General features: G+C 62.2%; 53 protein-coding genes and 1 tRNA gene (1 of these 54 running past the window's edge). 30 read left to right on the top strand and 24 right to left on the bottom strand.

The window, feature by feature from the left end:
- Window positions 1–294: 294 nt before the first annotated feature.
- Both MIC97_RS16765 and MIC97_RS16760 read left to right on the top strand, forming a co-directional pair.
- A complete protein-coding gene (locus MIC97_RS16765; RefSeq protein WP_239800963.1) occupies window positions 295–621 on the top strand; it encodes a DUF5330 domain-containing protein in 327 nt (108 codons plus the stop codon).
- Between the two features lie 87 nt (window positions 622–708).
- On the top strand, window positions 709–1,134 hold the full coding sequence (locus MIC97_RS16760; protein WP_239800962.1) for a SufE family protein: 426 nt from the start codon (window positions 709–711) through the stop codon (window positions 1,132–1,134).
- Between the two features lie 35 nt (window positions 1,135–1,169).
- Here the strand turns inward: MIC97_RS16760 and MIC97_RS16755 are convergent, their stop codons facing one another.
- The gene (locus MIC97_RS16755; protein WP_239800961.1) at window positions 1,170–1,979 is read right to left on the bottom strand and encodes a DUF6456 domain-containing protein; all 810 of its coding nucleotides are present in this window, start codon (window positions 1,977–1,979) and stop codon (window positions 1,170–1,172) included.
- 2 nt (window positions 1,980–1,981) lie between these two features.
- Entirely contained in the window at window positions 1,982–2,389 is a 408-nt protein-coding gene (locus MIC97_RS16750) for a helix-turn-helix domain-containing protein (protein WP_239800960.1), read from the bottom strand.
- A 218-nt stretch (window positions 2,390–2,607) separates the two neighbouring features.
- Between MIC97_RS16750 and MIC97_RS16745 the strand changes: the two genes are divergently transcribed.
- Window positions 2,608–2,916 (top strand): cytoplasmic protein, encoded by a 309-nt coding sequence (locus MIC97_RS16745; protein WP_239800959.1) that lies wholly within the window; start codon window positions 2,608–2,610, stop codon window positions 2,914–2,916.
- Window positions 2,917–3,013: 97 nt separating this feature from the next.
- Here MIC97_RS16745 and MIC97_RS16740 read toward each other — a convergent pair whose 3' ends face one another.
- Window positions 3,014–3,823: a L,D-transpeptidase gene (locus MIC97_RS16740; protein ID WP_183828460.1), complete on the bottom strand. Its 810-nt coding sequence runs from the start codon at window positions 3,821–3,823 to the stop codon at window positions 3,014–3,016.
- 489 nt (window positions 3,824–4,312) lie between these two features.
- On the opposite strand from MIC97_RS16740, the gene MIC97_RS16735 reads away from it, so the two are divergent.
- The 3 genes from MIC97_RS16735 (at window position 4,313) to MIC97_RS16725 (ending at window position 6,468) form a co-directional block, all read left to right on the top strand.
- On the top strand, window positions 4,313–4,915 hold the full coding sequence (locus MIC97_RS16735) for a superoxide dismutase (RefSeq protein WP_183828458.1): 603 nt from the start codon (window positions 4,313–4,315) through the stop codon (window positions 4,913–4,915).
- A 167-nt stretch (window positions 4,916–5,082) separates the two neighbouring features.
- Entirely contained in the window at window positions 5,083–5,520 is a 438-nt protein-coding gene (locus MIC97_RS16730) for a cytochrome c (protein WP_239800958.1), read from the top strand.
- A gap of 9 nt (window positions 5,521–5,529) precedes the next feature.
- Complete coding sequence (locus tag MIC97_RS16725) at window positions 5,530–6,468, top strand: cytochrome c (protein WP_239800957.1); 939 nt, start codon at window positions 5,530–5,532, stop codon at window positions 6,466–6,468.
- 10 nt (window positions 6,469–6,478) lie between these two features.
- On the opposite strand, the gene MIC97_RS16720 is transcribed toward MIC97_RS16725, so the two are convergent.
- Entirely contained in the window at window positions 6,479–8,596 is a 2,118-nt protein-coding gene (locus MIC97_RS16720) for a S9 family peptidase (RefSeq protein WP_239800956.1), read from the bottom strand.
- Between the two features lie 348 nt (window positions 8,597–8,944).
- Here MIC97_RS16720 and MIC97_RS16715 point away from each other — a divergent pair, with 348 nt between their 5' ends.
- A complete protein-coding gene (locus MIC97_RS16715; RefSeq protein ID WP_183828446.1) occupies window positions 8,945–9,376 on the top strand; it encodes a MucR family transcriptional regulator in 432 nt (143 codons plus the stop codon).
- A 114-nt stretch (window positions 9,377–9,490) separates the two neighbouring features.
- Here the strand turns inward: MIC97_RS16715 and MIC97_RS16710 are convergent, their stop codons facing one another.
- On the bottom strand, window positions 9,491–11,050 hold the full coding sequence (locus tag MIC97_RS16710) for a helicase HerA-like C-terminal domain-containing protein (RefSeq protein WP_239801178.1): 1,560 nt from the start codon (window positions 11,048–11,050) through the stop codon (window positions 9,491–9,493).
- A gap of 197 nt (window positions 11,051–11,247) precedes the next feature.
- Here MIC97_RS16710 and MIC97_RS16705 point away from each other — a divergent pair, with 197 nt between their 5' ends.
- The gene (locus MIC97_RS16705) at window positions 11,248–12,546 is read left to right on the top strand and encodes a methylmalonyl-CoA mutase family protein (RefSeq protein ID WP_239800955.1); all 1,299 of its coding nucleotides are present in this window, start codon (window positions 11,248–11,250) and stop codon (window positions 12,544–12,546) included.
- A 97-nt stretch (window positions 12,547–12,643) separates the two neighbouring features.
- On the opposite strand, the gene MIC97_RS16700 is transcribed toward MIC97_RS16705, so the two are convergent.
- The 3 genes from MIC97_RS16700 to MIC97_RS16690 all read right to left on the bottom strand — a co-directional run bounded on the left by MIC97_RS16700 (window position 12,644) and on the right by MIC97_RS16690 (window position 15,415).
- On the bottom strand, window positions 12,644–13,120 hold the full coding sequence (locus tag MIC97_RS16700; protein ID WP_239800954.1) for a GreA/GreB family elongation factor: 477 nt from the start codon (window positions 13,118–13,120) through the stop codon (window positions 12,644–12,646).
- Window positions 13,121–13,127: 7 nt separating this feature from the next.
- Entirely contained in the window at window positions 13,128–14,132 is a 1,005-nt protein-coding gene (locus MIC97_RS16695) for an asparaginase (RefSeq protein WP_239800953.1), read from the bottom strand.
- 119 nt (window positions 14,133–14,251) lie between these two features.
- Entirely contained in the window at window positions 14,252–15,415 is a 1,164-nt protein-coding gene (locus MIC97_RS16690; protein ID WP_239800952.1) for an acetyl-CoA acetyltransferase, read from the bottom strand.
- A 175-nt stretch (window positions 15,416–15,590) separates the two neighbouring features.
- On the opposite strand from MIC97_RS16690, the gene betI reads away from it, so the two are divergent.
- From betI to betB, 4 genes are read left to right on the top strand one after another with little or no spacing between them, the layout of a single operon-like run.
- Window positions 15,591–16,184: a transcriptional regulator BetI gene (betI, locus tag MIC97_RS16685; protein ID WP_239800951.1), complete on the top strand. Its 594-nt coding sequence runs from the start codon at window positions 15,591–15,593 to the stop codon at window positions 16,182–16,184.
- Complete coding sequence (gene betC / locus MIC97_RS16680) at window positions 16,178–17,707, top strand: choline-sulfatase (RefSeq protein WP_239801177.1); 1,530 nt, start codon at window positions 16,178–16,180, stop codon at window positions 17,705–17,707. Before betI ends, betC begins: the two co-directional genes overlap by 7 nt.
- Before the next feature lie 2 nt (window positions 17,708–17,709).
- Entirely contained in the window at window positions 17,710–19,362 is a 1,653-nt protein-coding gene (betA, locus tag MIC97_RS16675) for a choline dehydrogenase (protein WP_239800950.1), read from the top strand.
- A gap of 45 nt (window positions 19,363–19,407) precedes the next feature.
- Window positions 19,408–20,871: a betaine-aldehyde dehydrogenase gene (gene betB, locus MIC97_RS16670; protein ID WP_239800949.1), complete on the top strand. Its 1,464-nt coding sequence runs from the start codon at window positions 19,408–19,410 to the stop codon at window positions 20,869–20,871.
- On the opposite strand, the gene MIC97_RS16665 is transcribed toward betB, so the two are convergent.
- Both MIC97_RS16665 and MIC97_RS16660 read right to left on the bottom strand, forming a co-directional pair.
- Entirely contained in the window at window positions 20,865–23,102 is a 2,238-nt protein-coding gene (locus MIC97_RS16665; protein WP_239800948.1) for a mannose-1-phosphate guanylyltransferase/mannose-6-phosphate isomerase, read from the bottom strand. The genes betB and MIC97_RS16665 overlap by 7 nt on opposite strands.
- 8 nt (window positions 23,103–23,110) lie before the next feature.
- Window positions 23,111–24,631 carry a phosphomannomutase/phosphoglucomutase gene (locus tag MIC97_RS16660; RefSeq protein WP_239800947.1) on the bottom strand — a complete coding sequence of 507 codons (1,521 nt, stop codon included), beginning with the start codon at window positions 24,629–24,631 and terminating at the stop codon, window positions 23,111–23,113.
- 186 nt (window positions 24,632–24,817) lie between these two features.
- Here MIC97_RS16660 and MIC97_RS16655 point away from each other — a divergent pair.
- A tRNA-Pro gene (locus MIC97_RS16655) sits at window positions 24,818–24,894 on the top strand.
- Between the two features lie 108 nt (window positions 24,895–25,002).
- Here MIC97_RS16655 and MIC97_RS16650 read toward each other — a convergent pair.
- The 6 genes from MIC97_RS16650 to MIC97_RS16625 all read right to left on the bottom strand — a co-directional run bounded on the left by MIC97_RS16650 (window position 25,003) and on the right by MIC97_RS16625 (window position 28,058).
- Window positions 25,003–25,200, bottom strand: a complete 198-nt coding sequence (locus MIC97_RS16650) for a hypothetical protein (protein WP_239800946.1) — start codon at window positions 25,198–25,200, stop codon at window positions 25,003–25,005.
- Between the two features lie 112 nt (window positions 25,201–25,312).
- On the bottom strand, window positions 25,313–25,615 hold the full coding sequence (locus MIC97_RS16645) for a hypothetical protein (protein WP_239800945.1): 303 nt from the start codon (window positions 25,613–25,615) through the stop codon (window positions 25,313–25,315).
- A gap of 30 nt (window positions 25,616–25,645) precedes the next feature.
- Entirely contained in the window at window positions 25,646–27,091 is a 1,446-nt protein-coding gene (locus tag MIC97_RS16640) for a hypothetical protein (protein ID WP_239800944.1), read from the bottom strand.
- A gap of 29 nt (window positions 27,092–27,120) precedes the next feature.
- Window positions 27,121–27,390 carry a hypothetical protein gene (locus tag MIC97_RS16635; RefSeq protein ID WP_239800943.1) on the bottom strand — a complete coding sequence of 90 codons (270 nt, stop codon included), beginning with the start codon at window positions 27,388–27,390 and terminating at the stop codon, window positions 27,121–27,123.
- A 93-nt stretch (window positions 27,391–27,483) separates the two neighbouring features.
- Window positions 27,484–27,687, bottom strand: a complete 204-nt coding sequence (locus tag MIC97_RS16630) for a hypothetical protein (RefSeq protein ID WP_239800942.1) — start codon at window positions 27,685–27,687, stop codon at window positions 27,484–27,486.
- A gap of 221 nt (window positions 27,688–27,908) precedes the next feature.
- On the bottom strand, window positions 27,909–28,058 hold the full coding sequence (locus MIC97_RS16625) for a hypothetical protein (protein WP_239800941.1): 150 nt from the start codon (window positions 28,056–28,058) through the stop codon (window positions 27,909–27,911).
- Between the two features lie 17 nt (window positions 28,059–28,075).
- Here MIC97_RS16625 and MIC97_RS16620 point away from each other — a divergent pair, with 17 nt between their 5' ends.
- From MIC97_RS16620 to MIC97_RS16570, 11 genes are all read left to right on the top strand, one after another.
- Complete coding sequence (locus tag MIC97_RS16620) at window positions 28,076–28,897, top strand: portal protein (RefSeq protein ID WP_239800940.1); 822 nt, start codon at window positions 28,076–28,078, stop codon at window positions 28,895–28,897.
- A complete protein-coding gene (locus tag MIC97_RS16615; protein ID WP_239800939.1) occupies window positions 28,894–29,256 on the top strand; it encodes a hypothetical protein in 363 nt (120 codons plus the stop codon). The genes MIC97_RS16620 and MIC97_RS16615 overlap by 4 nt, the downstream gene beginning before the upstream one ends.
- 24 nt (window positions 29,257–29,280) lie before the next feature.
- Window positions 29,281–30,153 carry a hypothetical protein gene (locus tag MIC97_RS16610; RefSeq protein ID WP_239800938.1) on the top strand — a complete coding sequence of 291 codons (873 nt, stop codon included), beginning with the start codon at window positions 29,281–29,283 and terminating at the stop codon, window positions 30,151–30,153.
- A 148-nt stretch (window positions 30,154–30,301) separates the two neighbouring features.
- Window positions 30,302–31,174 (top strand): phage capsid protein, encoded by an 873-nt coding sequence (locus tag MIC97_RS16605; protein ID WP_239800937.1) that lies wholly within the window; start codon window positions 30,302–30,304, stop codon window positions 31,172–31,174.
- Between the two features lie 64 nt (window positions 31,175–31,238).
- On the top strand, window positions 31,239–31,520 hold the full coding sequence (locus MIC97_RS16600; RefSeq protein ID WP_239800936.1) for a hypothetical protein: 282 nt from the start codon (window positions 31,239–31,241) through the stop codon (window positions 31,518–31,520).
- A 71-nt stretch (window positions 31,521–31,591) separates the two neighbouring features.
- A complete protein-coding gene (locus tag MIC97_RS16595) occupies window positions 31,592–32,209 on the top strand; it encodes a hypothetical protein (protein WP_239800935.1) in 618 nt (205 codons plus the stop codon).
- A gap of 1 nt (window position 32,210) precedes the next feature.
- Complete coding sequence (locus MIC97_RS16590) at window positions 32,211–34,613, top strand: hypothetical protein (RefSeq protein ID WP_239800934.1); 2,403 nt, start codon at window positions 32,211–32,213, stop codon at window positions 34,611–34,613.
- 9 nt (window positions 34,614–34,622) lie between these two features.
- Window positions 34,623–35,204, top strand: coding sequence for a hypothetical protein (locus MIC97_RS16585; RefSeq protein ID WP_239800933.1), 582 nt, complete (start codon window positions 34,623–34,625; stop codon window positions 35,202–35,204).
- The gene (locus tag MIC97_RS16580) at window positions 35,204–37,600 is read left to right on the top strand and encodes a hypothetical protein (RefSeq protein ID WP_239800932.1); all 2,397 of its coding nucleotides are present in this window, start codon (window positions 35,204–35,206) and stop codon (window positions 37,598–37,600) included. Before MIC97_RS16585 ends, MIC97_RS16580 begins: the two co-directional genes overlap by 1 nt.
- A gap of 599 nt (window positions 37,601–38,199) precedes the next feature.
- Window positions 38,200–43,242 (top strand): LPD38 domain-containing protein, encoded by a 5,043-nt coding sequence (locus tag MIC97_RS16575; protein WP_239800931.1) that lies wholly within the window; start codon window positions 38,200–38,202, stop codon window positions 43,240–43,242.
- Between the two features lie 47 nt (window positions 43,243–43,289).
- Window positions 43,290–45,878, top strand: coding sequence for a hypothetical protein (locus MIC97_RS16570; protein WP_239800930.1), 2,589 nt, complete (start codon window positions 43,290–43,292; stop codon window positions 45,876–45,878).
- A gap of 56 nt (window positions 45,879–45,934) precedes the next feature.
- Here MIC97_RS16570 and MIC97_RS16565 read toward each other — a convergent pair whose 3' ends face one another.
- The gene (locus MIC97_RS16565; protein ID WP_239800929.1) at window positions 45,935–46,717 is read right to left on the bottom strand and encodes a hypothetical protein; all 783 of its coding nucleotides are present in this window, start codon (window positions 46,715–46,717) and stop codon (window positions 45,935–45,937) included.
- Between the two features lie 174 nt (window positions 46,718–46,891).
- On the opposite strand from MIC97_RS16565, the gene MIC97_RS16560 reads away from it, so the two are divergent.
- The 3 genes from MIC97_RS16560 to MIC97_RS16550 are packed head-to-tail and all read left to right on the top strand — an operon-like array spanning window position 46,892 to window position 48,575.
- Window positions 46,892–47,767 (top strand): N-acetylmuramidase family protein, encoded by an 876-nt coding sequence (locus MIC97_RS16560; RefSeq protein WP_239800928.1) that lies wholly within the window; start codon window positions 46,892–46,894, stop codon window positions 47,765–47,767.
- Entirely contained in the window at window positions 47,764–48,282 is a 519-nt protein-coding gene (locus tag MIC97_RS16555) for a 3TM-type holin (protein WP_239800927.1), read from the top strand. The genes MIC97_RS16560 and MIC97_RS16555 overlap by 4 nt, the downstream gene beginning before the upstream one ends.
- Window positions 48,279–48,575, top strand: a complete 297-nt coding sequence (locus MIC97_RS16550; RefSeq protein WP_239800926.1) for a hypothetical protein — start codon at window positions 48,279–48,281, stop codon at window positions 48,573–48,575. The genes MIC97_RS16555 and MIC97_RS16550 overlap by 4 nt, the downstream gene beginning before the upstream one ends.
- Before the next feature lie 188 nt (window positions 48,576–48,763).
- Here the strand turns inward: MIC97_RS16550 and MIC97_RS16545 are convergent, their stop codons facing one another.
- Window positions 48,764–49,180 (bottom strand): cytochrome c family protein, encoded by a 417-nt coding sequence (locus MIC97_RS16545; protein WP_239800925.1) that lies wholly within the window; start codon window positions 49,178–49,180, stop codon window positions 48,764–48,766.
- A gap of 176 nt (window positions 49,181–49,356) precedes the next feature.
- Here MIC97_RS16545 and MIC97_RS16540 point away from each other — a divergent pair, with 176 nt between their 5' ends.
- Complete coding sequence (locus tag MIC97_RS16540) at window positions 49,357–49,929, top strand: DoxX family protein (protein ID WP_183828413.1); 573 nt, start codon at window positions 49,357–49,359, stop codon at window positions 49,927–49,929.
- 189 nt (window positions 49,930–50,118) lie between these two features.
- Here the strand turns inward: MIC97_RS16540 and MIC97_RS16535 are convergent, their stop codons facing one another.
- Window positions 50,119–50,364 carry a hypothetical protein gene (locus MIC97_RS16535; RefSeq protein WP_183828410.1) on the bottom strand — a complete coding sequence of 82 codons (246 nt, stop codon included), beginning with the start codon at window positions 50,362–50,364 and terminating at the stop codon, window positions 50,119–50,121.
- A gap of 151 nt (window positions 50,365–50,515) precedes the next feature.
- Here MIC97_RS16535 and MIC97_RS16530 point away from each other — a divergent pair, with 151 nt between their 5' ends.
- Window positions 50,516–51,076: a threonine transporter gene (locus MIC97_RS16530; protein ID WP_239800924.1), complete on the top strand. Its 561-nt coding sequence runs from the start codon at window positions 50,516–50,518 to the stop codon at window positions 51,074–51,076.
- Between the two features lie 43 nt (window positions 51,077–51,119).
- Here the strand turns inward: MIC97_RS16530 and MIC97_RS16525 are convergent, their stop codons facing one another.
- The 5 genes from MIC97_RS16525 to MIC97_RS16505 form a co-directional block, all read right to left on the bottom strand.
- A complete protein-coding gene (locus tag MIC97_RS16525; RefSeq protein ID WP_239800923.1) occupies window positions 51,120–51,440 on the bottom strand; it encodes a c-type cytochrome in 321 nt (106 codons plus the stop codon).
- Between the two features lie 77 nt (window positions 51,441–51,517).
- The gene (locus MIC97_RS16520; RefSeq protein WP_239800922.1) at window positions 51,518–52,123 is read right to left on the bottom strand and encodes a L,D-transpeptidase; all 606 of its coding nucleotides are present in this window, start codon (window positions 52,121–52,123) and stop codon (window positions 51,518–51,520) included.
- A gap of 303 nt (window positions 52,124–52,426) precedes the next feature.
- Window positions 52,427–53,983, bottom strand: a complete 1,557-nt coding sequence (locus MIC97_RS16515) for a DHA2 family efflux MFS transporter permease subunit (protein ID WP_239800921.1) — start codon at window positions 53,981–53,983, stop codon at window positions 52,427–52,429.
- A complete protein-coding gene (locus tag MIC97_RS16510) occupies window positions 53,970–55,163 on the bottom strand; it encodes an HlyD family secretion protein (protein WP_239800920.1) in 1,194 nt (397 codons plus the stop codon). Before MIC97_RS16510 ends, MIC97_RS16515 begins: the two co-directional genes overlap by 14 nt.
- The gene (locus MIC97_RS16505) at window positions 55,156–55,590 is read right to left on the bottom strand and encodes a MarR family transcriptional regulator (RefSeq protein WP_239800919.1); all 435 of its coding nucleotides are present in this window, start codon (window positions 55,588–55,590) and stop codon (window positions 55,156–55,158) included. Before MIC97_RS16505 ends, MIC97_RS16510 begins: the two co-directional genes overlap by 8 nt.
- Window positions 55,591–55,868: 278 nt before the next feature.
- Here MIC97_RS16505 and MIC97_RS16500 point away from each other — a divergent pair, with 278 nt between their 5' ends.
- Window positions 55,869–56,812: the 5' portion of a TonB-dependent receptor gene (locus MIC97_RS16500; RefSeq protein WP_239800918.1), read on the top strand. The gene runs 1,135 nt beyond the window's last position; only the first 944 of its 2,079 coding nucleotides appear in the window; the start codon lies at window positions 55,869–55,871; its stop codon lies beyond the right edge, outside the window.

Genomic DNA, 56,812 nt, shown 5'->3' with positions numbered 1-56,812 from the left:
CGGGAATGCAATTCAGCCCATGGTAAACACAGGGTTAGCTGTCACGGACAGCAACACGCCCCTCACGACCACCACACAGAACGCAGCTTTCCACAGCGAATCAAACGGATAGGGCACGACCTGCAGCGAAAGGCGTAGGCTTCATGCCCCGTTCAGGTCGGCGGGTGTGAATGAAAGCGGGAAGTCGATTGCTTCAAATTTTAATAAAGTTGTCCTCTTGCTTGCAATCGCTCATTTGGCCGGCCCGGCTAAACTGGTTTTGTTGAAGACAGGTGCTCTGGAAAGAAGACGGATATGGGTTTCCTGATCAGGTTTGCGTTCTGGTTTTCGCTCGTTCTGCTGGCTCTTCCCTTTGATGTCGGGCCAGACGGGGAGGGTCGCGAAAACGTCAATCCCATCCAGGCGCTTCTGGCGGCAAAGGATGCTGTCGGCGACATCGCCGGCATGTGCGAACGCCAGCCGGACGTGTGCGAGACCGGCGCTTCTGCGCTCCACACGGTGACGGAGCGTGCCAAACTGGCAGCACGCATGGCGGTGAGCATAATCGAGGATGCGCCTTCGCAACCGGCTACCGCGCCAAAAGAGCCTGTCACGACCGGCTCCATCAGGCCCGCCAACTGATCTGCTTCGGACGCTCCTGAAGAGCGTCTTCCGCGTTCTCGCCTTTTTTCCGTGACGCCCGGCTGCCACCGAACTATATCGTTCGGCATGAGTACGACGATCCAGAGCATCACCGAAGACTTCGCCCTCCTCGACGACTGGGAGGAGCGCTACCGTTATGTCATCGAACTCGGCGAAGCCCTGCCCGAGTTCCCCGACAGCGAGCGCACATCTTCCAACAAGGTTCCCGGCTGTGTCAGTCAGGTGTGGCTGACCACACGCTATGGAACGGGGCCTGATCCGGTCGTCACTTTTGCGGGTGATTCTGACGCCCATATCGTACGGGGTCTGGTGGCGATCCTTCTCGCCCTTTACTCCGGCCGCAAGGCCAGCGAAATTCTGACAACCGATGCCGAAGGCACATTGCGCACGCTGGGTCTTGACGAGCATCTGACCCCACAGCGTTCGAACGGACTGCGCTCCATGGTCAACCGCATCCGAACCGATGCGCAAAAGGCAGGTGAGAACGCCTGAGCCGAGCCTCAGACGCTCCGATTCCAGTCTTTTTTCTAGCGCGCGTGCAGGTTCGGCCTGTAATCCTGTGCGCCCCAATGCAGCATCTGGGCTGGTTTACCGTCTTGCTGAGCCGCACCCGGCCAATAGTGGCGGGCCAGTGCCGCCAGAGCCGTCTTGAGCACTACCTTTCCCGAGCGCACCGGCCATGCGCGTTCAGCCTCGACGGTTTCCATGCCCTTGAGAAAACAGCACACATCGATCAGCACGCCTGACAATTCGGGTCCAACTGCCGCAATGGCTTTCTCTACCCGCATCCGCGCGCCAAGGGCGACATCTGTAAGTTCCGCAGCACCACCTCCGCTCGAGCGCTTGCCGGAAGCGACACTTGCAATCCAGTTGGCACCCAGCCGGGGCATGAGCTGGCCCCGGGTGTAATCGGCCCGCAGCCGCTCGCCCGCCTCGAACTCTCGCGCTGTCAGAAAGGTAGCGCCGGCCTTGGTTCGCAAGCGCGCCAGTTGTGCAAGAGGCGATTCCGCGAGATTTATCTGCGCCAGCCGCGGGCCCTCGCCCGCATCGACGCAGATGGTTTCGATATCTCTCGGAGAAGTATCGGAAGCACGTGCTGCATCCATTTCACGCATCATCCGCTCTCCCTTAGGCGTCACGGAAACACAATTGCCATTCAGCATCAGCATCTGCTCCGCGACCAGGCAATCGAAAGGCACACGCCCCACACTGACGGTACCGCGCTCACCGGCTTCAATCAGGACCTTGTTTGTCTGCGCCGCCGGGCTGACCTGACCCGGCCCCTTCTGCAGGAATTTCAGGACGCGCAATGGCACCTCGCGGGAAGAAGCCTGCATGCTCATATCCCCAGCCGGTTGCGGAAAGCTGCCGACGCAATCTGCTCGAACATATGCACCACCCGGTCGAACTCGGGATCGTCACGAAGATCTTCAATGGTCTGGCATGCGTGCACCACCGTCGTGCGGTCGCGCCCGAAACCACGTCCCACATCGCCCATCGACAACCGCAGAACGACATGCGCCACATACATGGCGATCTGCCTCACCCGTGCCACCGGCTGCGACGTGCGTCCGGGTTTGCGCAGCTCCTTCGATGAAAGCGAAAACAGCGCCGAAGCTATGTCGATCAGGCATTCGCAGACGTCCAGCGTGATCTCGTCACGCCGTTTGGGAAAGGCATGTTCATGCTCCCCATCCGGAGCAGGTTTGACTATCGGATGAATGGGATCATCTGGAATAGCAGTCATGTTGGCGTGCACGAAATTTCCTCCACCATAGGAATAGATTCCTTATAGAGGGTGTTCGCCGACATGTGAACAAACAAAGAACTACGTACAGCTTTGCATGGGGATAACATATTGATTTCATTTGAAGTTGGGGAATGACCGCGTCCAGACGCAATGCATTTACTCCCCACCGCGGTTCCCAGGCCGATAGTAAGCCCCGATTTCACAGGAGGTGGCACATGCGATCGCTGAACGAGCAGGCGCAAGCTTTCGGCCAACAGAAACGGCAGCATGCCAGGCACGCCGGACAACTGGCAGCATTGCAAATTTTATGCGGGATTGATCTGGGAGAAGCGTCTGTCAGTGAGGGAGCGGCAAGAACGAAGCTGCTTGACCGCATAGAACGCCTTCTGGAGCGCGAACGTCTGCGAGGCTTGCGCCGGCATTGGAACTACGATCTGAACCGTCACATAGCTCTCAAGCAGGCACGCGATCAGCTCAGGAGCAATGGCAAGCCGACTTCTCCGTCGCATGCGCTTACTGTGTGATGACAGTCGAAACTGAAAAGCCCCCTGATATCTGCAGGGGGCTTTTTCGATTGGGTGAGGCCGCAGGAAGGCCACTTCTTCGAAATTTAAGGCTTCCTCAGAACCAGGAGCGGGTGGCGCGTCCAAGCAATGTGGAATCTTCCGGCACCCCCGCATCGACGGGCGTGCCGCTCGGATCGTAGCTGGCGACCCGGGCGCCAAGCCCGTTGGTGACGACGATCGGCGTCTTGCCGGGAACGCGGCTGTGGAGATCGATGATGTCCTGATTCATCAGGCGCACACAGCCCGATGAAATGGACTTGCCGATCGAGTGCCATTCCGGAGAACCATGGATACGATAGAGCGTATCCTCGTTGTTCTGGAAAATGTAGAGCGCGCGCGCGCCGAGCGGATTCATCAGCCCCGGAGGCATGCCGCCATTGCGGACGCTGTATTTTTCGAGTTCCGGCTGACGGGCGATCATCTCGTCCGGCGGGGTCCACTTGGGCCATTCGCGCTTGTACTGAACCACTGCACGCCCGGCCCATTCGAAACCGGCACGGCCAAGGCCAACACCATAACGGATGGCCTGTCCGCCCTCGCGCACCAGATAAAGGTAGTGCTGCGACGTATCGACGACAATTGTACCGGGGCGTTCGCCTGTCGGATCGGGAACGATCTGGCGCAGGAATTTTGAATCGATCTTGCGGTAGGGAACGGCCGGAATTTCATAGCCGCCATCGAAAACCGGCCCGTACATGATGTCGTAGCTGCCGAGTTCGGGATGGGCTTGCGGTTCCGCAGGTTTCAGGGGCACTGGTGGAGCCGTTGTGGTGCAGGCCGAAACGGTGGCTGCGGCGGCTCCCATTGCCGTCAGGTTGAGAAAACGGCGTCTGGTCAGCAGGACGGGAGGTGAATCTGTTGCCATGAATTGTGGTCTCGATCTTTCTCTACTGTTCACATGGGCAAAGCCGTTGCCGGCATCGCCGCTCCCGACAGGGGCGATAGGTAGCGCCAAATCTGGCCGCACGTAGGACAAATAAAGGCGAACATGTGACTAAGGTTCCACTGTTGCCGATCGGCAACGGGTTGTGTGAACCCTATATGGGGCGGCTGAAAGGAAGGTAAACAGATTATCCCTCCGCTCCCCGGCCAACCGATATGACGTCTTTGTGATCGCCATCCCGGCAATGCAGCTCTCCAGATCAGGAGCAGTTTGTTCGCCTCAGAAGCGGGCATTTAGCATCTGGACCAATGGTCAAGATGCCGCGAGCCCTCTATTGAGAGAAGCGCATTCGACTCCCCCTCAGCGAATGGCTGAAAGGGGAGTGATGCCTGCCCGCGGGGTGTTGTTCCCGGGGCTTACAGACCTATGTTAGTCCGGTAACCCCCCGGATTTATTTGAGGAGTAAGACGAATGGCTTTCGAACTTCCCGAACTTCCCTATGACTATGAGGCGCTTCAGCCCTTCATGTCGAAGGAAACGCTCGAATATCACCATGACAAGCACCACAAAGCCTATGTCGACAACGGCAACAAGCTGGCGGCCGAAGCCGGGCTGGGCGACCTGAGCGTCGAAGAAGTGGTGAAGCAGTCCTTCGGCAAGAATCAGGGCCTCTTCAACAACGCGGCCCAGCACTACAACCACATCCATTTCTGGAAGTGGATGAAGAAGGACGGCGGTGGCAACAAGCTGCCGGGCGCCCTGCAGAAGGCCGTCGACAGCGATCTGGGCGGCTATGACAAGTTCAAGGCCGATTTCATCAACGCCGGCACCACGCAGTTCGGCTCCGGCTGGGCATGGCTTTCGGTCAAGGATGGAAAGCTGGAGATCTCCAAGACCCCCAATGGCGAGAACCCGCTGGTTCACGGCGCTTCGCCGATCCTCGGCGTCGACGTCTGGGAGCACTCCTACTACATCGACTACCGCAATGCGCGTCCGAAGTATCTGGAGGCTTTCGTCGACAGCCTGATCAACTGGGATTATGTCCTTGAGCTGTACGAAAAGGCGAACGCCTGATCGTTTCAGCGTGAAACCCCGGGGAAAACCCCGGGGTTTCGTTCTTCAAGTCTTCACCAAAGCTTCACGCAAGCGTGAAGCGAAATCATCCAGATTTTGAGACAGTTTAGCACCATCTCCGATTCTGTCGGAGCAGCCACGTTTCTTCATCAGATTCGGAGCCAGACATGAAAAAGCTTCTACTCGCCATTTCCATCTTCGCCATTGCCGGCTCTGCCGCATTTGCCGACACTCTGGCCGACCGCAAGGTCCTGATGAAAGAGCGGGGAAAGCTGACTGGCGAGCTCTCCAAAGTGGTGAAGGGCGAGACCCCCTTTGACGCGGCTGCCGTTCTCAAGACCCTGCAGGACATGCAGGCTAACGCCGAAAAGTTCGATGTCGAGGCGCTTTATCCGGCCGGTTCGGATACGGGCGATACGACCGCCGCGCCGAAAATCTGGGAAGACCCGGATGGCTTCAAGGCTGCTGAAGGCAAGTTCGAGGCCGCCGTCAACGCGGCCGTGACCGATGCGCCGGCCGACGTCGATGCACTCAAGGCGAAGTTCAGCGCCATCGGCGCAAGCTGCGGCGCCTGCCACGAGACGTTCCGCGTCCGCAAGGGCTGACTGGCCCCGATGTCCAGACGCGGAAAAATCGCCGCCACTCTTGGCGTTGTGGTTGGGCTGGGCGCGGTAGCCGGATGGGTCGCCTCCGCCCCCCAGCGCCCGGATTCCCAAATCATGGCCTCTGCCGCGCCGGGAGACGCTGAACGCGGAGCGCGTATCTTTCATGCAGGCGGCTGTGCTTCCTGCCATGCCGCCAAAGGCGCAGAGGGTGATGCGCGCTTCACGCTTTCCGGCGGTGTGGAGCTTGCCACACCGTTCGGCACCTTCGTCGCGCCGAATATCTCGCAAGACAAAAATGACGGCATAGGGAACTGGACGCTCGACGATTTTGCTGCCGCCATGCTGAAAGGCGTTTCCCCGGACGGGCGCCATTACTACCCTGCGTTTCCGTATGCTTCCTATGCCCGTATGAAACCCCAGGACATAGCCGATCTGTTCGCCTTCATGCAGACGATTCCGGCAGCGGCCGGGCATACAGCTGCACATGATCTGACATTTCCCTACAACCTCCGCCGCGGGATCGGGCTGTGGAAGCTCCTCTATCTCGACGATCGGCCGGTGGTGGAATTCGCCGAAGGCACGCCGGACAAGGTTCTGGCCGGGCGCTATCTGGTCGAGGGCCCCGGCCATTGCGGCGAATGCCATACACCGCGCGATTTCGCCGGTGGAAGCGACAGGAACCAGTGGCTCGCCGGCGCGGTTGCGGCGGAAGGCGAAGGTGTTGTGCCCAACATCACCTCCGGTGAGGGTGGCATCGGCGACTGGTCGGAATCCGACATTGCCGGCTATCTCGAAACGGGCTTTACGCCAGACTTCGATTCCGTCGGCGGATCGATGGTGGAAGTGCAGAAGAACATGGCGGAACTCACCAGCGAAGACCGCGAAGCGATCGCGGCCTATCTGAAAGCCATACCGGCACGCCAGAACGGTTATCTGGCGCGCCAGTAGCGACCCGCTGTCAGGTGGCGGGCTTCACGTCCGCCTTGCCGGTAGCCTTCAGGGCAAAGGAATAGGTGTAAGCTATCTCCTCCAGCCGGGAGAAGCGGCCTGATGCGCCTGCATGGCCCGAATCCATGTTGATCTTGAACAGGACGGGATTGTCGCCGCTTTTGGTGTCGCGCAGGCGTGCCACCCATTTCGCCGGTTCCCAGTAGGTTACGCGCGGATCGGTGAGCCCGGCCAGCGCCAGGATCGGCGGGTAGTCGAAAGCGCCGACATTGTCGTATGGGGAGTAGGCGGCAATCGTCCTGTAATCCTCTTCCGAGGCGATCGGATTCCCCCACTCCGGCCATTCCGGCGGCGTGAGCGGCAGCGACGCGTCGAGCATGGTGTTGAGCACATCCACGAAGGGCACTTCCGCTATGATGGCGCCGAAGGCTTCAGGCGCCATGTTGGCGATTGCGCCCATCAGCATGCCGCCCGCCGAGCCGCCCTGGGCCACGATGCGGTCATGCGACGTGTAGCCTTCATCGACGAGATGTCTTGCGACGGCGATGAAGTCGCGGAAGGTGTTTTGCTTGTGCGCCCTTTTTCCGTCGTCGTACCAGGAATAGCCCTTATCCTTGCCGCCGCGCACATGGGCGATCGCATAGACGAAGCCGCGATCCACCAGCGACAGGCAGTTGGTGTTGAAGGATGCGGGAATGGTGATGCCGTAGGACCCGTACCCATAGAGCAGACACGGAGCTGTACCGTCCAGCGGCGTATCACGCCGGTAAAGCAGGGAGACCGGCACGGCCTCGCCATCCGGTGCAGTGGCCATCAGGCGGCGGGTAACATAGGCGTCGGCGTCGTGGCCGGAGGGAACCTCCTGCGTCTTGAGCAGGGTGCGCTGGCGCGTGCGCATATCGTAGTCGAAGACCTGTGCCGGTGTGGTCATCGACGAATAGGAGAAGCGCAGAACGTCCGTGTCATATTCATATGATCCTGCCATGCCGAGGGCATAGGCTTCCTCGTCGAAGGCAATGGCATGTTCCTCGCCGGTGGCGCGTTCGTGAACCACGATGCGCGGCAGGCCATCGAGCCGTTCGAGCCGGACGAGGTAATCGCGAAACCCCGTGATGGACAGGATCAGGCGACCCGGCTGATGCGGAACCAGCTCGGTCCAGTTGGCACGAACCGGGTCTGAAACCGGAGCGGTCATGATCTTGAAGTCTCTGGCTCCGCCTTCGTTGGTAAGCACGAAGAATATGTCGCCACCTTCCTCCAGATCATACTGAATGCCCGCCTCGCGCGCGGCGACGAGCAGCGGCGTGCCAAGAGGGTCGGCTGCGTTGAGGATGCGATACTCCGAAGTCTCATGATCGCTGATGCTGATCATGATCCAGTCGTTGCGGCGTGTGCCGCCAACGCTCATGAAGAAACCGGGATCCGTCTCCTCGTAGATCAGACGGTCATTGGCAGTATCATCGCCGAGCTGGTGGAAGAGTACTTTCGACGGCCTGTGGTTATCGTCCAGCAGCGTGTAGAAAAAGCCGTTGTTATCGGCTGCCCATGTGCCGCCACCGCCCGTGCTTTCGATACTGTCTGCAAGCTCGGCGCCCGTGGCAAGATCACGTACGCGCAGAGTGTAGAATTCGGAACCTTTGTCGTCATAGGCCCACAACAGGCGCTTGTGGTCGGACGAATGGTCGATGCCCCCAAGCTGGAAATAGGGCTTTCCCTCAGCTTCATGGTCGCCATCCAGCAATATCACCTCATCTCCGCCCTGGGCCGGCTTGCGGAAATAACGCGGCTGCTGGCCACCCATGCGGTAAGACGAACCGTAAGCAAAGGGTCCATCTTTCATAGGCACCGACGAATCGTCTTCCTTGATGCGTCCTTTCATCTCGGAAAAAAGCGTCTCGCGCAGCCCGGCCGTGTCAGACATCAACTGCGCCTGATATGCATTCTCTTCTTCAAGATGAGCGCGGATATCGGCGGCGAGCCGTGCAGGATCGCGGAAGACTTCCTGCCAGTTGTCGGCCCGCATCCAGGCATATTCATCCGTGCGGGTTATACCGTGCCGCGTGTCCTCGACGGGGACTTTCACAGGGCGGGGAGCCTGCGCGGAACCGAAGGGTGCCTTTGTCGTCATCTTAAGCTTTCCATTTATTTCACAGTTCAAAGAACATGCTGCTCACCAGCGTTCAAGTCCCGTCTGCCATGGGAGATACATATTGTAATACTCTTTGCTTTGTCAGGCAGATGAACGACAGCTCGTATTGAGGCAGTATGTAGTTGTGTATTGATAATTGAACTAGGCGGTCAAAAAAAATCATTGAGCATTATGCCACCAAAGAACATATGCGATTGACTTGACAGTCATCTGGGATCATGAAGTTGACGCTGAGCGAATCGCTGACGCTCCCGCCATTAAATTCCGCAGATGCCATGCACTGATCATCGGCATCGTTATCATGTCTCTCGTTGGGATTTCACGAACATGGACACTGCCGACACGTTCCCGAAAAATATCGATACGCTTATCGAACTTACTGCTGATGTCGTCGCAGCCTATGTGAGCAACAACCCCGTTCCGGCATCCGAACTCTCCAATCTGATCGCCGATGTCCATGCTGCTCTTGGCCGCGTCGCCGGCAGCGCGTCGCCCGAGCCCCTGCCCGTCGACAAGCAGAAGCCGGCAGTCAATCCCAAGAGATCGGTCCATGACGACTACATCATCTGCCTTGAAGACGGCAAGAAGTTCAAATCGCTCAAGCGCCATCTCATGACACACTACAATCTGACGCCTGAGCAGTACCGCGAGAAGTGGGGCCTGGACGCCAATTATCCGATGGTTGCTCCCAGCTATGCAGCCGCTCGTTCGGAACTTGCCAAGCAGATGGGCCTCGGCCGCAAGCGCAAGGCGCGCTGATACAGATTACTTTACGAATGAAGAAACGGCGCCTTGTGGCGCCGTTTTCTTTTTGGACGTTCAATGTTCGGGGCTGTTCTGAGCAGAGTTCCGTTTAAGCGCCGCTGGCGCAAATCAGCGCTTGCGGGTCAGGCTACCCAGAATGCCGCGCACCAGCGCGCGCCCGATCGAAGACCCCACTGAACGCACAACCGACTTAACAGCCGCTTCCGTAACGGTCTGCCGGTTCGATGTGCGCGGCGCCGGCGCTCTGCGCGTGCGGCTGGTCGGTGCGGGTGTGTTGCCAAAATCCGGCAAGGTCCACCCGCCCCCTCCTCCGCCACCCGTCTGGCTCCGGGTCTGCTGCTGCGGCTGCTGCGCTGTCTGAGCCTCGGCGGCGCGCTTCTGCAGCATTTCAAAAGCGGATTCGCGATCGATCGGCTGGTCATACTGGCCGGCGACAGGGCTGACGCTGAGAATATTCCGCCGTTCCTGCGGTGTGATTGGCCCAAGCCTTGAGGAGGGCGGACGGATCAATGTGCGTTGCACCATCGAAGGCACGCCCTTGTCCTCCAGCGTGGAAACCAGCGCCTCGCCGGTGCCAAGCTGGGTGATTGCCGTGGCACAATTGAAATCCGGATTGGGGCGAAACGTGTCGGCTGCGGTTTTCACCGCCTTCTGCTCACGCGGCGTATAGGCGCGCAGGGCATGCTGTACACGATTACCCAGTTGCGCGAGCACGGTTTCCGGCACGTCGAGCGGATTCTGGGTCACGAAATAAACGCCAACCCCCTTCGAGCGGATAAGCCGCACCACCTGCTCCACCCGGTCGACCAGCGCCTTGGGCGCATCGTCGAACAGCAGATGTGCCTCATCGAAGAAGAAGACCAGCTTCGGCTTGTCGGGATCGCCGACTTCGGGCAGCACCTCGAACAGTTCCGACATCAGCCACAGCAGGAAAGTCGCATAAAGGCGTGGGCTCATCATCAGCTTGTCGGCGGCAAGCACGTTGATGGCGCCGCGTCCGTCGCGCGTGGTACGCATCAGATCGTCAATGCGCAGCGCAGGCTCGCCGAAAAAATGGTTGCCGCCCTGCTGTTCAAGAATCAGCAACGAGCGCTGAATGGCACCGACCGACTGCTTTGTAACGTTGCCGTAGCGCGCTCCGATTTCCGGGGCCCGCTCGGCCAGATTTGCCAGAAGCGCCTGCAGATCCTTCATGTCGAGGAGCAGAAGGCCCTCCTCGTCGGCGATACGGAAGGCGATGTTCATCACCCCTTCCTGCGCGTCGGTCAGGTTCATCAGCCGCGACAGCAGCAATGGCCCCATTTCGGAAATGGTGGCGCGAACGGGGTGTCCCTGCTCGCCGAACAGATCCCAGAAGATGACCGGAAATTCCTGAAACTCATAAGGATCGAGGCGGACTTCTGCGGCCCGCTTCTGCAAAAAATCTTTCGCCTCGCCCATCATGGCGATACCTGAAAGGTCACCCTTTATGTCGGCGCAGAACACCGGCACGCCAGCATTGGAAAAGCCCTCCGCCAGAACCTGCAAGGTCACGGTTTTACCCGTACCCGTTGCGCCGGTAACCAGGCCGTGGCGATTGCCATAACGCAGCAGCAATTCTTCCGGCCGCTGATAGCTGTCATCAGGTTTCCGGCTGGCACCCAGGATAATGCTGTCTTCAGCCGCCATCATGAATTCTCCGCGATCGAGTGGCCGGCAGGAAACCGGCCAGTTTCGCAGGTATAGTAAGGCGAAAGCTAAATTCAAAGGCGCAAGTTCCGTCCTGCCTCATCTGCTGCATTGCCGTACGTGAACAGGGACCTTACAGTGCACCACATCCGGGCCGGCGCGGCGCTCTCCCCGGGTAGCAGTAAAGGACCAGATTCTTGACCGACACAGCAGCAGATCGCCACGGCCAGGACACCCGTTGGAAAGCTATTGCCGAACAGGCGCTTGGCGACGGCGCTATCACAGCCGCCTCCGGCAAACCGCGCTGGGCGATCTGTCAGCGCATTGACGACCCCGATGTGGAGCGCGCGCGTGCCCAGATCGCTGACGATCTCGCAAAAGGAGCGACCGGGCTTGCGCTGGTTTTCGACGGCGCTCCCAATGCATTTGGATATGGTTTGCCGGGGACACCCCAGGCGCTCGGACGAATTCTTGAAGATGTGCCGCTCGACAGGATCTACCTGCGCCTTGACGTTCACCCCGCCAGCCGTGCCATGGCCGACTGGCTGGTTGGAAGCCTTGGAAAGGGAAATATCGATCCCTCACGTCTCAACCTGTCTTTCGGCATAGATCCGGCCGCGACCTTTGCCGGTACAGGCCGTCTGCGCATGACCATCGAAGCGTTGCAGGCCTCGATGCCGCAATCTCTGGCCTATTTTTTCGCCATGGATGTGCCCGGCATCCTGCTCGAAGCGGACGGCCGCGTTCTGCACAATGCCGGCGCCACCGAAGCGCAGGAGCTTGGTGCCATGCTGGCTTCCGCTGCAGCGCATCTGCGCCTGTTTCAGGAAGCCAGGCAAGCTCTGGTCTATGCCGCCCCGCATATCGGTTTCGCCGTCGGCGTCGATGACGATTCTCTGGCATCTGCCGCGAAGATCAAGGCGCTACGCCTGCTCTGGGCGCGCCTTCAGGAAAGCTTTTCGATTTCGCCGACGCCCACCGAAGTCCACGCAGAAACGTCCATGCGCATCGTCGGGCGACAGGACCTTTCCGGCAACGTCGCCCGCAATGCCGCTGCCGTTTTCGGGGCTGCCGCAGGAGGCGCTGATTCGATCGCAGTCCTGCCGCACACGATCGCTCACGGCCTTCCGGAAGGAAATGCCCGCCGCATCGCCCGCAATCTGCAGATGCTCGTCGCGCAGGAACAGGCAGACCTTCCCGGCGTCGATGAACTGGTCGAAGATTTTTGCCAGCAGGGCTGGGCGGAATTTCAGCGGATCGAGCAAGAAGGCGGGATTCTGCCGAGCCTGAAAGCCGGTCACATCCAGAACCGGGTAAAGACCGCGGCCAGTCAGCGCCGGACCATACCAGAAACTCAACAGAACGCTGATGCTGCGGCCTCAGTGGCGACCCTCGCCGCAGAGCGCCATCCGGCGCCAACGGATGGCGTGGTCTTCTGCGAGGCTCTGCATCCCCTGTTCTTCGACGGAAGCGTGGAAACGGTCGCACAGGAATAAAGCACCCGCCGTCGCCTGGAGCCTTCGGTTAGTCGCCTTTCCGAACCGGAAAAGTGTTTCCACTTTTCCTGAAAACGCTCTGGGCAGCCAGTCGTCTTCAAGCTTCTGCGATCAGATCGACGATCTCCCATTCGCGACCGTTGACGGTGATCAGCTCGCCAACCTTCTTGCCGAAGAGAGCCTGCGCCATGGGTGAGATATGCGAGATCGAGCCTTTGGCGGGCTCGGCCTCGTCCTCCCCCACGATCTGCCATTTGGCCGTCTTGCCGTCTTCATCTTCCAGCGCCACGGTCATGCCGAAGCGAACGACATCGGAATCGGCATCCGGAACGGACAGCTCGGCATTCTCGCGCCGCGCTCCCCAATACCGCAGATCGCGTGCGGCAAGCTCCAGTCGTTCCCGATCCCCTTCGGCCTCGGCGCGCACGATCTCTTCGCGCAACCGAACGATTTCCGCCTCGATAAGCGCCAGACCGCGTTGCGTGACGAGATTGCGATGCGGGCTCACAGGGCGCTCGCCAAGGGCTGCGATCGCGCTTTCGTTATCGTCCTCCCGGGTAAACGCCCTGCTCATGGCGGGCTCAGTCCGCAAATGCGGCCGGGCGGACCTCGCCGACCTTCGCGCCGTTGCGGCTCATGATAGGCTTGTGCGCCAGCTTCCGCAGTTCATCCGCAAGCGGCTCATCTTTTTCAAGAAGCTTGGCCAGAACGCCTGCAATCATCACTTCAGCCGCGCGGACGGCTCCGTCATCGCATTTCAGCGCGATACCGAAGCCCAGTTCCGGCACCGCGGCGCAATAGACGCCCTCTGCCCCCATCTTGACGAAGATGCGGCCGGGTGCGGCCTTCATCAGAGCTTCGTCGGCACGGCCGGTTCCCGAAACGATGAAAGGCTCCGCCATGCAGGCCGACATCAGCCGCCGTCCGGCCTTTGCCCGCTCCGGCTGCAAGCCGTTTCCGGTCGCTATTCTGGCAAACCCAACCGCGAAATTGCGCAGCGGAACCGCATAAGTCGGGATCGAGCAACCGTCGGTGCCGCAACTGTCCACGTCATGGGCCGCCCCGGTCACTGCCTCCATGGCATCATGTACCCGCCCCTGCAGCCTGTGATCCGCCTTCACGTAGCCCTCATGGGCGATGCCGGAATGGCAGCAGGTGCAGAGAAATCCGGCATGTTTGCCCGAACAGTTGTTGTGCAGTGCATTCGGTTCGCCGCCCGCCCGCGCCATCGCTATGGTGGCGGCATGGTTGTCCGGCCAGTGGCAGCCGCATTCCAGCGCTGTTTCATCCAGCCCTGCGCGCCGCAGCATCGAAAGCGCCGTCTCGGCATGCAGGGGCTCGCCGGAATGCGACGCGCAAGCCAGAGCCAGCTCACGATCTCCAAATCCATAAGCGTCCGCCGCACCGCTTTCGACCAGAGGCAAAGCCTGAATGAGCTTTACCGCAGAGCGGGGAAAGACCGGTCGGTGCGTCTCCCCGATTTCCCAGACGGATTTTCCGTCGCCATCAAAAACCGCCACCGAACCACGATGAACGCTTTCCACCAGAGTTCCGCGAAGAACCTCTGCCAGTACCGGATTTGTCACGTCTGCCGGCTCCTCCCAGGCCAGAGCAATTCCGAAATTGAATCAAGAGGCGATCTAATTTCGGAACTGCGAAAACCGCTCGCAGCGCTCGCGCGCTTCGCTGAAGTTATGAACCCGCTTTAGCGGATACGGTCGAGAATCGACACATAGTTGGCGACAGCAGCACCTCCCATGTTGAAGATGCCACCCAGCTTTGCATTCGGCACCTGAATGCCGCCCGCCTCGCCGGCAAGCTGCATCGAGGTCAGCACATGCATCGAAACCCCCGTTGCGCCGATCGGGTGGCCCTTTGATTTCAGGCCGCCGGAAGGATTGACCGGCAGCTTGCCGTCCTTGGCCGTATAGCCTTCTAGCGCCAGCTTCGCGCCCTCGCCGCGTTTCGCCAGTCCCATCGCCTCATACTCGATCAGTTCGGCAATGGTGAAGCAGTCATGCGTCTCCACGAAAGACAGATCGTCCAGGGTCACGCCGGCCTTCTTCAGCGCCTGCGCCCAGGCCTGCTCGCAGCCCTCGAACAGCAATATGTCGCGCTTCGACATCGGCAGGAAATCCTGCACATGCTCATTGGCGCGGAAGGCGATGGCACGGCGCATGGACAGCGCCGTCGTGACATCGGTCAGCACAATCGCTGCGGCGCCGTCCGAAACGAGCGAGCAATCGGTGCGCTTGAGAGGTCCCGCAACATACGGGTTCTTCTCGCTTTCCTGCCGGCAGAAATCGTAGCCCAGATCCTTGCGCATCTGTGCATAGGGATTTTCAACGCCATTCTTGTGGTTCTTGGCGGCAATGGCCGCAAGCGCGTCCGACTGGTCGCCATGACGCTGGAAATAGGCATGGGCGATCTTGCCGAACACGCCGGCGAAGCCCGCCGGGGTGTCACCGTCTTCCGGCAGATAGGATGCCTTCAGGAGATTGGCGCCTATCTCCGGTCCCGGCGTGGTCGTCATCTGCTCGGCGCCCACCACGAGAACGAAACGCGCGCCCGAGTCGACGGCCCGGATGCCCTGCCGCACGGCAGCCGATCCGGTCGCGCAGGCATTCTCCACCCGCGTCGCCGGCTTGAAACGCAGGCGGTCATCTGTCTGGAGCACGAGGCTCGCCGTGAAATCCTGCGCCGAAAATCCAGCGTTGAAATGACCGAGCACGATCTCGCCGACGTCTTCCGGTCCGATGCCCGCATGTGCCAGCGCTTCAGCGGCTACCTTGGTGATCAGGCTTTCAAGCGTTTCGCCTTCCAGCTTGCCGAAGCGCGAATGCGCCCAGCCGACGATACATGCGGTCATGACAACATCTCCCTGTCCGTTCAGCTGTCCGGCTGATGACGGCGCTTTGATCCGCGCAGGATAACCACCCCGCCGGCCTCGTAAAGCACCTTGTTGTGGGTCAGGTACAAATTGCTCGATTTTTTATTGATTGATCAGTCAATCAAAAATACACTTGCCCTAAGGAGAAGCCAGAATGCCAAAAATCGGAATGGAGCCCTTGCGCCGCCGGGCGCTGATTGACGCCACCATTTCCACCGTGGGCGAACGCGGCACGCTGAACGTGACCGTTTCGGAGATCGCCGGGCGCGCCGGCGTTTCCTCCGCGCTTGCGCATCACTATTTCGGCCCGAAGGAAGTGCTTTTGCAGGCCACGATGCGACAATTGCTGGCCGATCTGGGCCGTGACGCGGTCGTGGCGCTTAAAAACGCCATCACGGCGCGCGAGCGCCTGTCCGCGATCATCGCCGTCAATTTCAATGCCGCACAGTTTCGCGAGGAAACCGTGCATGCGTGGCTGGCCTTCTATGTGGAGGCTCAGAATTCTCCGCCGCTACGCCGCCTGCTGCGCGTTTATGCAAGGCGTCAGCATTCCAACCTGATGAGCGCGCTCGTTCCGCTGGCCGGCCGTACGGAAGCCCGACGCATGGCGGAAGCAATCGCTGCCATGATCGACGGTCTCTACATCCGCCGCGCCTTGCGTGACGGTCTTCCCAATCCCGCAAGTGTGGCCTCGCTGGTCGAGGATTATGTCGATGCGAAACTCAGACAACAGGCGAATTCATCATGAGCAACCGGCCTAACATCCTGATCCTCATGGTCGACCAGCTCGCCGGAACCCTGTTTCCCGATGGCCCGGCCGAATTTCTTCATGCGCCTCATCTTCGCGCGCTTTCGGCCCGCTCGGCCCGTTTCCGCAACAACTACACCGCCTCGCCCCTGTGCTCGCCTGCCCGCGCCTCCTTCATGAGCGGCCAGCTTCCATCGCGCACCGGCGTCTATGACAACGCCGCCGAATTCGCCTCATCGGTTCCCACCTTCGCCCATCATCTGCGCGCCGCCGGCTACCACACCTGCCTGTCGGGCAAGATGCACTTCGTCGGACCGGATCAGTTGCACGGCTTCGAAGAGCGTCTGACCACCGACATCTACCCGGCCGATTTCGGCTGGACGCCGGACTACCGCAAGCCCGGCGAACGCATCGACTGGTGGTATCACAATCTGGGTTCCGTCACTGGGGCGGGCGTCGCGGAGATCACCAACCAGATGGAATATGACGACGAGGTCGCCTTCCTCGCCGGCCAGAAGCTCTACGACCTGTCGCGCCAGTCCGGCGATGAAAACCGCCGTCCATGGTGCCTGACCGTCTCCTTCACCCACCCGCACGACCCCTATGTGGCGCGCCGCAAATACTGGGATCTCTACGAGGACTGCCCGCAACTGGAACCGGAGGTGGGCTTCATTGCCCATGACCAGCAGGACCCGCATTCGCAGCGCCTCTATCTCGCCAGCGACTATGCCAGTTTCGACATCAAGCCCGAGCAGGTGCGCCGCGCGCGGCAAGGCTATTTCGCCAACATCTCCTATATCGACGACAAGGTTGGCGAGTTGCTGGACGTGCTCGACCGCACGCGCATGGCCGATGACACGATCATCCTGTTCTGCTCCGACCATGGCGACATGCTGGGCGAGCGCGGCCTGTGGTTCAAGATGAGCTTCTTCGAAGGCTCCGCGCGCGTTCCGCTGATGATCGCGAGCAAAGCCATCGCGCCTTCCCCTATCGACGCGCCTGTCTCCAACCTCGACATCTGCCCCACCCTCTGCGACCTCGCCGGCATCGACATTTCCGCCATCATGCCATGGACGGACGGGCAGTCGCTGAAGCCCCTCATGCAGGGCAAAGAGCGCAGCGAGCCGGTACTGATGGAATATGCGGCGGAAGGCTCCTATGCTCCGTTGGTCGCCATCCGCGACGGCAAGCACAAGTTCGTGCATTGCGAGATCGACCCGCCGCAACTGTTTGATCTGGAATCGGATCCTCTCGAACGGGAAAACCTTGCGGCCGCTCCCGAAAATGCCGGTCTGGTCGCTGCCTTCATGGAAAAAGTCCGGGCGCGCTGGGACATGGCCGCCTTCGACGCTGCCGTGCGCCAGAGCCAGGCACAGCGCTGGGTCGTCTATCCCGCGCTGCGCAACGGCGCTTACTTCCCGTGGGATTTCCAGCCTCTGCAAAAAGCGTCCGAACGCTACATGCGCAACCACATGGATCTCAACACCCTCGAAGAACAGAAGCGCTTTCCGCGAGGTGAATAGCCATGCATGAGGCAGACTTCGTCATCATCGGCTCCGGTTCCGCCGGCTCGGCCATGGCCTACCGGCTCTCCGAGGATGGCAGGCATTCGGTCATCGTCATCGAATATGGCGGTACCGATTACGGCCCACTGATCCAGATGCCGTCCGCCCTGTCGATCCCGCTCAACATGCCGCTCTACGACTGGGGTTTTTCCAGCGAGCCCGAACCGCATCTGGGCGGAAGGGTTCTCGCCACGCCGCGCGGCAAGGTTCTGGGTGGCTCTTCTTCCATCAACGGCATGGTCTATGTGCGCGGCCACGCCCGCGATTTCGACCACTGGGCGGAGGAAGGCGCTGCCGGCTGGAGCTATGCCGACGTGCTTCCCTACTTCAAGCGTATGGAGCACTCCCACGGCGGCGAGCAAGGCTGGCGCGGAACCAGCGGCCCGCTGCACGTCCAGCGCGGCAAGCGCGCAAACCCCCTCTACGCCGCCTTTATCGAGGCCGGCCAGCAGGCCGGTTTCGAGCTGACCGCTGACTACAACGGCTCGAAGCAGGAAGGTTTCGGGCCGATGGAACAGACCATCCATCGCGGCCGGCGCTGGTCTACCGCCAATGCCTATCTGCGCCCTGCCCTCAAACGCAGAAATGTGAGTCTGGTCAGCGGCTTCGCGCGAAAAGTCATCATCGAGAATCAACGCGCCACCGGCGTCGAGATCGAAGTTCGCGGACAGATTCAGGTCGTTAAAGCGCGACGGGAGGTGATCGTCGCTGCCTCCTCGATCAACTCGCCGAAAATCCTGATGCTTTCCGGCATCGGCCCCGCACGACATCTGCAGGACAACGGCATCGCAGTGGTTGCCGACAGGCCGGGTGTCGGGGCCAATCTCCAGGATCATCTGGAACTCTATATCCAGCAGGAATCCACCCAGCCGATCACGCTGAACTCGGTCCTTAATCCGATCTCAAAGGCGCTGATCGGCGCACAGTGGCTGCTGTTCAAGAGCGGTCTCGGCGCCACCAATCATTTCGAGGCCGCCGCCTTTCTGCGCTCGGCAGCCGGCATCGATTACCCGGATATCCAGTATCACTTCATCCCCGCCGCCGTGCGTTACGATGGCAAAGCGGTCGCCGACACGCACGGTTTTCAGGCGCATGTCGGGCCGATGCGCTCCAGATCGCGCGGCAGCGTTACGCTGCGTTCTCCCGATGCGCGGGAAAAACCCGTCATCTGCTTCAACTACATGTCGCATCCTGACGACTGGACGGAATTCCGCCACTGCATCCGCCTCACCCGCGAAATCTTTTCACAAGCCGCCTTCGATCCCTATCGTGGCAGGGAGATCTCTCCCGGCAGTGATGTGCAAACCGACGAAGAACTCGATGCCTTCATTCGCGATCATGCCGAGAGTGCGCTGCACCCTTGTGGCACCTGCCGCATGGGCCGGGCCGGTGATCCGATGAGCGTTGTGGACCCTGAATGCCGGGTCATCGGCGTTGAAGGTCTGAGGGTCGCGGATTCGTCCATCTTCCCGCGCATCACCAACGGCAACCTCAACGCACCGTCGATCATGACCGGCGAAAAGGCCGCTGATCATATTCTCGGCCGCACCCCGCTGCCGCCGTCCAATCTGGAACCCTGGATCAATCCGCGCTGGCAACAGTCGGACAGATAAGCCAAAGTCCTTTCAACCGATCCGATGGAACTACCGGAGCCTGCCATGCGCGCCCAGCCGACCGCCTCGCATTACGTCAACGGACGTTACATCGACGACGACCGTGGCGCCGAGATCGCCGTCATCTATCCGGCCACCGGCGAACGCATCGCCACGCTGCATGCGGCGACGCCCAACATCATCGAGCTGGCCATCGAATCGGCGCGCGCCGCGCAGGCCGAATGGGCGCGCCTCAAGCCCGTCGAGCGCGGCCGCATCCTGCGCCGCGCCGCCGATATTCTGCGCGAGCGCAATGAGGCTCTGGCGCGGCTCGAAACGCTCGATACCGGCAAGGCCATTCAGGAGACGCTGGTGGCCGACGCCCCTTCCGCCGCCGACTGCCTCGAATATTTCGCTGGTGCCATTGCCAGCTTCAACGGCGAGTTCATCGACCTCGGCGGCCCCTTCGCCTACACGCGGCGCGAACCGCTCGGTGTCTGTGTCGGCATCGGCGCGTGGAACTATCCGATCCAGATCGCCGGCTGGAAATCCGCACCCGCGCTCGCCATGGGCAACGCCATGGTGTTCAAGCCGTCCGAGAACACGCCATTGTCGGCGCTGGCGCTGGCCGAAATCTATTCCGAGGCCGGCCTGCCGGACGGCCTGTTCAACGTGGTGCAGGGCTATGGCGATGTCGGCGCTTCGCTTGTCGGCCATCCGTCCGTCGCCAAGGTGTCGGTCACCGGTTCGGTCGCTACCGGCAAGCGCGTTCTGGCGCAGGCCGGAGCCGACATGAAGCACGCCACCATGGAACTTGGCGGCAAGTCGCCGCTCATCGTCTTCGATGATGCCGACCTGGAAAACGCTGTCGGCGGGGCCATGCTCGGCAATTTCTATTCGACCGGTCAGGTCTGCTCCAACGGAACCCGCGTCTTCGTCCAGAAAGGTCTCCACGGCCGTTTCGTCGAACGCCTTGTCGAGCGCACCAAGAAAATCCGCATCGGCGATCCGCTCGACCCCGAAACCCAGATGGGGCCGCTGGTCAGCAAGGCCCAGCATCAGCGTGTGCTGTCCTATATCGAAGCCGGCAAGCAGGAAGGTGCTGTCCTCGCCTGCGGCGGCAATGCCCCTGCCCTGCAAGGCTTCGACGGCGGCTTCTTTGTCGAACCCACCGTCTTCACCGGCGTTACCGACACGATGCGCATCGCGCGCGAGGAGATTTTCGGCCCCGTGATGAGCGTCTTGTCCTTCGATGATGAAGACGAAGTGATCGGCCGCGCCAACGGCACCGAGTTCGGTCTTGCCGCCGGCGTCTTCACCCGCGACATGACCCGCGCGCACCGCGTCATCGGTGAGCTGCAGGCCGGCACCTGCTGGATCAACGCCTACAATCTCACCCCGGTCGAGATGCCGTTCGGCGGCTACAAGCAGTCCGGCATCGGGCGCGAGAATTCGTTGGCCGCCCTCCAGCACTATTCGCAGATCAAGTCGGTCTATGTGGAGACCGGCGACGTCGACAGCCCCTACTGACCTGTCTCCGTCGTCGCGTCCAGATACTGCATTAGCGCGTAGACGAGGTGATAGAAAATCGAGGCCGGCACCTCGGTCGCCACCGACCGGCCGCGCTCGTCGATGCGATCGACCCACAGCCCCACCGGTGCGGGATCGATATGCCAGCGGAACAGGCGGCCCACGCGCGCCTCGATCTCAGGCTTGAGGTCCGGCCCGTCGGCCCGATCCAGCGCGATCGATGCCTTGATCGCCTCCGTCTGCGGCCAGCTTCGCGACACCAGATCGAGCGGCATGCCCTGCTTCGACACCGCGCCATAAGCAAGGCCCGTGGCGCGGTTCAGGCCATTGGCGACAGCCGAGGCATAGAGCTTGCGGGCATAGGTGGTCAGGCTCTTCTGGCCACTACGATTGGCGAAGTCGATCAGCAGCGAGGCCCATTCGAAATGATGGCCGGGCTCCGTCCAGTCGCCTTTGCCATCCGGGGCCGGCGCCCAGCCATCCTCGAAGAATTCGCCTACGGTCCATGAATCGGCGTCGAAGAAATAGCTGCGGAACAGATCGACGATACGGGCGGCACGGCGCAGATAGGTCCTGTCGCCGGTCGCCTCATGCCAGGCCAGAAACGCTTCCAGCAGATGCATATGCGGGTTGGAGCGGCGCAGGCTGCCGCCCTCCGGCGCTTCAAGAAAGCCGGCAAGGCTGCTGTCCTCCAGATGCTCGTCAAGGAAAGCGAATGTTTCCCGTCCGAGCCTCAGCGCATCCGGATTGCCGCACATATGAGCGTGGGCGAGTGCCAGAAGCACGCAGGAATGGTCGTAGGCGTCTTCCGTCGCATCGTTTATCGAACCGTCGACATTGAGGGTACGCACCCAGCCGCCCCGGTCGGTGCGGCCGCGCGACATGAACTCCAGCCCGTGCGCGATCAGCCGGTCGGCAGGCCCATCCCAGCCGCGCGACCGCGCGACCGCAAAGCCGTAGACCTGCCGCGCCATGGTGCGCATGCGCTTCGGCCTGGCCAGCGGCACGGCATCCAGCCCCAGCGCCTCATGAAACCCACCATGGCGCTCGTCCACGCCAACGGTCGACCACAAGGGCAGCGCCTCATCGAACAGCCAGTGCCGCACGCGGCTGCGCCACGCGCCGCTTTCCACCACCCGGTCGTGCGACGGCGTGAAGCGTGTTTCCAGCCTTCCGCTCTTTTCGAGCTGCTGCACCACCTTGCGCACATTCTGGCTGTGCGAGACAGGCGCCACGAAGGTCGCGTCGGCGGTGGCGACCACGGCCGTATCCTTCAGTCCGACCGCCGACAGAAGCCGGCCATGGCTGCGGATATAGGAGTTCTCGCAATCGATGGCGACGACATCGCCAATGATGACATTGCCGTTTTCATCGGAAGGCCCGACATCGAGCAGGGACTGCCACGAACCGAGATCGTTCCAGCGAAAGCCCGCTGGCACCATGGCGATGCCTTCGGCACGTTCCATCACCGCATAGTCGATGGAATCGGACGGGATCGCCGCATAGAGATCCTCCGGCATATAGAGGCCGGAAAGATCGGTTCTGGCGGCTGCGAAAGCTTTCTCCGTCGCGGCCCATATATCCGGCTGGAAGCGCAGGAAAGCATCGCGCATCACGCTCGCCCGGAACAGGAAGATGCCCGCATTCCAGTAGTAATTTCCTGCCGCAACGTATTTCTGCGCCGTCCCGGTGTCGGGCTTTTCCACGAAGCGCGAGACATCGAACACGCCGCCATGCTCCACGCCGACTTCGATATAGCCATAGCCGGTTTCGGGCTGATCGGGGCGAATGCCGAACACCACCAGCCTGCCCGCACCAGCTGCCGGCACGCCCTGCTCCACCGTCTGCCAGAATTGCGCGGTGGTGGAAATTTCGTGGTCGGAAGGAACCACCAGCACGAGGCTGTCGCCGAAATCGGCCAGCGTGCGCAGCGTAGCCAGCGCCACCGCGGCGGCCGTATTGCGCCCCACCGGCTCGAACAGCACGCCGCCGCCAGCGAGTTCGATGCCATTGATGTCGCCATGCACGCGCCCGGCATGGCGTTCGGATGCGATCAGGAACACAGGTGCGACACCCGCCGTCCGGCCTGTCATGCGCCGCAGCGTCTTGGCCAGCATCGACCCATCGCCTGACAGATCGTGAAACTGCTTGGGATTGTCCTCGCGCGACAGCGGCCACAGCCGCGATCCCACGCCGCCGCTCATCACGAAACAGGCGATAAGGTCACTCATGGTCACGCTCAAAATGTCTGGTTGTAGGGACCGACTTCCGGGCTGCGCCGCAGCACGGCGTCCAGCGCCTCGAACATCTCGCGCCGCCGTTCCGCAGAAACCGGGCTTTCCACCACCACGACCAGCTCGGGCTTGTTGGACGACGCCCGGATCAGCCCCCAGGTGCCATCCTCGGCCACGACGCGAACGCCGTTTACCGTCACCAGTTCGGCGATCGCCTGTCCGGCAAAGCGTTCTCCGGCGGCCTTCATCGCCTCGAAATCGGCCAGCACGCGCTCGACCACACCATATTTGATCTCATCGTCGCAATGCGGCGACATGGTCGGCGTGCCGTATGTGACCGGCAGTTCCCGATATAGATCGGCCATCGACTTTGACGGATTGCGGTCGAGCATGCCGCACACGGCAATCGCCGTCACCAGCCCATCATCATAGCCGCGCCCGATCGGCGGGTTGAAGAAGAAGTGGCCGGATTTCTCGAAACCGGCGATGGCGCCAAGCTCGGCCACCCGGCGCTTGATGTAGGAATGACCGGTCTTCCAGTAATCGGTCACAGCGCCATTGGCCTGCAATTGCGGATCGGTCTTGAACAGGCCCGTCGACTTGACGTCCACGACGAAGGACGAGCCGGGATATTGTTGCGAAATGTCACGCGCCAGCATGACGCCGACCTTGTCGGCGAAGATCTCGTTGCCTTCATTGTCGACCACGCCGCAGCGGTCGCCGTCGCCATCGAAGCCGAGGCCCACATCAGCGCCAGTCTCCAGCACCTTGTCGCGGATGGCATGCAGCATCTGCATGTCTTCCGGGTTCGGATTGTAGCGCGGGAAGCTGTGGTCCAATTCGACGTCGAGCGGGATCACCTCGCAGCCGATTCGTTCCAGCGCCTGTGGCGCGAAAGCGCCCGCCGTGCCGTTACCGCAGGCGGCGACCACCCTGAGCTTGCGCGATATCCGTTTTCCCGCGACCAGATCGTCGAGATAAGTGTCGCGAAAATCGGGGACGAATTCGTAGGAACCACCACCTACGAGATCGAAGTCGCCGTCCAGAACGATTTTCTTCAATGCCGACATTTCGTCCGGCCCAAAGGTCAGCGGCCGCTGCGCGCCCATCTTCACGCCGGTCCAGCCGTTTTCGTTGTGCGAAGCGGTGACCATGGCGACCGAAGGCGTGTCGAGCGCGAACTGCGCGAAATAGGCCATGGGCGAAAGGGCCAGGCCAATGTCCTTCACCTTCGCGCCGGCGGCCATCAGGCCCGACGCCAGGGTTAGCTTGATCGCAAGCGAATACTCGCGGAAGTCATGGCCCGTCACGATCTCGGGGCCGATGCCCATGCGGCGGATCAGCGTCGCCAGTCCCATGCCCAGCGCCTGCACGCCGATCAGATTGAGTTCCGGCTCCTTTTCCGCACCCGGACGGCCGAACCACCAGCGCGCGTCATATTCGCGAAAGCCGGTCGGTTTAATCAGCGCCGAAGTCTCGAACCCGAACGTATTCGGCCTCGCCTGTTCCACGATCCTGAGCTTCAATTGAGCAGGCCCCCGCACCTTTTTAACACGCAACTCTGCTGCATTGCCTATCAGCAAAGCCTTTAAAGGGGGTTATTCTCGCACCATCCCGCCGTGTTCACAAACAATCGTGACAAACAGGCAAATTGTCGTGTCATTGCCGCTTGCAGGAACAGATTCGCGGCGTTATAAGCCCGCCACTGGTCACGGAGTGTAGCGCAGCCTGGTAGCGCACGTCGTTCGGGACGACGGGGTCGCAGGTTCAAATCCTGCCACTCCGACCAGTCGAAAAATCCCGAAGCATCTCATTTTTACATGCAAATTCAATGCGGCGTGAACAATTCCGCCTTAGAACATGTGACGAACATGTGATCCAGATAGCAGGTCACACGTCACACATGTGACTTGGTCTGTTTCGACGCCTCCAGAACGGCTGCCAACTTCTCCCTCACGCACCAGGACAGGCTGATCGTCGAATGGCGCAGCAGTTCCGTCTGGTAATCGTCCACGTGCTCGATGATGAAGATGATCGCCGCGACGATCTGATCCGCCTCGACGACGTTCATTTCGATCTGATGCTGCGCCGACATTCTGCCCCCCGATGATCCCCGCTCTGATAATCGCGTAAGATCCGGCCAAGCCGGAACTCAACTAAGGTTGCACTGTGAATTTTGCGCGAAACCCCGCCCCGTGAACGTTATTTCAACGGGTATCTGCTATAGGAACATCAATGACGCCGGCCGGCAGCGTGGGAGCCTTCCGGATCGACCTTCCGTAAATCACAAACTGGTTTGCCGTGCCGTTTCCACATCTCCGGCAGCGCAGCTTCTTGTCGACATGGCGCAGCATCGTGTACGGACCATGCCTCTCCTCGATCAGATGCCGATCGACCGGCCCCATGCGTGAACACATGATGCAGCGGCCGCCGAGGATGTAGCCCGGGGGAATGTCGTTACAACGGATTTCGAAATACATCTTGCCGGGAACGGCAGAAAATAGGACCATGTTCCTATAATGTTCTGCCCTACGTTCGGGTCAAGGTTTGGAGGAAAATTTTCCTTCTTCGGCTCGGGCAGCCCTCCGTTGCTCAAGCCCCGCCACTTCCTGCGCATACCATGCCTCGAGCTTGCGCATGCCTTCGCGGGCGAAGGCGGGGTCGATATCGACGTAGTGGCCGAGCACCTTGTCGTCACCGCCGAACGCATGCCCGCTGAAACCGGCCAGCTCCCACTTGTTGACCCCTGCCCTCGACAGCCAGGACAGGCAGGTGTCGCGCATGTCCTGGTCGCGCAGATCCGCAAGCGATGGCAGCAGATCGACGCCGGCGGCTGCCAGCTCCGCGGCGATGTCGCGGCCGCCGAACAGCGCCTTCCATTCCTTGTCCGCCTTGCCGGTCTTCTCATCGATCGCCGGCGAGCCGAAGGCCACGGCGTGGCGCAGCATGCGGTAGATCTTGCCGTACCGCCCTTCCGTCCAGGCGCGTGCGCCCGCTTCCCACATGAAGACGTGGCGCTCCCCGAGCTGCTGCACCTTGCGGCCGCGCTGGCGCTGGCGGGCTGCCTCGAGGCGGCGGGCGAGCATGGAGGCAACCGGGATAAGCAGCCGCTGGCCGCCGGCGTCCTTCTTGTGCGGCGCGAACAGGATGCCGTCGGCGGATATCTGCCCGGCAGTGAGCGATCGACGATCGTTCTGGCGCTGGCCAGTCCATGCGCCGGCGCAGAGCAGGTCGCCGACATCGTGCAGGCCGAGCGCGTCGGCCGCGGCAACCAATCGGGCGAATTCCTCGACCGTCGCCGGCCGGACGCGCCGGGGCAGCATCGGCAGCGTCGTGCTGCTTTCCTGCGCCGGGTTGTGATGCACAAGCTTGTCCTTGCGCCCGGCTTCAAAGGCCACCGAGATAACGCCGCGCACCGCCCTTGCCTGCGCCAGCCCGTGCGCCTGTTCGATCGCGTCGATCAGCCCGTCGAGCGTGTGGCCGGTGAGATCGTCGGCCGGCTCGTGCCACCATTCGCCGCCCTCGAAATTCTCCAGGCAGCGGATGGCGCCGCGATAATAGCGGATGGTGCCATCGGAAAGCGGCCGACGCTTCTTCTTTCCCTGCACGATTTCCCGGCCCTGCATGCGCGGACTGGCAAGGTATGCCTCCATCACCTGGCTGATGGTGACGCGGCCAGCGGCGCGCTGGCGGGCGGTGGCATTCGCCGTTTTGCGCGCGGTCGTCTGGCCCGCGGCGATCGCCTCGCGCTTTTCTGCTATTTCCTGCTGGCGCGCCTGCGACCACGCGATGGCCTCGTCGAGACCGAACCACGGGCCGCTGCGCCCATGGCGCAGATCCTCGCCCTTGTAGCCAAGTTCCCGTGCCGACGGCGACGGGAAGTAGCGCGGCCGGCCATCGCGCCACGTAACCAGCGGGATCTTTATGGTGACGGTGCCCATTGCAGCCCTCGAAACGGACGGGAAAGGTGAGGCTGGCGCGCGCATTTGTCAAAAGCTCCTGTGGATGGCCATCGTCAGGCGTTGCCGGAGATATGTGGCTGGCCTTCGAACCGGGCGATCATTTCCTTGAAAAGCGTGACCAAGTCGCGCCGATCGGCGCCGTTCGATATGAAATTGCAGCGGCCATCAATCGGGCCATAAGGGAAGGTCAGCATCACGAATCCGACCTTCCGGTCCGCCCCTTTCGCGTCGCCGTTCAGGATCTCGTCGACACCTTTCGCCAAGGCGACCATTACATCCTGAAGCTTTGGATCGATCGGGCCATCGCCCAGTTGATGGGTCATGTTTTCATCCTTTCATGATTTCATGATGCTGCCCGAAGGCAAAAGCCGGAACAGCTACGCCTTACACAGGCCGTTCCGGCGGCCGCAGCTCAATCAGCCGGAATGGCTGAGGTAAGCCGCGATCGCGGCATCCAGCCGCGCATCCAGGTCATCGCGCGGCAGGACGATGCGCTGCCGGATCGACAGCGACGGCTTGCCGGTATCGAGGAACGCCCGACGGGCGGCGGTGAGCGCCGGCGACCGCGACACGGTTTCCTCCACGCTCACGGCGCGCGCACAGGTTTCTGCGTAGTTCATGGCTCCATCCTTTCAGGTTGAGAAGAGATCGCCGGCGGGATAGCGGAGAGGGGATGGCTATCCCGCCGGCTGCCCGGCCGCCCTGGGCTGCTTGGGGAGGCGTCGGCCGGATCGGGGTTACTTCCTGCGGCGGGGATCCCGGTCGCGTTCGACAACGATGCCGGCCATGAAGCCGAAGATCGCAAAGGCGACGATGGCGGCGATGAAAATCCAGACGTCGATCATCGGTCGCGCCTCAGGCCGAAATGGCCGAAGTCACGCGGGCGCGGCAGGGCGAACAGGACGACGCCGACGGACAGGGTGATGAGGAACACGACAGCGGCCGCGGCGCCGAGGAGGATGATGTCAAGCCAGCCCATCACTATGCCCATGGCTGACGCCGCGCTACATGCGCGTCCCTGGCGAGACGAAGGGCCGCGGCCTGGTCATGCTCGCAATGCCGACCATCAAGACCGCGAACACTGCGAAACGGATCATGCTGCAGGCCGGCGCGATCGCCATGCTCGGCATCTACACGGCCGTTGACGATGGCGTTTTCAATCCCGATCTCGCTCCGCTCGAGCCCGGCGTCTTCTGGAAGGTTGCCCGCAACGGCGGCACGCTCGGACCCTCGGTTTCCCGCTTCCCGGATCCTCGGCTGGATCTAGCGGGACTGGTGGTCAAGGACATGCAGTCCGAGATCAAGGCCACGATGATGGACCAGACGCTGCCGCCGGACACCGCGGCTGTGAAATCGGCGACGGAAATCCTCGAGCGCGTGAAGCGGCTCGCCGCCGATCATATCGGGGCATTCGGGCGGCTCGTGAAGGAAATCGTGGTGCCGGCCGTCCGGCGGCGCATGGAACTGGCCTATGACAAGGGGTTGATCAGCACGGAAATCCCGATCGACCAGCTGCTTGTCAGGGTCAAGGTCAAATCGCCCCTGGCGCTGGCGCGCGAGGCCGAGCGTGTCGGCAAGATCATCCAGTGGCTGGAAATGGTCATCGCCATCATGACATCGGTCGGCGCGCCCCAGGGCATCGGCCGCATCGCCAAGGTGGAAGAGATGCTCACGGACATCGGAACCGATATGGGCGTTCCATCCCGTTACATCGTCACCGAAGCCGAGCGCAAGGACATGGACGAGAAAGAGGCGCAGGCGGCCGCTGCGGCGGCAGCTGCCGCAGCGGCTCTTTCCGCCGGCGGCGCAGCGGGAGGGATGCCGGCGTGAACGACATCGAAAGCCTGATCTCCGGTGCGGCCGCCAGCGGCTGGGAGTGGTTCGACGCCGCCGACGACAAGGTAAAGCAGCGCCTCGACGTGCGCAGGAGCCTCGAGGGCGAAGACGCCCGCGCGGTAGCGCGCGCCTGGGCGGAGTTCGCCGCCACGCCCGGTGGCGCAAAAGCCCTCGAGGCGATGCACAAGGCCACGCTCGGGCGCACGGTGTTCTTCGTGAACCTCGGCCTCGACCCAATGTCGATGGCCGTCTTCGGCGCTTTCCGCGAGGGTCAGAATGCCCTCGTGCATGAAATCTTCAGGCAGATCGCCAAGGGGCGAAACGAGGAAGGGCCGGCACCTCGCGACGTCTGACCGCCGGCAGCAAGGAAACGTGACATGAGATCATTGCTTGAAAAATATCTGCCGCTTCGCGAGAACGAAGGCGGCGGCATGGGTGGCGGTGCCGGCGCCGGTGGTGGCGGTGCTGGTGGTGGCGCCGGCGCTTGGTCCGCGCCGGAAGGACTGCCGGAACAATTTCGCGGCTCCACGGCCGACGAAACCTTGAGCAAACTGCTGCCCGCATTCAGCGAAGTCAGCACCAGGGCCGAAGGGCTGCGCACAAAGCTTGCCGGCCTGCCAAAAGCTCCGGAAAAGCCGGATCTCTATAGCTACAATCCCAGCGACAAGCTCAAACCCTATTTCGGCGATCTCGCGCAAAACCCGATTTTCGCCGAGGCGCGTAACGCCTTCCACAAGCATGGCGCACCGCAGGAAATGTTCGCGGGCATTATCGAGGACCTGTACGGGCCGCTCGTCGATCAGGGCTTGCTGGGCGCGCCTTATGATCCCAAGGCGGAGCTCACCGCCTTTGCCTCGGAGCTCGGCCTCGACGCGGCCAGCGCGACCAAGGCGCTCACCGACACCGACGCCTTCGCCAAGGGCCTTCTCTCCCAGCTGCGTGATATTCCGGAAAAGCTCAAGCCGGAGGTCGAGGCGCAGCTGATGTCGCTGACAGATACGGCCGCCGGGAACATCCTGCTGCGCGCATTGTCCGGGCGGCTGGCGGAAAACGGCATCCGCATCGGCGGCGAGGGTAACGCCGCCGGCGCGATGACGGCCGAAGATCTCAAGAAGCTGGACGCGGATCCGCGCATCGACCCGAACAATCGCAACCATCCGGATCCCGCACAGCGTTTCGACGAGGCGCTGCGCAAACGCTATGACGAGGCCTATCAGCGCCTCGCCCCAGCCAACAAGACGGCCTGGTGAGTTGACGGCATCGCCGCGCGCGTAGGCTTGCCCTCACACTTTCGGGCGGACCTGCGCCGCCGGTGGCCTCTCCGCCCTCGAGCGGACCTGCCGGCGCGTTCGCGGCCTCTCCACCCCGGTGTTTCCCATCAACATCGGAGTACCATCCATGACTGTGAACGCTCCCACCTGGTTCCCTACCCAGTATGCGAACCGGGCCATGCACATCTACCAGAACAAGGGCAATCGACTGCGCCCCATGGTCACCCAGGCAACGCGCATCGAAGGCGCGGAAAAGGCCGTATTCTGGCTTGCGGGAAAGTCCAAGGCCGTCAAGAAGACGCGCAACCAGCGCAACGTGCCCTCGAATGCCGAGCGCAAGAAGTTCGAGGTGCCGCTGGCAACCTGGACTGCCTTCGACACGGTTGAGGAATATGACCTCGATCGCATGACCGTGGACGAAAAGGAAATCGTCTACCAGTCCGGCGCCATGGCGCTCGGCCGCGCGACGGATATCGAAATCTACGATGTCATGAAGGCGGCGAAGCCCGCCGCGGATGCGGGGCTCGATTTCTCGGCCGGTGCGTTCTCGGCCGCCAACGCCCTTACGCTCTGCGCGGCGCTGCAGAACGACAAGGTGCCGTGGGACGGGCAGGTGTTCTGCGGCCTGCCCTCCCTGCAGTGGAACCAGTTCCTTGCCAACAAGGTGGTCAACTCCGCCGACCAGGTGAAGGACCTGCCCTTCACCAAGGCCACCGATACCCGCTTCTGGAACGGCGTGAACTGGTTCCTTCAGGTGGAAGAGGATCCGGAGGACTTCTACCGGGTGCCGGCCGCCAACAAGCAGGACCTCATGATCTGGCACAAGTCGGCTCTCGGCTGGGGCAACCATACCGATCTGCGCGTCATCCCCCAGTGGGACAACTACGAGGACTGGTGGACGATCAACATGGCAGCCAAGGGCTGCGCCACCACGATGCAGGAGGGCAAGGGCATCAAGTGCTTCACGACGTCCTCCAACAGCGCGATCGCGATCGTCTGACAATCCGGCGCGGCGGCGTTGACCGCCTCGCCGTTCACCCTGATCCCAAACGGAGACCGAAACAATGGCTTTCAACGCCAAGGGCTTCAAGACCATCACCCATATCGGCACGCCCGACGCCACGGGCGCAGCGGGCACCAATGTGTGTCTGCACGGCTATGTCACCACCGACGACACGGCCGGTGTCACCACCGGAGGCTACTTCAATGAGGTCGCCTCGCGGCTGAAGAAGGGCGACATCATCATGATGTCGCTGGACAACGACGGCACGGCGATGCTGCGAAACTATGTCGTCGCCTCGGTTGTCGCCGGCGTCGTGACGATCGCGGCGCAGAACGTAGCCTGACGTTCGCGTCCGCCGCCAGCTCCGGCGCGTCACGTCGCCGGAGCTGGTTTTCTTCATGATGGGATAACGCCATGGCCCTGCTTGTACCCGACGACATCATTGACGCCGCCTGCGCCGTGATCGGCGAGGATCCTATCGACCGTTCCGATCCGGAAAGCTCGAACAGCGCCGTCATGATCTACGAGGATGTCGTGGGCTTCAATCTCGGGGTCTACCAGTTCTCCTTCGGCCGCACGCTGGCGCAGCTCGCCGCAGTTTCGAATGCGATCCCGCTTTCCGGCTGGACGCGGGTGTTCGACCTGCCGCCGGAACGCGTCGGCCCGCCGATCTACGTCACCGACGACGCGAGCGACCCGAGCCGCCGCTTCACGCGCTACAGCCTGGTCGGCGACACGGTGCATTCCGACGCTGACGAACTGGTGGCTATGGTCAAGATCGTCCCGCCGCCGCATCGGTGGAGCGCCACGTTCAAGAGCGTTACCATCACCGCCTGTGCGGCTAGGCTGGCCTTCTCGCTCGCCTCCGACAGAACCACCATGGAAAGCCTCACCCAGGTTGCCTACGGCTCACCCGTAGAGAATTTCCGGGGCGGCCAGATGCGCGCGGCCATCAACGAGGATGCGCAGGCCACGCCGCCGCGCAAGCCCGACTGGAACAACAATCCGCTCGAGCGGGCGTGGAGGAGCTGACATGGTAGCTCGTCCAGGCCGGATGCAATCGGCCACGACGGCCGGCGAAATCGACCCTTCCCTTCATGATCGGTGGGAACTGAAGTATTTCAGCACCGGCCTTCGGCGCGCCGAAAACGTGCAGATCATCCCGCAGGGAGGGTTCACGCTGCGCGACGGCCTGCGCGACATCGGACAGGTGGATGCCTCGGCCGAGCGCATATGCCCCTTCGAGGCATCGGACGGATCCTCATACGATCTCGTGTTCTCGCACCTGTCCTGCGCCGTGTGGGGACTTGCAAGCCAGCTCGACACCTTCTCAACCGGCATCAGCGCCGAGATGATGCGTGAATTCACAACCGCGCAGCAACTCGACACCATGCTGCTTTTTCACAACGATCTCAAAACCCAGCGTATCAGGATCCGGGCGGCGGATGACTGGCAGCTGGACGATCTCCCCTATGAAGGATTGCCGAATTACGATTATGGGGCGGTCTACACCAACGGCGTACCGGCGAAATGGAGCGTTGAGTTCATCGGCTTGAGCCCCGCCGCGGTCGCCGGCCCAGACCAATTCCGGATCTATGTTTCCCGAGACGGTGGAAACCCGCTCGCGACTTCATGGATCGACTTTTCGGCAGATATGACGGTGCTGGCCACGCGCATTCAGAATGCCCTGCTGAACAATTTTTATATCAGCGCAGGGCTCGTGACGGCATCTGTTTCGGGATCGCCGAGCGGAAACCGCGTGCGGGTCACTTTCTCCGGAGCGGGAAACATCACGCATGATTGGAACCTGGTGGGCATGACCAACCGGGGAACGGTCGACCCGGTCAAGGTCGACGAGGGCGATGGGGCGACGCTGCCGGAAATATGGGAAATCGAATTCAACGGCCTGTCGGCGAGCGGAGCGACCACAGGCGGCAGCGTGTTTATCTTGACGGTCTCCAACCAGGACACCCAGTCGATCGCCTATAGAGGCGACATGACGTCTCTCGCGGGCGCCATCAATGACGCGATCTCGGATCTGCCCAACGTCAATCCGGGTATCACCGTCACCTCACCTTCGGCCGCCCGCATCGACATTACCTTCACGGGGGCCGGCAACGAGGGAGATGGTTGGGCGATCTCCAGCCGGGTCGTGAACAAGGCCGATGCGGCCGTGCTCGCCTTCAAGGAAACCCCGGGGGTACCGCCGGGCGAGCCGTTGATTTCTGCCGAGCGCGGCTTTCCGCACTGCGGTGCGTTCTACGGCCAGCGATTGCTTGTCGGCGGCTTCAAGAGCCTGCCGAACGCCTGGATGATGTCGAAGGTCGGCGACTACTACAACTTCGACCAGCGCCTGACGGAAGCCAACGGGCCCGCCCTGATACCCATGGACGTGCCGGGGGGCGAGCGCATCGAACGGATCGTGCCGAACCGCAACCTGCTGATCTTCACGACGAAGGCCGAATATTGGCTTGCCGAACGGGCACTTTCCAAGACCAGTGCGCCGAACCATGTGCAGTCGTCGCGCAACGGCACCCGGCGCGGGGTTCCGATCGTGGAGAATGAGGGCACCGCCGTCTACATCCACGCCAATGGCGATGTGCTCGGCGAATTCCGCTATACCGACGTTGAAGGCAATTTCGTCTCGACGGACATTTCGCTGCTTGCGCCGCACCTGGTCAACAACGTCAAGGACCAGGCGCTGCGCCGCTCCGCCGGCGCGACATCCGGAAACCTCAATGCCCTGATCCAGGACGATGGGCAGGCCCGGCTGATCACGGTCCTGCGCGAACAGGAAGTTACCGCCTTCACGCGCATGGTGACAGCCGGGACACCCATTGCCGTTGCGGTAAACGGGCGCAACGAGATGAGCTGGATCGTGCAGCGTTCCGACGCTCGCCGCCTCGAGCGCTTCGAATACGGCCTGCTGTTGGATGGCGCGCTTTCTTTCACATTCGGCGTTGCCACATCGACGATCGCCGGGCTCGAGCGCTTCAACGGCCAGGAAGTCTGGGCGATCGCGCATGACGACGTCTTCGGGCCGTTCGATGTCACCGGAGGAGAGATCGATCTGCCGGTAGCGGTTGAGGCGGTGACCGTGGGCACCTGGTCGCCGCCTGTCGTCGATACCCTCCCGCTTCCGCGCACGGTTGGCCCCAACACGGTGCTGCGCCGGCGGGCCCGCATTCATTCGGTCGTCCTGTCGCTCATCAACACCACGTCGATCGCCCTGGGCGTCAACGGAAAACCGCCTCGCGATCTGGATCTGCTGCGCTACGGCGCGCCTGCCGACGTGCCGGAATTGCAGGCGGCTTTCACCGGAGAAATCAAGATCCGCGGGCTGACGGGATACGAGGACGATCCTTTCGTCCGCATCACCCAGATCCGGCCGGGCCGCATGACGGTCCGATCCGTCACCATTGAAGCGGCGCTTTAGGAGGAAACCATGGAGCTCGCGCTCGGTGCAATTGCGAAAGTTGGAGGTCTGCTCGGCATCGGTGGCGGCGGCGCAGCGGCGGGTGCCACTTCGGCGGGCCTTGGCGGGGCATCCACACTTCTTTCGGCGCTTCAGGCCGTGGGCACCATCGCGGGCGGGCTGGCGGCCGCGGGCGCCTCGAAGGACATGGCGGCGCAGACGGAATTGCAGGCCGGGCAGGAAAAGGTGGAGAGTACCCAGCGCCAGACACAGATGAAGCGCACGCTGCTGCAGGTCCTCGGTGAAAACGACGTCACGTTCGCAGCGGCCGGCATCGATATTTCCGGCGGCATCGCGCAGCAGGCCCGGCAGACCGCGAACAGGCGCGCCGCCGACGAACTGACGATAGACCGGCGCGACAGCGATTTCCGCCGGGCGATGCTGAAAATGAGGTCGCAGGGGTATCGGCGGCAGGCAAACTCACAGATCGGCGGAGCGCTGCTCAGCGCCGCCGGCGGCCTGATCAGCACCGGGCTCAACAATGCCGGCCGCGGCGGCGCCTCCCTTTCCTCGGGGGCTGTGGATCCCTGGGCAGGAATGAGGATCGCCTGATGGTAAACCGGCAATCCCGCAATCCCGGCCAGCTCCGCCGATTTGAGGAAACCGCCCGTATCGGCGATGCGCCATCGTTTGCCGTGGAGACCGGGCAGGCATGGCGCGCGTTGAGCGACGTCGCCGGCAGTCTTTCCGGCCGGCTGGGCAAGATGGCGGACGATGCCGCCGCCCGGGAGGGCGAAGCCGCCGGCCTCGGCGTCGGCGCTTCATCGGGCGCGGCCTATCTGAAAATGCAGGCCGCCCAGGCGCAGGCGGCGGGAAAGGCCGGGGGAAGCTGGCGCGATGCGATCGCCTCGATCGAGAGCGCGGGAAGCGGCGGGTACGCGGCCGTGGGCCCGACGCACTCGAAGATGGGCCGCGCGCTCGGCCGCTACCAGATCATGGAGGCCAACATCGGGCCATGGTCGCAGGAAGCGCTTGGCCGGGCTGTCACTCCCCAGGAATTCCTTGCCGATCCGAAAATTCAGGATGCGGTGTTCGATCACAAATTCGGCGGCTATGTGCAGCGCTTCGGGCTGGAAGGTGCTGCGCAGGCTTGGTTCGCCGGCCCCGGCGGTGTCGGCAAGACCAGCCGCAATGATGTTCTGGGAACGGATGTCGGCAGCTACGGCCAGCGCTTTGTGGCCGCGCTGGGGAAAGGCGGGGCCGTGCCGTCCGCCCTGCCCGCCATCAATGTCTTGCCGACGCAGCCGCTGGCGCTGCGCCGCGACGGCACGATCTACGGCGAGGCCTATGACCGCGCGGCGGCCAGCGCCTACGCCTGGCGCATGCAAAGCGGCCTCGAGACGCAGATGCAGGCCGCATATGAGGCCAACCAGGACGATCCGCAGGCCCTCGCCGGCGCGCTTTCGCAGGTGCATGACGCCTTCGCGCAGGACCAGAACCTTGCCGATCCGCACTTGCAGGAGGCCTTCGGGAAGCGCTTCGCCGAGCGCAGCCAGGCCTACATGCTGGATGCGCAATCGAAGGCGGCCGCGAAAATGCGCGCGGAGGAAACGGCTGCCACCTTCGAGGGCATCGCGGCGCAGCGCCTCGGTATCCAGCGCCAGGCTGTCGCGCTCGGCGCCAATCCACAAGGCGACGAGATCATGCAGCGTGAACTGGCGAAGGCCGGCGCGGCGATCGACGGCGCGGTGGCGGCCGGCTCTCTGACGCCTGCGCAGGCAGCCAAGGAAAAGGCCGACCTTGCCGAAACGGCCGCTCGCGGGCGCGTCCAGGGCGTTTACGAGGCGCTGGACACGCCGGAGAAGAAGGAGGAATTCGCGACCGGCCTGCTGACGGAATGGAGCGAAGGCAAGGGTCCACTCGCCAAGCTGCCCTTCGAAACCGTCAAAAGCCTCTCGACCACGCTGTGGAATGACGCCCGGGCGCAGATCAATCGCAAAACGGCCGAGCAGAAAATCGAAGCCGCGCGCATCGCCGATCTGGTGAAAGACGACCTGGCGAGCGTTGCCGCCTCCGGAAAAGGCCTCGATCCGAAAGAAAGCGGCCTGTCGGCGGAAACTGTCGGAACGCTGCTTGGGCCGGAGAAGCTGGAAGCCTGGCAGGTTGCGCGGGCCGCCGCCGAACGCCAGTGGCAGGCGACCACGGGCATGGAGACGCAAACCGCCGGGGAAATCACGTCGCGCCTGGATCTGCTTGCGCCGAAGCCGGGAACGGCCGGATACGCGGAGGACCAGAAGGTTTTCGAGGCGGCGCAGAAAAAGGCGGCGGGCGTGATGAAGGCGCGCGCCGATGATCCCGCCGCCGCCGTCGAGGCCAGCTTCCCCGAGGTGGCCGCACTGGCGGACACCGCGGATCCGCAAGATCCCGACAGCCTTCAGTCGCTGGTTTCCGCCCGCCTTCAGGCGCAAACGGCACTGGGCATCGACGAACTGGGACGTTCCCCGCTCACCAAGCAGGAAGCCCGTGCGCTGGCGCGTGCGGTCACGGCGCAGCCCGACCCGGCAAAGAAGGCGCAGGCGATGTCGTCGCTTGTCGATCAGGTTCACGCCGCCTACGGCCCTCATGCCGATGGCGTCATGACACAGATCCTGCAGGTGCAGGGGATCGACAGGGAAATGGCGCAGTTCGGCACAGGCCTTTTCTCCCGCCTCAATCGCGGCGACGGCCCGGTGGCCGGGGAGCGCCGTCAGGGCGGCGTGCTGTCGGAAACCGATGCGGCCGCGCAATCAGCAACACCGACAGCCAGTGATGCCGCGCCGATGCCGAATTACCGGCAGGAACAGATGCTGCTGTCCAATCCGGACCTTGCGCCGGCCTTCGACCAGAAGTTCGGCACAGGAGCTGCCGCGCGCATCCTCGGCCAGCGCCAGCCGGGAACGAGCCGCAAGGTCGAAGGCGGAACCGCAACCGTTGACGAAACCGGAGAAAGTTGGGTGCCGGATCGATAGCCTAACGGCGCAAAGGTCTAGCCAGACTAGTTCTAGCTTAGTTCCCGGACTCCACATTTTCAGATAGCGCGCCCAAAATCTCCTCTGCGACTCACGATGTCATGGGGATTGATATGGCGCAGCCAAAAAAAGGCGCGTTACTAGTGTATCCACCCTATAGAAAGGGATGGCCCTATGTTGCGATAGTCGTCGGAGCAGAGCCCACTTTGGCTGGAGTGGGAAGCACCGAAGAACAGGCAATCCTACAGATCGAACAGGCATATGCAAATCCACCAAAATCGGGACCAACTAGGTTGGAGAAGCGGTTTACCCAAGGAAAGAAGTCGTGATCCATAGGAATTTGGAAATCGTTCTGCTTATGATCGCAGGTATTATTATCGGTGTGGCTGGCGTAACAACCGCAACATCGAGATATGATGTTCGAGTGACGGGCGGGTCTTCATCTGCATATGTGCTTGACCGTTGGTCCGGGCGATTGGATTTTTGCTATATGGGTAACTGCGCTCAAGTTGGCCCTCCACCTCATCCCGTCAAATCAGTTAACCCATTTGACGCACTTGATTGAGTTGACGGCACCGTGCCGGCCTTAGCCTGCTGGCATGGAACCAAATCCCTTCGACGCCCTCGACGACGACGCCGACACCATGCTGCAGGAGGCCCCGGCACCGGGGCTTGCCGAGCGCTTCTGGCTGAATTTCGAGGCCGGCCAGCGCCACAACACGGTGCTGGGCGCGGTGAACGACGCGGCCTCGGAGGGGAAGATCAAAGACCGCCAGCGCTTCGATGCGAAATTCGAGGCTTTTCCGGAATGGCAGGGTTTCCTCGAGGGCAGCACGGCGCTGGCAGGCCAGCTTGCCGGCACCGCCGCCAGCCCTGAAAACTTCCTGCCGATCGGGCTGGGCGAGAAGATACTCGTCGGCTCGAAGATGGCGGTCACGGGCCTTTGGGCGAAGGTGTTCGCCGGCGCCGTCGATGGCGCCGCCGCGAACGCGGTTGCCGATGCCGCCATCCAGGGCGTGGAGATGGGGGCCGGCCATCGCGAAGGGTTCGATCCGGTGCAGTACGGCGCCGGCCTCCTGCTAGGCGCAGGCATCGGCGGTGCCGGGGGTGTAATCGCGCGCGGGCTCGAAGTCCGGGCGGAGCGGCAAGCCGGCGCGCCCTCCGCCAATCCGTTTGACGCGCTGGACGACGCGCCGACGACGATGGACGCGGCTGACACCGTTGTTTCCGGAAGGGACGTGCAGCAAGCACCACCCTCTCAAAATCCGGATGCCGAGGCATCTCCTGCTTCAAAGATACAGGAGAAGCCCCCTGCTCCGCCGTCCGCAAGCCCGGAACCGGCCACGCTCGGCGACACGCTCTCGGCACGGGCAGCCGAGGCCCGCCAGATCGAGCCAACGCATAGAGGGCCGGCGGGCCCGGCCTATGCCGCCGAAGCATTCGGAGACTGGAAGGCGGCCGTCACGCATCTCGCCGAAGTGAAGGATGGTGAAATCACCGGCATGCTGTCGCATCCGGAGATCGGGCCGATCGACGTGGTATGGGGAAGCTACGATCCGGAAACCGGAAACGGGGCAGGCCTTGCGAAAATCGTCGGCAAGCACCCGGATATGGTGGATACCCTTCCGGACCTGGTTCGCTCCCTGCCGATCGAAAGCCGCAGCGACAATCGCATCGTGCTCGCGACGCCCGACCATCGGGCAACCATTCGCCTGGACTACGACGGCGAGCAAAAGACTTGGCTTTTGACCGCCTACAACGTCTCGGAGGAAAGGAAGGCAAGCCGGCGCGCCAAGGGTACTACCGAGCGCCCTGACGGTCTCCAGGAGGACACGTCCTCCTCCTCGCCGGCCGCTGACAATATAGACATCAAGCCCGCCATGGGCAATGAGGATGATGCCTTGCCGCTGCTCCTGAAGCAAAGCCGGGCCGCCAAGGCCGAAACCGCCGGCCGCGCCGCCGCCGCGGAATTCATGGCGGCGCCCGTCCAGGCCGGCCCGCTGCGCGGGCAGCTTGCACGCCAGCCCGGCGGCAGCTCGGGCAAAAAAGTCTCCGCCAATATCGCCCGGATACGCGAGACCGCAGAGAAGCTTGCCGCCGCCCTCGATGTCGCCGCGACCAGGCAGGGCAGATTGCCCCGCGCGAAGGGCGGCAAGGTGCTGGGCGTTTACAAGACCGGCTCCGGCACGGTGCGCGTGAAATCCCTCGACGATTTCGACGTGCTCACCCATGAATACGGACATCATGTCGAAAAGCATGTTCCGGGCCTGACAGCGCTCATGCGCAAGTACGGGGCCGAGCTGAAGAAGCTCGATTACGATCCGGTCGCCGGCCGGCCGGAGGAAGGGTTCGCCGAGTTCTTCCGGCTCTGGCTGACGAACCGGGCCTATGCCAAGGCGGAAGCGCCCGCCTTCGCGGCCGCGTTCGAAGCCGAGATGATGAAGCACGGCGAAATCCGCGCCGCGATCGACGACGCGGCGCAGGCATGGGCGGATTTCCTTTCCGCTCCCTCTACCGTGGCCGTCGCCTCCACCATCGTTTCGGCAAAAAAGGATGGATGGATTGCGGGCACCCGGGCGGAATTCCGCAAGAGCGGCGTGGCGGGAACCATCCATGACGTGCTGCAGCGGATCTACACCTTCGCGTTCGACGATCTCAATCCCATCGCACGGGCCGTGAAAGAGCTTCAGGAAGTTCATCTCGCCAACAAGGGGCGCAAGCTGGACCTGAAGGTCAGCGAGGACGCCTACAAGCTGGCGCGCATGTCGCGCGGCGCCTATTCGTCAGGCCATATGGACGTGATGTATGGCGTTGCGCCCTATCGCGGCCTCAACCCGGAAAGTCCGTCACTGCGAGATGCGATCGTCGAGGCGACCGGCAAGCCCAACGCCCTTTCCGGCTGGGATGCGGACAAGGTTCGGGACTTCGGTTCCTATCTGTGGTCGCGTCGGGCGCTGGGTGAATGGGGGCGCTTCGACCGTGGCGAGATACCCAACCCGCCAGACAAGCTGACGCGCGGCGACCATCAGCAGAACGTGGCCGAGCTCGCGGCCGCCAATCCGCAATTCGTGTCGGCGGCCGACAAGGTCCACCAGTTCAGCCGCGCGCTCTGGAAAAAGAAATTCGACGCCGGCCTGATCGACCAGACAACCTATGAGGACGGCCTGAAGATCGTCGACTACGTTCCCGGCCTGCGCGACTTTTCCTCCGACACCGATCAGAAGGTGACGGGTGGCCGCTCCAAGGGAGGTTCCGCAAAGAGCGGCTTCGCCAGGCGCTTCCGCGGCTCGAAGCGCGACGTCATCAATCCGCTCGAAAGTCTGGCGGCCGACGCCTACGAGACCGCGATGGCGATCGCGCGCAACGACGTGGTAAAGGCGCTGGACCGGCTGGCCATGACGGCCGGCCGGGGTGCCGGCGCGATCGCCGAGCGTATCCCGGCAAAGGAACTGCGCGCTTCCATGGTCGATCCGCTCGAGGCGGTGGAGACGGCGGCGCGCAATGCCGGGCTCGCCAAGCCAGACATCACCCTGTTGCGCGATGCCGTGGAAAGCGCGGTCGGTGATGAAAAAGCCGCCATCTTCCGACCGGCCATCATCAACGACAAAGGAGAGCCGATCGTGTTCTTCCGCGACGGCGGCCAGCTCACGGCCCTGCGCCTGGCCGATGGAAAGTTCGGTCGTGACATGTATGGCGTTCTCACATCGATGAACCAGAGCGAACGCAATTTCTGGCTGGAGCTGGTGGCCGTGCCCGCCCGGGTGCTGCGGGCCGGCATAACGACCGCATTCGAGTTCATCTTCGCAAACTTCGTCCGCGACCAGGCCATGGCCGCCATCTTCTACGGCAGCCCGCTGAAGCGCCTGGGCCGCTCCCTGCAGGGCGTCGGTGACGATCTTCTGGGATCCGAAACCGCGCGCAATTATTCGCGGGTCTATGGCCTCTCCGGCGGGCAGGAAACGGCTTCCCTGTCAAAGGCCATGGCCGAACGCGATATCTCCGCGCTGCGCCACAAAGGCTGGGTGGCCAACCGCCTCACATCGGTGCGCGGAATATTCCAGATCGCGGAGTTCTCGGAGACCGGCACCAGGCTGGGGCTGTTCCGGACTTTCGTCGATGAGGCCAAGGCCCGAGGCCTCGACGACATGGAAGCCGCCCTGGAGGCTAGCTGGCGCGCCCGTGACTATATCGATTTCGACAGGCACGGTTCCGGAATGGCGGCGCTGGCACGGGTGATCCCCTTCTTCAACGTATCCCTGCAGGGCACCGACAAGGCTGCCCGCCACATGATCGCCCCCCTAGCGAAGAAAGTGCTGGGCATAGCGCTCACGCCAGAGGAGCAGCGCGGCCTCGGAACTGCAATCAAGAGCTGGGCCTATACGGCGGCACTCACCGCGGCGTCGGTCTCTCTATATGCCCTGCAAAGCCGGCATGAGGACCACGACGAAATATCGGAAACCACGCGCGCCACCCACTGGATGATCAAGAGCGGGGGGCGGTGGGTGGCGGTTCCCAAGCCTTTCGAATTCGGAGCCATCATCAACCTTGCCGAGGCGGCCTATGATGCGATGTCGAGAAAGGATCCTCGGGCCGGCCGCCGCTGGAGAGACAGCCTGTTCGATACGCTCATGCCGCCCAGCCTGCTGGAAGGCAATCCGGCAATCACGTCCTATTTCGAGGTCAAGACCAACACCGATTTCTTCACCGGCGCGCCCATCGTGCCGGAGCAACTGCAGGGCCTCGAGCCCTTCCTGCAATATACCGCCCGCACCTCCGAGATTTCGAAGGGACTAGGCCGCATGTTCAACGTGTCGCCGGCGATCGCCGATCACCTCATCACAGCTCACCTCGGCTCCTGGGGTCGCTCGGCGCTGTCTCTCTACGATCTGGCGCAGCCCGACGCCCCGGGCTTCGCCTGGGACGATGCCCCCATCACGCGCCGTTTCATCAAGGATGCGGCCAAGGGTGCGCAGTCCGTCACCATGTTCTGGAAAACCGCCGGCGCCCGCGAGGGCGAGCTCGAGGGCAAGGCGCGCAGCTGGCGCACGATGGTGGAAAGCGGCGACCCCGCCGGCGCCGCAGATTACTATGCGCAGCAGGATGACATAGCGAAGGTCTATATCGGCCTGTCCTCCATGGACGCCAAGGCGCGCCGGCTGCATCCGCTGGTCCGCGCCCGCGGCGCGATCGAGGCGATCGGCGCCATTCGCCGGGATATGGCCGCAAACCGACTTACCGACGGCACCGGAAACCTGATCGATATCGGTTCGGCCGCGCGCACCGCCGCCGATGACATTCTTTCCACGCTGAGCATGGCGATCGCGCGCAACGCGCTTGGCCTAACCGGCGTTCCGGGATGGGCGCAGCGCGACGAAATCCCGGAGGACGGCTTCTATCGCGAGATCGAGGCCGTATCGCCCGAGCTCCTGCAGCGGCTCGCCGACGGCTTCGCCACCAAGAACGTCTGGGCTTACGAGGGCATCAAGGAAGCCTGGCCGGATCTGCGCCAGCGCATTCTGGCGGAAGGGTCGCGGGCACCCGTTCTCGATCTCGTCGGCATGGTGCAGGCCAGCGGAGCCCCGGTTTCCGGCGGAAACAAGATCAAACGGAAGGGCAAGCCGGAGTTGGTGCCTGGCGGTTGACCGCATCCGGCTGCGGCGATGATGGCGCAGACCAACCGGAGCCCGCCATGTCAGCCGTTTTTCCGCTCGAGGACGATCCACGCTGGCGCGAACACGTCGCCACTTCCGGCCAGACGGTGTTTCCCGTCCCCTACCCGTTCCAGGACAATTCGGACATATGCATCCAGAAGTTGGGGCTGGATGGTTCGACCACAGATCTCTCGGAACCAGAGCACTATGCGCTCACCGGCGCCGGCAACCCGGCCGGCGGCTCCTACGCGCTCACGACGCCGGCTGTCGCCGGTGAAAAATACAGGTCGATCGGCGACGCCGTAGGAAACCGCGTCCAGTCCGTCGTGCGTGCGGGGCGCTACTCGAGCGCAGCAACAGACAACGACCTGGACCGCGCCCTGATCAGGGATCTCGAATTAAAGCGCGATCTAAGCCGGACATTCAAGGCGGATTACGGTGAGCAACCCGGCCGAGTAGCCCTCTTGCCTGCCGGCCATTTCCACAAAGCCGACGAGCACGGCAATCTGATCGACGGCGGCTCGGCTGAAGACGTCGCGGCCGCCCAGGAAAACGCCGCGGCGGCGAAGGAAGATGCGGAAAGGGCGGAGGCAGCGCGGGACGTTGCCGAGGAAATGGCCGGCAGCGTGCAGTGGCCGGTTTCCTACGGCGTGGGGCAGACCCTGCTAGCCGTTCAGAGGCTGCAGGCGCAGGCCAACATCGGCCCGGTCAAGTTCGACACGGTTGCGGGGCTGCTGGCGGATACGATCCTCGCCTACTCCCTTGCAGCTGGCCTGGTGGCTGTCGCGGCAGACAAGATTGTTGAGGCGCAGGGCTTTCGCTACGAGGTTGCGGCCTCTGGCGCGACTGACCATCACATAGAGACGGCAGGTGGCGTGAAGCTGTATGTGCTGCCGTTGGGTGACCGGATGCACGCGGCTGCGTTCGGCCTCCGGGGTGACGGCGACGAAACGGGCCAGCTCCAGAAGTTGTTTTCCGCAGGTGCGGGCTATGAAATTCGCCTGGGGCGCGCGCAGAGATACTTGACGACCGAAGAACTTGCCCTTGCCGACGATACGTCGCTGAATTTACGAGGGTCCTGTCTAGATTTCGCCTGCATCGGAGCCAAGCGGAACCTCGCCGTTGTCGGCAACAACGTCAGCGTTTACGGGGGTGTGATCAGGAATGTAATCGGTACGCCCGGCTTGCAGAGCACGTACCAGACGCCGATTGTCATTGCGCGGTACGACTATCTTGATGCCTGCCGTAACGTGACCATCGAGCATATGCATGTGGAAACGGTCGCAGCCGGGCGACCCGGTATTGCCGTATTCGGCGACACCGAGAATGTGATCATAAGAAACATCGTCTTTCCCGACAGCGCTTATCTGGCGACGCCGATCACGGTTCATTGGTCCTTCAACGGGGATTGGTCGGACCATCCGCCCAAGACCACGGTGCATCAGCGCAACATCGTCATCGAGAACATCTCGATAGGCCGCATGACCTACAACTCCGGCATCGAGCCGGATATGAACATCTGCGGGGTGTATCTGTCGGCAGTCTACAACGCGAAAATCAGCAACGTCACGATCGAAGACATGCCGCACGGGAAGGCGGTCACGGTCTATGCCGGCGACTGGGGCTTCCAGCATTCCGCAAGCGAAGTGGAGAGGAGGTTCGGGTCCTGCGGGATCGAGATCGATAACATCCGGGGGTATGTTCACACGGGTCTCGAAGTCTACATGCTCAATCCCCTGGACCCGCCATCCGTGACATGGCCCACCAGTGTGGTTGTCTCCAACATGCACGTCAAAGGGCGGCCGGAGAACGTAGCGAGCCAAGGTCTGCGGCTGGGCTACGCCCCTCATGTCAGCATCAAGAACAGCTCGTTCGATGGCTTCAATGTCGGCGCGTCCATCAGCAGCGATGTATTCGATCTGGATATTGACGATGTTGATTTCATTAACTGCGCCCGCTGGGGCGTCAGCACCTCGCCCGCCGCGCTGACAGGGCGGGACTGGCGCTTCACAAACTGCCGGTTCAAGGCGAACAACCAGTCCTCAGCCGGCAGCGTCGCGGACATCCTGCTTCAGAACGTGGTCGGCGTGCTCTTGGAAGGTAACAAATTCGACAGTCCGCTTTGCGCCTTCAACATCCGGGCGCTGAATACGGCGGCCAGGCTGAGGGTGCGCAACAATCACTCCGATGGCGCGGCAACCATCTGCTACTCCTTCGGCGCCGGATCGGATTTCGGGATCGTCGAAGAGTACGTCAACAACACGTCTTCGGTGACGCCCTCGGCGGGTGTGCGCGGCGGTCAGACCACGCTGCCGATAATGTCGTTCACCCGCAGCGGAGCGGTGAACCAGCGCAACACGGTCTACACCTCGCCGATCATCCCGACCGTAGGGGTCTATGCCGTTGGAGACCGGGTGCTCCTGGAAGGTGCGACGGCAGGCCAGGCGTGCGAGGCGATCTGCACGGTCGCCGGCTCGCCGGGCACGTGGCTAGTGACCAAGCAGAGCGGGCCATTAGGAGGCAATTCCGCCGCACCGAACTTCGTTGGGCAGATTGCCATCTTTGGGGGTAATGCCTACGTCGCGACCGGCGTGGCGTCTGCGGCTGACTGGAAGGTGATGACGTAGGCGTAAGTTCAACGTACCAGGGAATGATAGGGATGGTTGATGGTGGTCAGATGGCATCAGGAGCGCGCGCACAAGATGTGCTCAGTCTCCGCTTCGAGACTGAGGACGATGTCCGACACTACGGTTCTCAGTTGGCTGAGCGAAGCAATCGCTGGCGCGCCGGTCAGTGGACCAGCATCATAGAGGGCTACATAAAAGGTGATATCGACATCGTAGTTGAGGTGGCCCTCAGGGCCACTAATGCCGAGTATCATCTCGTTTTTAGTTATGTCCCATCTTGGGGGAAGGTACGCCGTAGCGCCATTGCGGGTGGAGATATGACCGCCGTCTGCCCGACCCGCACCGGAGATCCTGGTGACTTGGCCGCCTATTTTACAACAGATGCGGTGTTTGCGTTGCGCGGCCTTGGAGAGATCGCAGATCAGGTCATTCCCCCCAGTATACCACTCCCCAGTCGGGTAACTCTGGAACCCAAGAAACGCGTCCCTAATCTCTGGCGGAAATTTGCCGACTCTGCCTTCCAGGTCATTCGGGTTTGCGGCGATTGGGAAGTAGATCAATCCGGGCTCGTTTCCTGTGATGGCTTCAATGGCGGCACAGGTAGCCTGATCGAGGGCGTGGCGAAGATCGTTGATGGCGGATGCGACGATGTGACGGGTGTTCGTCGGCAACTCGCCGCCAAATACGATCTTGAAAATCTTATCTCCGGTCTTCGGGTCCACCTCAACGATACGGCGGCCGCCATATCGTGCGAACAGATCCCGGATGATACGATCGAGTTCCGCCAGATTTTCCCCTGTCTGGTTGACGAGGAACTTTGGGCTCTCAAATAGCGTCATGGCCGATCCTCTCACCGAAGCCGATCGCAAAGAAGGACGCGAGTCGCAAGAAAAAGGCAAAGCCCGCTATTGAAAGAGAAAATGCCGACACACATTCTGCACAGTTGACGCCATCCCAGCGGCTTTAAAACCGTAGCACCGGCCCCTTTCCGGCCGGCAGCTACGGAGGCCGGCATGTTCGACGATGATGTTCGCCGTGAGATCGAGCGGGTTGCCAAGGCCCGCGGCTGGGGCGCGGCGCAGCTGCTCGCCGTGGCGGAGGTGGAGAGCGGCGGCAGGGCCTTCGCGATCGTCAACGGCCAGCGCGAACCGCTGATCCGCTGGGAAGGCCACTACTTCGACAAGCGGCTTTCCGGAGCCAGGCAGGCGCAGGCGCGCAAGGCCGGGCTGGCAGATCCGAAGGCTGGCGCCATTCCAAACCCCTCCACACAGGCCGGCCGCTGGAAGCTGTTCGAGCGCGCGGCCGCCATCGACCGGCAGGCGGCGATCGAAAGCGTTTCGTGGGGCATCGGCCAGGTCATGGGTGCACACTGGAAATGGCTGGGCTATCGCTCGGCCGAGGATCTGTTGCTCGATGCACGCAACGGGGTTTACGGCCAGGTTCGCCTGATGGCGAACTTCATCGACAAGGCGGGCCTCGCGCCGGCGCTTGCGAAACGCGACTGGGCCGCATTCGCCAGGGGCTATAACGGCCCGGCCTACGCGAAGAACCGCTATGACAGCAAGCTCGCAGCCGCCTACCAGCGCTATGTCAATCTTCCGCCGCTGCCTGCATCCGGGCCAAAACCGCCAGAGAAGCCCGTGGACGCGCCCGAGCCGACAAAGCCGGCAACACCCGCAGAAAACGCCAACCACGCTCCTTTGCCCGCGCAGGAGTCAAGGCGGGGCATTCTTGCGAAGGTGCTGGCCGCACTCGGCGTCGGTACGGGCGGCGCGACCGCGGCGAAGCTCACCCAGGGCGAGGCAGACCAGCTCGCCGCATTCATGATGTTTGTCGGCTTTGTGGCCATCGCCGTCATATTGATCATGGTGATCCGGAGGAAGAAATGAGCGGCTTGCTGGCGGGGGTCCTGATCGAGGCGGCCGGCCGGGTCGGCGCGCCGCTCGTCAAGGGCCTGCTCGAAAAATACGTGGGCGGGAAGGCCGGCGAGATCGGCGGGGAGATCATCGACGTGATCGCAGGCAAAGCCGGCGTGCCGCCGGCCGACCTGCCGAACCTGCCGGCGGACGATCTTGTCGCGGCCGTCCAGGCTGCCGAACCCCTGGCCGCCGAGCTGGTGCTTGCCGAGGTGGAACAGCAGCGGGAAGCCAACCGGCTGATGATGGCGGAGATGGACAAGGAGGGCGGCACCTGGACATGGGCCTGGCGACCTGCCTGGATGTGGCTGCTGGCCTTCCTGTGGACCTATGCGCTCGTGCTGCGCCCCCTGGTGAACGCGGCCGTGGGCGCGGCGATCGAGGCGGTGGACGTCTCCATGCTGATGACCCTGACCGGAGCGTATCTGGCGCTCTACATGGGCGGGCATACCGTGAAGGATGCCCTGCAACGATGGAGGGAGAAATGAGCGACCGCACGATCGGGGGGCTGGCAGTCGATATGAAAATCTCTCTTGGCAACATTATTGTCATTGGCACGCTGCTGGTGACGATAGTCGGCGGCTGGGCCACGCTCAAAAATCAGACCGAACAGAACACCGTCGACATCGCCAAGGCCACGACCCGCATCGAACGCCTCGAGACCGGATCGGGCGACATGAAGGACCGCCTGACCCGCATGGAGGTGACGCTGCAAAATCTGGCCGTCCAGGTGGATCGGGTTGTGCGCGCAGTAGAGCGGCCCGGTGCAGACAGGCCATAACTCCGTCGTGTGAAAAGCGGCAGGATTTGCGTCGTTTTCACACGATGCCTTATCGCAACCTATTGATCTTGTTCAGATCGGGACAGGTTCAAATCCTGCCACTCCGACCAGATAAAACAATCAGTTAGTTTTCCCGATTTTTCTCCCTCTCCTTAAGACCCCGCCTGAAACCATCAAGAGAGGCCGGGTCATTGGTGCGGGGAAGCTGATTTCAGATATGCAATGAGGTTCCTGATATCCTCATCGCTCCATAGCCCCAGAAACCGCATGGAATTGCCTGGAATGGTTCTTCTCGGGCTGTAGAGGAATTCGGCCAGCAGTTCCTCGGTCCACACTCGTCCTTCCTGTCCGGCACTTTTCATTGCCTGCGAATAGGACCGGAAGTCCTGGACCGAGCCAATCTCGCGGCCAACAATTGCTATGAGGTGAGGCCCCATTCGATTGCCGTCGCTGGTTATGTTGTGGCAGGGGGCGCATTTGCGAAATATCTGTTCCCCGGCAGCAATATCTGCAGGGGCGGCGGAAGCCGTCGTCAAAGTGAGGAACAGCGCGGCCCGAACCAATCCCGCTGCACAAGACAAAACGCCAGCATCGCGCCAAAACATGTGTCGGACCGCCTCAGATTTTCGGCATGTCACGATCGCGATGCCGCGGGAATTCGGCAACATTCATAGAATACAGATTGCCTGCTATCCATCGATATTGACGGCTGACACCGGCAGGATCAATCTCCGTGAGGGTTCGCATACCCCTCCCATCCTCCGCTAAGGTGCCGAAACACATGTCTGAAGTCTCCCCTAAAGACGCCGGTCTTTTCATGCCCTTTTTGGGCCCGTTCTATCGAAACTTCGCGCAGCCATATGGGTGGGCGGCATTCAGAATTGTCATCGGCGGCCTGTTGATGATCGAGGGGTGGCCGAAGATCATTGCACCCTTTGCGCAAACCGGGTTTGTCGAAGGACTTGGCCTCTATCCCGGCTGGTTCTTCTCGCCGCTGCTGGCCATCATGCAGTTTGTGGGAGGGGCCATGATCGCCGTTGGCCTTTTTACACGCCCCATCGCTCTGGCCAATGCCGTGATGCTGGTGGTCACCATCTGGTTCCACATCACCCACCCTTACGGCGACGCTTTCCTTACCGCAGAAGGAATGGAATTTCTGAAGGATAATCTTCAGTACCTTACTGCTGATGGTCAGGCACGGCTGCTCTCCGACGGTGGTGCTGCATTCCTGCATCAGGTCCAGTCCAAAGCCGAATTCAACTCGACTTTCTGGTCGGCCGGGGCCGCGCTGATAGCAGCGTTTGGCGGAGGTCGGATTTCCGTTGATCGCCTGCTGATTGGACGGGAATTCTGAACGCACTGATCCGCCGGACAGTGCGGATCGCATGCGGAAATAAAGGGATCGCCTGCACCCGTTGTTACGACGGATGCAGGCGACTCCCATAAGCCGGCAGGAAGCAGCGGCCTGATACGACAATCCTGCGGAGACCAGAGCCTCCCGGTTTCAGCCAGCCATCTGCCCCAAAGTGCTGAGGGCAGTCCATCATCGCGACAGGCGTCGCGCATTGGCCCGCACCTTCTTGCGGTAGCCTTTCACCACCTTGTCGGGCGAAGCGCCCCGCGCGATCTGGACGGAGGCCTGACCTGCCGCAGCGACCTTCTCGCTCACCATGCGGCGCGCCTCGCGCTCGCCCCGCTTGCCGCCCATGGCAAGCTTCATGGTCCGCAACCAGATCACCTGCTGGGCCTCGATGCCCAGCATCGCCATGTTGAACCACAATCTGTGCATCGCGATCTCCTTTGCGGGCGCGCCCCTCAACGCGAATGGCCGTAAGCGGTTCCATGAGGGCTGCGCCCGGCAATCCGCCTCTGTCTTGATTCTGGTCAATCCACGTTACAGAGAGCCTGCTATCAGTGGATGACCTGAGGACAGAGAACAGATGTCTTTCGTATCATTCGTCATCGCCGCCATCATGGTGTTGATCACGCCCGGCCCGACAAACACGATCCTCGCGGCATCGGGGGCAGCGATGGGCTGGCGTCGCGCCATGGTGCTTCCTGTGGCGGAGGCGGCAGGCTATCTGGTCGCCGTCACGGCCTATCTGGTTCTTGTGCAAAGCTTCGCCGATGTGGCCGCCGCGATGCCGGTCATGAAGGGAATTGCCGCGGTCTGGCTGCTGTTTTCGGCATGGAAGCTCTGGAACCAGCCTGCGGATGCCATAGCAACGGAAAAGTCCGCTGCCATGCGCCGGGTCTTCCTGACGACCCTTCTCAATCCGAAGGCGATGCTGGTGGGCGGCATACTCATCCCGGCCATGAGCCCCGGGCTCCGGTCGGGTGCGATCGCGACGTTCCTTTGCCTGTCGCTGATCGCCGGAGCGGTCTGGACAGTCTGCGGCTCGTCGCTGCCCAAAGCTGTCAGGCCGCACGCCTATCGGCTTGCTGCTGTCGTCATCGGCCTGTTTTCGCTGATGGCGGCTTCCAGCGCCATTGCCGGCTGATCCCCGGCTCGTCGGCGCTCAAGGCGCTGCTGACACCACAACCTTATCGGCTGTCGGACTGGATCGTATCCAGATAGGCAAGCAGGGCCGTCACCTGATCCGAAGTGGCCTTGAATTCCGGCATATCGGGATGCCCGCTGTAAATGCCTTCCACAAAGGCTTCTTCGAGCGCATCCAGAGGATAGCGCTTCGACAGGTCACGCATGGGCGGCGCCTGCGGATGCTTGCTCTCATCCCTGGCGCCGATGGCGTGACAGGGCGAGCAATTCATCTCCGCGATCTGGCGGCCCCTTCTGACGAGGTCTTCGGCCTGTGCAGGGACGGTGAACGCTGTGGCTAACAGAACAATGGCTAGGCGTTTCATGAGTTCGCTTGTCTATGGAAATGGTTAACGGGAGGTTCAGAAGCGAACCGCCACACCCGATCGAACAGGCATTCCTGTCAGGACTGGATTACCACCACGCGCGTGCCCGGCGTCGCGCGTTCGTAAAGATCGATGACATCGTGATTGAGCATGCGGATGCAGCCGCTGGAAACCGCCTTGCCTATGGTGCTCGGCTGGTTGGTGCCGTGGATGCGGAACATGGTGTCGCGTCCGTCGCGGTAGAGATAGAGCGCCCGCGCGCCCAGTGGATTGTTGGGTCCGCCCGGCAAGCCGCCGGCATACCGGCGGTTGCGCGGATCGCGCCGCATCATGTTGGCAGTCGGCGTCCAGCTTGGCCATTCGGCCTTTCGGCCGATCGTCGCATTGCCGCGCAATGCAAGGCCCTGGCGACCGACGCCTATACCGTAGCGGATGGCGCGGCCATTTCCGAGAACGTAATAGAGCCGGCGCTCCGGCGTGTTCACCACGATGGTGCCGGCAGCATAATCCCCGCCGAATGCCACTTCGGTGCGGCGCAGCTCCGGCTTCACTTCCGATGCAGGTATGGCCGGCAGCGGAAACCGCTCACCCGGAATGGCGCCATAATTTGCATATGGAGAGGTTGCGCAGCCTGCCATCAGCAATGGCAGCCCGATGATGAAGCCCCTGCGCGAAATCGACATGTGCCGCCCCGATTCAGTTTATGTTGCTGAATTGGTTAGGTCAGTATGGTTAACAATTTATTGTCGCGTCATGGCGGCATGCCGTAGCGATGCACGGTGACTGCCGGGGCAGCCAAGCCCGCCCACCCCGACAGCCGGCCCGGTGCGCTCCAGGCCACCGGCAGAGCCGGCAGGTTTGAACAAGCACATCTCATGCCATGAGATTTCGTGCCGAAGTGAAACGCAATCGCCCCTGTAACGGGACATTCGGCAGCCGCACCGCTTCAAAACGGGGCTGGCGCTTTCCCATTCTGAGCCACGGCGTTACTGGCCATGCGGCTTGCGCTGGGCGCGATGCAGCATCCAGGTTGGCACCAGCGCAATCAGGAACACCAGCATGACGACGAGGAAACCGTCATGAAATGCCAGCGTGTTGGCCTGAATGGCGATCATCTGGCCCAGAAACTGGATGGCCGCGGGGATCTGCTGATAATCGGGCAATCCGCCTGCTTTGGCGATACCCGACACCGTGCCCAGCAGATCCATGGTCGCCGGATTGTGACTTGTCTGCGTCGCGGTCAGTCCGTCGGCATGATAGACGGTGCGCCGTTCAAGGAACACGGCCAGCAGGTTGACGCCGAAGGCGCCGCCAAGCTGGCGGATGAAGTTGATGGCGCCGGACCCCTGCGCCACCAGCTCGCGGGGCAGCACCTTGAGCGAGCCCGCCGTCAGCGACGGGAACAGCAGGCCAAGACCGATGCGCGAGATCACCACCCACCAGGCCAGCGTCCAGAATGCGGTATCGACGCTGACCGATGCGGTCAGCCATGACGACCACGCGAAGAGAACCATGCCGACGGCGATCAGATAGCCGGCAGGCACCTTGTCCGACATGCGCCCGGCGATCGGGAACACGACCACCAGCACAAAGCCGGACGGCATCAGCAGAAGGCCGGCCTGCGTCGGTGTCAGCCCCTGTATGGTCTGAACGAACAGCGGCACGAGATAGGTGGAGCCGAACAGGCCTGCCCCCATGATGAAGGCGACCAGAGATGCAGCCGAGAACGGCACGCTGGTGAAAAGCCGCAGGTCGAGCATCGGTCTGGCGGTGGTCGTCTCCCACCAGATGAAGCCGGCGATCGCGACGGCGGCGACAGCGAACTGCAACAGAATGGGATCGGAAGACCATCCGAGGCGCTGGGCATTGGTCAGCGCATTCAGGATCGAGGCCAGAAACAGGCACAGCAACACCATTCCGCCCCAGTCGAAACCGGGCCGCGGACCGGTCTGGGTCCGCACGGGAAGGAACAGATTGGACAAAACGATGCCGATCAGGGCGAAAGGAATGCCAAGGTAGAAAACATAGCGCCAGCTGAAGGCATCGATCAGCAGGCCCCCGATCCACGGTCCGAGCGCAGGCGCCAGAACCACGCCGATGCCGAATATGCCCATGGCCGCACCGCGCTGGTTCGGCGGGAACACCTGAAACAGCAGGATCATCGCCAGAGGCTGCACAACGCCGGCGGCGGCACCCTGAATGACGCGCGCGACGGTGAGAACCGTCTCGTTCGGCGCAATGCCGCCCAGCACCGAACCGGCCATGAAGATAGCCAGCGCCCCCACCATGGTTGCGCGCTGGCCAAAGGCCCGGTCGGCCCAGTCCGTCACCAGCATGGTCGCGGTCATCGCCGCCAGAAAGCCCGTCGACAGCCACTGCGCCTGCACCTGGCTGATGCCGAAGGCGCCCATCACGTCGGGAATGGCGACGTTGACGATCGTGGTGGACAAGACCACTGCGATCGTCGCGATCATCACCGTTCCCGTGGCGAACCAGCGATAGGATGGCCCGTAGCGGTCGAACAGGCCCTCAATCGACGACATCGACGCTCACTTCCACCATCATGCCGGGCCGCAGCAGGCCCTCCTGCTGATCGATCTCGATGCGGATCGGCAAGCGCTGCGTGATCTTGGTGAAGTTGCCGCTCGGGTTGGGGCTTGGCAGCAGGGCAAACTGGCTGGTTGCCGCTTCGCCAACACGCGTGACCTTGCCGCTCACCTTCAGCTGAGGATAGGCATCGACGGTCACCGCAGCAGGCGCGCCGAGCTTCACCCTGCCGAAATCGGTTTCCTTCACATTGGCATCGATCCAGATGACGTTCGGATCGTGGTAGATGAGCAGGCGCGTGCCCGGCCCCACATATTCGCCGGCCTCGATGAATGTGCTGTCGATGACACCGTCGAACTGGGCGCGGATTTCGCGCCGCCCGAGATCGACCTCCTTCTGGCCGCGCTGGGCGACAAGGGCCGCTTTCTGGCTTTCAAGCACCGCGATCTGGCGATCGAGCACAGCGATCTGGGCTTCTTCCGAGCGGGCGACGTCCAGATTGGCCCGCGCCGTCATGATCGCGGCGGCGGCCGACTTCTCCTGCTCGGTCGCAGTGGAGAGCGTCGCCTGCGCCTCCTCCAGCGTCTGCTCGGACGTCACCTTGCTGCTGGCAAGCCTGTTGACGCGCTCGAAGCGGCTGCTGGCATTGATGAGGCTCGCCTGGCTCGCCCGGTGATTGGCTTCGGCTGCTGTGAGCTGGGCTTCACCGGCTGCCAGTTTCGCCGCAACCTGCGTGCGCACCATATCCTGCTGCGCCCGCAACTGCGCCTGCTGCGCGTTCACGCCTTCAATCTGGGCATCAAGCGCCGAAAGTTCGAGCCTTGCCGTCTCGCTGTCGATCGAGGCGAGAAGATCGCCCTTCTTCACCTGATCGCCCGCAATCACATCGATGGAGACGACACGGCCGCTCACCTCGCTGCCAACTGTCACCAGATTGGCCGCAATGCGCGAATCATTGATGGCAACATGGCTCCAGCGGTGCGCCAGCCAGGGCCAGATCACCAGCGCAGCGACGACAAGCCCGACGACAAGTACAAGCAGTTTCGCTCTTCCGCCACGCATGCTGCGCCCACTGGTCCGCCGCTTCGCGGCTTCCGGAGCGGCAGGCGCCACCTCCGGCTTCAGCCTTTCGGCCTGTTCATTTTCGTCCTTACGCAATTCCACAACCTTATCCACCGGTACCCGACTCCAAACGATCCCCAATGATTTTCAAAAGCTCGCGCGCGCGCCCCAATTCCTCGGGCGCCACGCCTTCCAGCAACTCGTTACGCAAATCCGCAGCGATCCGGCCTATCTCGGAAAGAACCGGAGCAGATCCTTCGGCCAGCTCCACCAGCTTCACACGCCGGTCGGCCTTGCAGGCGCGGCGCAGCACAAGCCCCTGACGCTCCAGATTGTCGAGAACCCGGACCAGCGTCGGCCCCTCCACGCCGATAATGTCGGCAAGCTCGCGCTGGGATACCGGCGCCGAGCGAGATAGCTGCAGCAGCACCATCCATCTCGCCTGCGTCAGGTCGAGATGCCGAAGCCGCTCATCGATGCGCTTTCGCCACTGCCGGCTCACACGAGCCAGTTCGACGGCGAACAGCTCGCCAGCGTCCATTTGAATGCATTCCTATTTAGTAGGTTGCTATCGATATAGAGGCAGTCCATTGCTTTCGCAATAGTATCTGCAAAACCTCCCCCTACGACAATCCACCGCACCTGCTGGCCCAACCATCGGCACTTGCAGTTTGAATCGATATATTTTTATGAATATAACAGTTGCAGTTTCGCGGCATGAATCGCACGCGGACCAATGGTTATATAACTGCTTTTTTGGGGGATCATAATTTGCGATATATATGGATAGGATCAGCGCTCACGGCGCTGGCTACGATCATGTCCGCTCAGAGCAGCCTGGCACAGACCGTTGAGAATGGCGCTGCCGAGGTTCAGTCCAACGAGAAAGACAAGAAACCCCGTGTGCATCAGGCCGGGGATGAGGTCTTCGTTCTGGGGCGCATCAATGTGTCGGCCGGCAATGGTGAAGGCGGCAACAGCGGGCAGACCATTTCGCAAAGCGTGGTGACACCGCAGGAAATCTACACGTCCAACCGCAACACTCTGGACGATGCCCTCAGCACGGTCCCCGGCATCAGCGTTTCCACCACGGGTGGCCGCCGCAATGAGCGCCTTCTTTACGTGCGCGGCTTCGACCGTTTTCAGGTTCCGCTTTCGATTGACGGCATCCGCGTCTATCTGCCGGCGGATAACCGCCTCGACATGGGGCGTTTCCTAACGCCTGACCTTGCCGAGATACAGGTCCAGAAGGGTTATGTGTCCGTCCTCAACGGCCCGGGCGCCATGGGCGGCGCCATCAACATGGTGACACGCAAGCCCACGCGCGAGTTCGAAGCGGAATTCCAGACTGGCATCGATGTCGGCAATACCGGCGATCTTGCGGCGGCCACCGCCTTCGCATCGGTGGGAACACGGCAGGAAAACTTCTATCTGCAGGCCAGCGCCGCAATCCGCGATTCCGACGGGTTCTTCCTGTCGCGTTCTTTCACCCCAACCCCTTACGAAAACGGGGGACGCCGCGATCTGAGCGACGTCGATGACTGGCGGCTGAATTTCAAGGCTGGCTATACGCCCAACGATACGGACGAATATGTCATCAGCTACACGCATCAGGAAGGCAGCCGCAACGCGCCTTATCACGTAACCAAACCGGATAACCGCAATTGGAAGTGGCCGCACTGGGATGTGTCGAGCCTGTCCTTCTACTCCCACACGGAGATAGGCGAAGCCTCCTATCTGCGCACGAAGGCGTACTACAACAC

This window comes from Aquamicrobium sp. NLF2-7, assembly GCF_022359935.1.
GTDB lineage: Bacteria > Pseudomonadota > Alphaproteobacteria > Rhizobiales > Rhizobiaceae > Mesorhizobium > Mesorhizobium lusatiense.
The sequence above is the reverse complement of the archived record's forward strand: the minus strand, read 5'-3'. Positions and strand labels throughout refer to the sequence as shown.

Excerpts from the sequence above, each read along its gene's own strand:
- MIC97_RS16765 (WP_239800963.1), top strand. The coding sequence starts at position 295 with ATGGGTTTCCTGATCAGGTTTGCGTTCTGGTTTTCGCTCGTTCTGCTG.
- MIC97_RS16760 (WP_239800962.1), top strand. The coding sequence starts at position 709 with ATGAGTACGACGATCCAGAGCATCACCGAAGACTTCGCCCTCCTCGAC.
- MIC97_RS16755 (WP_239800961.1), bottom strand. The coding sequence starts at position 1,979 with ATGCAGGCTTCTTCCCGCGAGGTGCCATTGCGCGTCCTGAAATTCCTG.
- MIC97_RS16750 (WP_239800960.1), bottom strand. The coding sequence starts at position 2,389 with ATGACTGCTATTCCAGATGATCCCATTCATCCGATAGTCAAACCTGCT.
- MIC97_RS16745 (WP_239800959.1), top strand. The coding sequence starts at position 2,608 with ATGCGATCGCTGAACGAGCAGGCGCAAGCTTTCGGCCAACAGAAACGG.
- MIC97_RS16740 (WP_183828460.1), bottom strand. The coding sequence starts at position 3,823 with ATGGCAACAGATTCACCTCCCGTCCTGCTGACCAGACGCCGTTTTCTC.
- MIC97_RS16735 (WP_183828458.1), top strand. The coding sequence starts at position 4,313 with ATGGCTTTCGAACTTCCCGAACTTCCCTATGACTATGAGGCGCTTCAG.
- MIC97_RS16730 (WP_239800958.1), top strand. The coding sequence starts at position 5,083 with ATGAAAAAGCTTCTACTCGCCATTTCCATCTTCGCCATTGCCGGCTCT.
- MIC97_RS16725 (WP_239800957.1), top strand. The coding sequence starts at position 5,530 with ATGTCCAGACGCGGAAAAATCGCCGCCACTCTTGGCGTTGTGGTTGGG.
- MIC97_RS16720 (WP_239800956.1), bottom strand. The coding sequence starts at position 8,596 with ATGACGACAAAGGCACCCTTCGGTTCCGCGCAGGCTCCCCGCCCTGTG.
- MIC97_RS16715 (WP_183828446.1), top strand. The coding sequence starts at position 8,945 with ATGGACACTGCCGACACGTTCCCGAAAAATATCGATACGCTTATCGAA.
- MIC97_RS16710 (WP_239801178.1), bottom strand. The coding sequence starts at position 11,050 with ATGGCGGCTGAAGACAGCATTATCCTGGGTGCCAGCCGGAAACCTGAT.
- MIC97_RS16700 (WP_239800954.1), bottom strand. The coding sequence starts at position 13,120 with ATGAGCAGGGCGTTTACCCGGGAGGACGATAACGAAAGCGCGATCGCA.
- MIC97_RS16690 (WP_239800952.1), bottom strand. The coding sequence starts at position 15,415 with ATGACCGCATGTATCGTCGGCTGGGCGCATTCGCGCTTCGGCAAGCTG.
- betI (WP_239800951.1), top strand. The coding sequence starts at position 15,591 with ATGCCAAAAATCGGAATGGAGCCCTTGCGCCGCCGGGCGCTGATTGAC.
- betA (WP_239800950.1), top strand. The coding sequence starts at position 17,710 with ATGCATGAGGCAGACTTCGTCATCATCGGCTCCGGTTCCGCCGGCTCG.
- betB (WP_239800949.1), top strand. The coding sequence starts at position 19,408 with ATGCGCGCCCAGCCGACCGCCTCGCATTACGTCAACGGACGTTACATC.
- MIC97_RS16665 (WP_239800948.1), bottom strand. The coding sequence starts at position 23,102 with ATGAGTGACCTTATCGCCTGTTTCGTGATGAGCGGCGGCGTGGGATCG.
- MIC97_RS16650 (WP_239800946.1), bottom strand. The coding sequence starts at position 25,200 with ATGTCGGCGCAGCATCAGATCGAAATGAACGTCGTCGAGGCGGATCAG.
- MIC97_RS16645 (WP_239800945.1), bottom strand. The coding sequence starts at position 25,615 with ATGGTCCTATTTTCTGCCGTTCCCGGCAAGATGTATTTCGAAATCCGT.
- MIC97_RS16640 (WP_239800944.1), bottom strand. The coding sequence starts at position 27,091 with ATGCGCGCGCCAGCCTCACCTTTCCCGTCCGTTTCGAGGGCTGCAATG.
- MIC97_RS16635 (WP_239800943.1), bottom strand. The coding sequence starts at position 27,390 with ATGACCCATCAACTGGGCGATGGCCCGATCGATCCAAAGCTTCAGGAT.
- MIC97_RS16630 (WP_239800942.1), bottom strand. The coding sequence starts at position 27,687 with ATGAACTACGCAGAAACCTGTGCGCGCGCCGTGAGCGTGGAGGAAACC.
- MIC97_RS16625 (WP_239800941.1), bottom strand. The coding sequence starts at position 28,058 with ATGGGCATAGTGATGGGCTGGCTTGACATCATCCTCCTCGGCGCCGCG.
- MIC97_RS16620 (WP_239800940.1), top strand. The coding sequence starts at position 28,076 with ATGCGCGTCCCTGGCGAGACGAAGGGCCGCGGCCTGGTCATGCTCGCA.
- MIC97_RS16610 (WP_239800938.1), top strand. The coding sequence starts at position 29,281 with ATGAGATCATTGCTTGAAAAATATCTGCCGCTTCGCGAGAACGAAGGC.
- MIC97_RS16605 (WP_239800937.1), top strand. The coding sequence starts at position 30,302 with ATGACTGTGAACGCTCCCACCTGGTTCCCTACCCAGTATGCGAACCGG.
- MIC97_RS16600 (WP_239800936.1), top strand. The coding sequence starts at position 31,239 with ATGGCTTTCAACGCCAAGGGCTTCAAGACCATCACCCATATCGGCACG.
- MIC97_RS16595 (WP_239800935.1), top strand. The coding sequence starts at position 31,592 with ATGGCCCTGCTTGTACCCGACGACATCATTGACGCCGCCTGCGCCGTG.
- MIC97_RS16590 (WP_239800934.1), top strand. The coding sequence starts at position 32,211 with ATGGTAGCTCGTCCAGGCCGGATGCAATCGGCCACGACGGCCGGCGAA.
- MIC97_RS16585 (WP_239800933.1), top strand. The coding sequence starts at position 34,623 with ATGGAGCTCGCGCTCGGTGCAATTGCGAAAGTTGGAGGTCTGCTCGGC.
- MIC97_RS16580 (WP_239800932.1), top strand. The coding sequence starts at position 35,204 with ATGGTAAACCGGCAATCCCGCAATCCCGGCCAGCTCCGCCGATTTGAG.
- MIC97_RS16575 (WP_239800931.1), top strand. The coding sequence starts at position 38,200 with ATGGAACCAAATCCCTTCGACGCCCTCGACGACGACGCCGACACCATG.
- MIC97_RS16570 (WP_239800930.1), top strand. The coding sequence starts at position 43,290 with ATGTCAGCCGTTTTTCCGCTCGAGGACGATCCACGCTGGCGCGAACAC.
- MIC97_RS16565 (WP_239800929.1), bottom strand. The coding sequence starts at position 46,717 with ATGACGCTATTTGAGAGCCCAAAGTTCCTCGTCAACCAGACAGGGGAA.
- MIC97_RS16560 (WP_239800928.1), top strand. The coding sequence starts at position 46,892 with ATGTTCGACGATGATGTTCGCCGTGAGATCGAGCGGGTTGCCAAGGCC.
- MIC97_RS16555 (WP_239800927.1), top strand. The coding sequence starts at position 47,764 with ATGAGCGGCTTGCTGGCGGGGGTCCTGATCGAGGCGGCCGGCCGGGTC.
- MIC97_RS16550 (WP_239800926.1), top strand. The coding sequence starts at position 48,279 with ATGAGCGACCGCACGATCGGGGGGCTGGCAGTCGATATGAAAATCTCT.
- MIC97_RS16545 (WP_239800925.1), bottom strand. The coding sequence starts at position 49,180 with ATGTTTTGGCGCGATGCTGGCGTTTTGTCTTGTGCAGCGGGATTGGTT.
- MIC97_RS16540 (WP_183828413.1), top strand. The coding sequence starts at position 49,357 with ATGTCTGAAGTCTCCCCTAAAGACGCCGGTCTTTTCATGCCCTTTTTG.
- MIC97_RS16535 (WP_183828410.1), bottom strand. The coding sequence starts at position 50,364 with ATGCACAGATTGTGGTTCAACATGGCGATGCTGGGCATCGAGGCCCAG.
- MIC97_RS16530 (WP_239800924.1), top strand. The coding sequence starts at position 50,516 with ATGTCTTTCGTATCATTCGTCATCGCCGCCATCATGGTGTTGATCACG.
- MIC97_RS16525 (WP_239800923.1), bottom strand. The coding sequence starts at position 51,440 with ATGAAACGCCTAGCCATTGTTCTGTTAGCCACAGCGTTCACCGTCCCT.
- MIC97_RS16520 (WP_239800922.1), bottom strand. The coding sequence starts at position 52,123 with ATGTCGATTTCGCGCAGGGGCTTCATCATCGGGCTGCCATTGCTGATG.
- MIC97_RS16515 (WP_239800921.1), bottom strand. The coding sequence starts at position 53,983 with ATGTCGTCGATTGAGGGCCTGTTCGACCGCTACGGGCCATCCTATCGC.
- MIC97_RS16505 (WP_239800919.1), bottom strand. The coding sequence starts at position 55,590 with ATGGACGCTGGCGAGCTGTTCGCCGTCGAACTGGCTCGTGTGAGCCGG.